Genomic DNA, 56621 nt, shown 5'->3' on the forward strand with positions numbered 1-56621 from the left:
CCCATTTGAGCAACAGTTCCATCCATAAATGCCAATTTTGCTGTACTAAAATTACTTTGTGCTTCAGAATCATGTGAAAAATAATAAATGACACCATCAACTTCAGAAGAAAATCTTCCGAGGATAGTGTCATTACATTTTTTATTTAATTCTATAAGTTTATTGTTTTTGGTTTCTTCAAAAGAATCTACCCATTTAATTATTGCCATTATCCCACCTCAATCCATTCAGGGAAACATTCTTCTTTAGTTGGATTTTCCCCTATAAAATTCAAAAGGGTAACATTCATTATGCCATCTTTCTTAAACGCTTCTTGTATAGGGCAAATAGGAAGAGTGGTTATTATTGCATCTTCTCTGTGACCACCTCCAATATTTCCATTTGGTAAATTAGTAAAATCAAATTCATCTGTTTCACCATTTAATGTAACAATTATCTTGTCACCAATGAATTCATAGGCTAATTTATCAGTTTTGTTGAATTGTGGACTTAAGAAAACTCTCATTATCTCCACCTACCTATTGCTTGCCATGTAAAAATAGTTCCACTTAAATCTACACTTGATACCCCTTGATGAACTATACCGAAACTAGTCAAAGAAGGATCAAGTACATAAAAATTAGCAAATCTTCCTGAAACAGACCTATGTGTTAATAACACATAAGGAGTATTACCAACGAATGAAGCAGGATAAAGTAAACCGTTTAATGTTTTCAAAGTTGTACCTGCAACTGCTGGAGTAGAACCAGCACAAATCATCGTACCATCAGGGTATTTAATATAACTCCCATTTACGTTTGTTCCAGACTCAATTACATTACTGGTAAAAACTCGGTCATCTATCACACTTCCTGATGTAATTGTTGATACATTTGTCCCTACTGAAACTTGGGCTAAAGAAATTTCCCATCTTGATACATTTTGAGTAAGTGCAGGTGCAACTGGAGATATAGCTGGAACACCTTGTAAAACCGCCAATTGGATAGTGTTTGCTGTCCAATCAAGACGAATAATCACCCTGTCAATTCGTGGATTAGTTGTATCAGCAGTAGTAATTGGAAGAACCTCCTCACTACTTGATTCAAAATAATGCCCTTTAATCCATGACATACCTGATTTTACTTTCACCTGTAAACCTGTACTATCAGCGTAAACCTGCAATTCACTTAATTGTCCTTTAATTACTCCAGTACCAAGCCAATTTTGTGCCATTTTTGACCATTGATTTTCTCTAACATCCGCTCCTGCTCCACTATCAAACGGAAAATAAGTTTGTACCATCTAATCAGCTCCTTTCTAAGTGACTTACCCTTTTTGTTAATTTTTTCATTTTCTTAAATATCCCTAAACCTTGTGATGATAATGATTCAGGTGTACCAATTGTTGGATTTATTGAAACTCCATTTTGATCAATTGTAAGTTTGATTTCTCGTACTACATCCTGAATAACTTGTAATTTTTCTTGAGTTTTTCTTATTTGATAATCAGACAGAAAATAATATATCGTATCAACTTCAACGACTTCATTAGGTTGGGTGATAATTATTGATACTTTATCACCTAAATTATAATCACGACCAAAGGATAAACTTTCTGTCTCAATTGGAGTTATACTTAAACTATTCTTAATGGATTTTTCAGTAAGCTCTTGATTGAGTGATTGGGTTAATTCTGCTTGGTCAGTTGTATTCCTTTGGTCAACAAATGATTCAATTCGACCATATTCTGTGATACTTGCAGAATCCCCATTTTGAAGAGTGATTCTAGCCTTTCCTTCTCCACCTCCACCAACTATTACATAATTAGTTTCAGGGTCTTCAGAAGTGTATTCAAATTCACTTAAGTTGCCGAGTAAAGGACTAAATATTGCAGTTTTCGTTTTATCTTCTGGTTGATAAACTTGAAATTCAAGACTTTTATTGACTTGGATTGTCCGAAAACCTAAGTCTCCACCAGCAAGTGCTAATGATGTTGATAAATCCAAAAGCGTTTCAAATCTACCATTTCCAGTAACCTTTTTACCTAACCCTATATCTTCTTCAATCACAAAATTTGGAATCTGTCTTTCTAGTCTGGCACGAGAGCCTAAATTAAAAGAAACATACTGTTTTATAATGGATTCAGCTAATCCTGTACGGACATCATAATCCTTTAATGTAAACTGTCCATTTGGCTCAGGGTAAACAAGTCTTCTTAATAACCAAATAGAATCGTCTACACCACTAATTTGTAATTTGTCTTCATTGGCATTCCATTTTCTATTTTTCTTAGTTGCTAACCCTGAAAAGATTACTTTTCCGTCATTTATTACAACAATTCCTGATTTTGACTTTATTATTTCCTTAGCTGCTTTACAGTTTGTAGGTAAATTTAAAACCCATGTCCCATAACTGTTATATTTTAGAACCATTTCAAGAGATTGATAATCGTCAATCTCTGCAACTCTATTTAAATATTGATCTCTAACATATAATTTATAGCCCATTCTTAAACACACCAATATCTAGGGGTGTAAGATAGTTGTACAGATGATTCACTTGTGGCATTAGACATTTCAATCCGAATATTATTTACTCCAGATTGTAAAGTCCACAAGGAAGAATTATCATCAGTTTGAGTACCAAACAAGTTAGTACCATCCCCTTTAGTGATACTTTTCTTTTTTGGTTTTGTGTCAATGGTAATGATTTCTCCGACTCCTAAAGAAGTTTCAAGATTAGTTAATTCACCTGTGGTCAAATTTCTAAGAAAAATATTGTCACCGGGTCCCTGAATTATCCATTCTGGGTGACACTCGATATCTCCAATATTATCTATTGAAAAGTCAGCGAAAACGGATGATGAAGACAATCTCAATGGAAAGAAAGGAAAGAAAGTGGCTGTCTGTCCTATCGAAAATGTTTCTACAATTGTATTAGTGTCATACCAATAAGGGTCAAAAGCATGAAAAACTAATACTGCATTTTGCCACCAAAACCCTTTATTGTCTCTACCTTCAGAACCTTCCATCCCTGAGATATACTGACAATATAACTCCCTTTGACTACCATCAACAGCGATTGATTTTAATTTACCTTCTTTGAAAGGATTAATCATTTTCAAGATTCTTCTCATTAATTGCCTTAATTCAATCTCTGAATCTGCTTGTAAAAATAATGGAATGTCTACATCACGAGGACTTACTTTTACATGTCTTTTTCTAGTTCCTGCTTGAAATGGTACTTCTTCTTCCACAATACTAACAGGTGGCATAAAACGACCAGTCATGCCTGATAAAACTTTAAAATTATTATCGGACAAAGGTTGTTCAGTGCCGTTTGCATCAATCCAATACAGTTTATCAGCCATACAGCACCTCCAATCTTTGCAATGTACGACCTAATTCTTTTTCATCCATTACAGCTTTTTGTGAATTTACTGTGATATAAGTGTCTCCACCACTTTTTAATGTGTTACGTGTTGCATTAGCTGGATCAATCTTTGAACCTCTAGGAAGAGTCACAAGTTCGGGACCCATTTCACCAACGAGGGTTCGACCACCTTCGAAATAGTTTGTTCCTGTTGCATTCTTTGCAGTACCTCTACCAGAAGTAGTCCTTTTTTCTTCAACTTCGACAGTTTTCTTTTTTGATGGTTTATCATTCCATTTACCTAACCAATCAACCGCCTTTTTGATTGCATTAGTCACATCTTCGAATATTCCTACAACATCATCAATAACATTGAAAATTGTATTAAATGAATCTTCTATTGCCGATTGAATTTTTGGTAAATATGGACTTACCCATTCCCATAATTTTTTCAGAACTGGAAGTAGGAAATTTTCAAATACATCCCAAACTATTTTTACTACATTTGAAATGATACGAAATACTTTTTCTACGATACTTTGAATCTGTGGCATTTTAGATTGTATGAATTCAAACAATCTCAATAGGATTGGTAGGATATTATCTTTGAAAAATGCCCAAACCGATGATGCTACTTGTACTATTTTTGCGAAAACTGCACTTACTGTTGCACGAATGGTTGGCATATTACTCATAATCCAATTGTACAAACTCACCAAAATTGGAAGAATATTTTGTTTAAAGAAACTCCATAATGTTTTTGCTATTTCCCACATAGCTAAAAAGACAGTCGTAAATATTTGTTTGGTTACAGGAAGATTACCTTGCATAAAGCTAAATAGACCCATAAAAACAGGTGTTAAATTAGTTTTTATAAATGACCATAATTGAGAAAGTATTGGAAGGAAGTATTGTTTGATTACTCCAACTACTACATTTACAACTGTAGATAATGCTTTGAAAACAGTATCCATTGTTGATTTAATAGATGGCATATTTGCAACAACCCAATCAAGCATTTTTGAAAAGATTGGCATTAATTGAATTCCGATTTGGGTAACGATACCTGAGAAAGTGGTTTTAGCACCTTCCCATTTCTGTCTAAATTGTTCTGCTTTATTTAAATCATCATCACTGATTACATTTGCATTGTCTTTCATTTTTTGTAATTGATCAGCAGTCATATTTAGGACAGGTGCTAACTCTTCACCAGTTGTACTTAACATTGCTGTAGCAATTGCATTTCGTTCAGTTTCGTTCTTCATACCTTGTAGTCCTGTAATCGTTTCGTTGAATAATTGTTCTTGTGATTTCAAATGCCCACTTGAGTCCTTTACGGAAACTCCTAACTTTTTAAACATGTCTGCATTTTCACCAGCACCTGAAGCTGCATCCATTGCACGTTCTGCTAATGCTGCCATATCACCTGATGCTGCTTCCATAGAAAAGCCAAAGTTTTTAGCAACAGAATCCCATTCCTGAAATCCTTTTTTGCTCATGCCTGTAACTTGAGAAAACTTATTAATTTCTGATGCAGTTTCCATTGTCTTAGCCATCAAACCGCCAACTGCCCCTACAGCAACACCTACACCAGCAGCTATAACACCGCCAACTTTACCAGCAATACCGCCTAGTTTTTCAAATTTACCACCTGTTGATTCAGCTTTTTGATCAGTGTTATCCAATGCTTTATTTGCTTCATCATTGTTGACAAATACTGTTCCAAACAGCTTAAATAATTCCACTATCTCACCGCCTTTCTAAAGAGATAAAAAAAAGCGTCCTAAGTATCAGAACGCTTCAAACTTTTTAAAATATTCTCTGCATCTTGTATTATTTCATCATCTGAACGATTGTCTTTTACTCTCCGTGGTTGTTTTAGTTGTTTCAAATAATCGTTGAATGAAATAAAGTTTTCTTTTGTCATATTTTGATAAGCAACTAACCATTGTTCCCAAGCTTGACGTTCGGTGTCTTTCTCTACAGCTTTGACATAAAGATTGATACCTTGTTCAGCAGGTAATGACATAATAAAAGACATGTCTCCATACCTATGCAACAAGGTATCTAACATGTCTACTTCATCAAGTGGGAGACACTGGATAAAAAACTTTTCATCCCTTTATGGTTTACGAATTCCATAATCAACTCTGTTGTTGCTTCAAGACTTAGATTCTCAATTTGTGACTTTTCTACACCTTTTAAACTAGCAAGAAATTCAGTAACTTCAGCTTGTGCTTGACCTAAATTTTCTAAACAAGAAAATAAAAACTTAGCACCAATTTCTTTTTCGCTTGTATTTTCATCAATACTAGCAAAAATAGTACGAGCCTGTTGACTAATTTCAGCTTTCTTAATGATACGAATAACAGCAAAAACATCTGTAAATTTTAAATCACGCATTATCCTACCACCTTAGGAAAGTAGATACGGTAAGCCGCTTCTCCTGCTACTTCTTCATGTCCAGTAAACACTACAGGAATAACCGCTTCCCCTTTATCTGATGTTGAAATTGTAAGACCTTCTAAAGAAATTGCATTGTCAATCACAATAACTATAGGTTTTGCACTACCAGAAATACGTCCAACAAATGCAATATTATCAAGGTAATCAGTTAATTCGATTTTACCTTTAGATGTAATAATGTCATAGTTTGTATCTGAAGTTGTAGTTGATCCTGCAATTGCAAGAGCAAGGTTTTGTGCTGTTACTTCTTTTAAGTTAACTGTTAAACTAGGAATCTCTGAGTCAATTACTGAATTACCTTTAAATTGACCTTTAACTCCGTCTACCTCGATATGTCTGATTTCTTGAGCCAATGCAAATTCATTACCACCACTAGTTGCACCCAATAATGTTCCTGTAAATTCACCTGTTGCTGGTGTGTAAATTAAATTCTTATAGATAGCCCCTGCATCCATTAAATAGTTAAGTGGGGTATTTGCTGTTAATCCATTAGTTTGTATTGCCATTCATTTCACTACCTTTCGTATAATCTTCCTAAAAATATATTTGTCCTTCTGCTTAATAGAGCATTATCATCTGGTACAACTAGCTGTCTATCTAAATACATTGACATGAATAGATTGTCGTTTAGTATAACCTGTCTATTTAAGCCATTCTTAACACTAACCATTAAGTCCTCTAATTCTGTAGTATCTTCTTTGTTATCCCAACCATCTACATCTAGAGTGACCATTTTTAAATTATCGCTTAAATCAGTTATTTCAATTGTATAAACTAAGTAAGGAAATTGAGCATTATCAGGAGCCTTTAGGAAATAAACACGGGGATGAATAGAAGTTAGTTGGGATTTAATCGCTTGTCTAATTGTCTTCATCACCTATCTCCTCCTCTTCATCAATTAGCCCTCTAGCTCTGTTTTCATCTTCAATCGCTTGTAAATACTGACCTTGAATAATACGGATTTGATCAATATTTTCATAAACAGTATCTCTAATAATATGTCTTGCTGGTTGATTGTTTGTTCCTAACTCGTGGTCTGCACCATACCATGTATCATGCTTTACACCAATCTGTAAATCACCCTCACGTTTCCTCACCCAATATTGAAATGCGTTCGGAATACGTTTAGTTTTTCCCATACCTCTCAGCCTACGTGCTTTATCAAGTATCCTTCTTCTAATTAATTTCGCTGTATCCTTTAATGCTGCCCTTGTTAATTCTTGAATAGTGTATTTTGTTCTATCTACATTGGAAGTAAATTCAACACCATTCTTTTTTACTTTTGTAACTGATTTAGGCATTGGCATTGTTGCCAACTCCTTCACAAACCAATTCTATAGTTTCAAGATCCTCAAGACCTTTAGATTGCTTTGGTTTAAAAGTACGAATAACCTTGTATTTATTTCCTTCAAATTCAACCATACTTTGTTTCTCATATTCATACTGATTCACAATGAAAACAATTTCAGGTTTCATCCCATGACTAGCAGCAGCATAATGTTCTGAACGAGTAACAGATGCAACATCACATAAAATATTAGTGTGTTCTTCTGTACTAATTGAATCACCCATATCATTTTGGGAATAAATTGGTTTAATTAATATTAACTCATAATCAAATGTCATGATGAAACACCACCAGAACGGATTATTAAGTTATGTAACCGATATTGTAAATGCCTTGGCATACTGTTACCACTATCACGATTTTGATACCGCCATGTTGAGAAATCTGCAACGAACATTAAATGGTATGAATTAAACTCATCAAGCACCAAGCCTTGTTCCTCTGATAATTCTGTTAAGACAGCTTCAATAATTGCCAACAGATATAAATCTCTTACAGTTGATGAGATACCCAAACGAGCCTTAACTAACTGTAATACTTCAGTTCCCATCTAATACACCTACTTTTTTGTTGCTGTTTTTGTTCCTGACTTAGCTTTGATTTCTTCAATAAAATCTCCTGCCTTTTTTATCTCATCAAAACGATCTTTAGAAACGGTGAACTCATCGCCCACCGCTCTAAATACTTCTTCGTTTTGGATTTTACTTTCAACTAAATCTACAAAGTTTTTAAGTACTTTGACTTTCATTTACTTAACCTCCAAAACTATCTACTTTCGTATGTCAAATTATTTAATATTAAACTGCTGGTGTGTATGTGATATAGAATCCTGCTTCAGAATCAGTTTTCTCAACATCAAAACGAACGAAAGCAGCAAGTAATTCCCCATACACGTCATTATCAGTCCATTTAACAGAAGCACGTTTACGGTCAAACAAAGTAACTGCCGCTTTTGGATCACCGATAAATCCTTTTAAGTCACCATCAGCAGTACCAATCATGTCATCATCTAATACGATTACTTCTTTACCGAATAATTTCTTACCAGATTCAACAGTAGCATCAGGAGTTAATAGGTAACGTCCATCAGCATCTTTAAGTAGGTCAAGAGCATTGAATAAAGAAGCAGAAAGAATTGCTTTTACTGCGTATACTTTCTTGATGTCTTTGTTGATTACAGTTTTAATTCCATCTACACCAGTTACAGCTTTAGCAGGTACAGTTTTAAGTACAGATGCAATAGCAAAGTTTTTAGTATTTAATTCTTGATCATTGATTTCAGAAGCAATCATACCTGTTACATCATAATCAGCATCTTCGATTGATTCTGAAGAAACTGGAATAAATCCACGGTAAGTTTCAATGTCATAAGCTACTTCTGTAATTACTGGTTTAGCTAGTTCTGGATTAGCAGCTAGTTCAGATTGAGATGCCATCTTGCTACCTGACTTCTTGATTACTGGATATTTACCAGAACCACTAGTTACTGGAACTACATTTACTAATTTAGCTAAATCAAGTACATCTGCTGGAACTTCTTGTGGCTTTAATAGTTCTTCAGGGATTAATGCCCCACCTTCTACAGAAGTGAATCCTGCACGTTCTTGACCTTTTGAGCGAATATATGCATTAATACCATCTCTTACTTCTTCATTACCTTTTTTCATTTTACGTTGTCCCCCTTCAGGATTATCATTTTGGTTTGGTGTTTTTTGGTTTGATTCTTCAAGTGCTAATTCCAATGCTTGAATTTCTTTTTCTAAATTTGATTTTTCTTCTTCTTTTGCAGTTAATTCAGATTGAATTTCTTCAACTGACTTTTCTACAGTCGCTAAATCTTCCTCATTAGTAGCTTCATCAATTGCTCTAACAAGTTCATCTGAGCGTTCTTGTACTTCCTTAATTTCAGATAGTTTTACTTCTAAGGCACTACGCTTAAGTTTTAACTTAGCAGCCACAATTACTGGATTACTCATTTACTTAACATCTCCTTTAGTTTCTGTTTCCTAGTGTTTAATTTTTCAAGTTTGATAGCTTCAATGTCTTGTTGTCTTGCTGCAATTTCTGTTTGTGGGTATGCAGGAAAAGTTACTGCCGATACCTCAAAAACATCTGCTTCACGTATAATAAATTTTGTTGTACCATCAGTACGTATCTCATAGTCTTCCTTGACAGGGAAAAAGCCAAAACTACAGGAGTTTATATCGCCCCTTTGAATACGTGCATATATAGCCATTGCTTCAGGGTCATTACGATTGATTTCAACTTTTCCATAGAGTCCTTTATCATCTGATTTCAACTCTAAAGTTTTGTTTCCCACCCTACCTAAAACGACACCTGTATCATGATTAAATAAACAACGAATATCATTTTTCTCTAAACTTTTTAGAACCGCTTGTGGTGATACTTCTTCAAATACACCATCATAAAGTTCAGTTTCTTGGTTATACCGAATGAAATATCCTTCGATAAATAACTTTTCTTCATGTTCCTCTGCCCTAAATTTGCTTTCTAAAAAAGAGGTACGCTTATTCATTAGTGTTTTCACCCCCCTTCAACTTCTCTTGATCACCTAATTGACCAGCAGGAATGTAATTTTCTAAAACAATTAACTCTTCCATTTCATCATCAGGGTCTAATCCAACCCAATCCCTTAATTCATTCCTTCGCATAGCGTTCATTTGTACCATTGAACCACCAGCAGTTACTAATTCAGTTAAAGCATAAGAATACAAACTTCTTGGGTTTAGTTTGAAATACAATTTCGGACTGAATAGTAAATCTCTAGTCAATGTTTGAGCAATAACCTGTGCAATAGACATGATTCGTGAATTGATGAAATTGTTATATTCGTCCTTGTTGAATGTTCCAACGCCCATAAAAAAAGCAGGTACTCCTAAGAGTCCAGCCACTGTTTTCTTATCAATTTCAACTGATTCATTAATAGCAATATCATTTAGAGAAAGAGGTTTAATTTGTTGTATTTCCAATAGTTCTGCCGGAATAATCCATGGTTCTCCTGCATTGGTTGATTTCAAGTATTTATCCTTTACGGATTCCCTACCTTCAACGGAAGCAAGCTCCTCATTCATGGCATCTACTTTGACAATAACGTTTGGCATATACTTACCACTCATGAAACTGTTTTTCGTCTTTGTAGCTTGTTGTAAGTTCTTAGTTATTTCCCTCAATGCAACTCGATAACCTGTACCTTTAAACGGATAATTAGGGTCAGGATTAATTACAAAATGTATGACTTCATCTGGTGTGTAAATAGTTTCGTTATACTCAATCAGGTATCCGTCTTTATTTTCCTTAAAAGTAACACCACCCATTTGAAACGGTGTTAAATCTTTAATGAATGTTGTCTGTTTATCTATACCAATGTGAACAACTGAGTTTCCATCACCATATAAAAGTAAGTCAGATACTATTTTGTAAATCCATCCTTTACGAGTCATATATTTATAAGGGTTTATATCAAGTTTTCGTGATAACTCATTCTTTACACGTTTATCGCCTTTGTCTGTATTCTCCATTAGATGAATAGTCATGTTTGAAACTAAGTCTGCAATTTTATCAACAGCTATTTTAACTTCTGGATTATCGGAAAGTTTCACGTATCCATTAGCTAGCATGTCATAAAATTCCACACTTGCTAATGCTTGAACTGCTGAATCAATTGAACGCTGTTGCTTTTTCCTTCCAAAGAATTTCATTTATTCACCCCCTTCCATCCAACTCAACTATTTAACCATTTACTAACACTTTGAGCAGTTGCCATATCTTCAAGCATCTGACAACATGCAAAAACTGAAGCATCGAACAAATCAATGCGTTGGTTAGCCATCACTTTTTCGTATTGAATCATATCGTCTGTCTTTTCAATAGCTTTTACATTCTGAACACAATATTCAAATGCTTGATTCCCTAAATAATACAGTTCTTGGTTTTTTGCCTTCACTTCAATACGTCTAAAGCCTTCTGATTTACGATAGAAATACTGTGGTTGGTCAACGATTCTAAAACCTGATTGTTTCATCTTTAAGAAAAACTCTCGACCAAACTTCTTATCAAATCCAACCATCTTAATTTTGAATCCTTTTTTCTTCATTCCAATAAACCAGTTAACAATATCATCATAATGAACGGTAACTGTATTACTCATTGTAAGTACTCCATCATCTTTCCAACCAAATAGAGGTATATTGTCTTCCTCTGCTTTCTGTGTCGCTCTTACAATTGGGAAGAATGCATGACTAATAGCAATATCAACTTCTTTACCATTTTTCATTGTGTATCGTCCATATAGAGATGTCGCACTAAGATCATGTAGCTTCGAGCCATCGAACCCCCCATACCAAGTGATTGGAAGTTTAGCTAATTCTTCTAACGTCCAACTATATTGAGCATTGGAATTTTTGAATTCATCAACGTTGAAGTAAGCTTTCATTGCAGATGTGTATATATTCAGTGACTTACTAAAAAAGTCTTTACGTTGCTGTGGGTCATTCTGTGCTTGTAAAGCATCATTTAATATATCGTCTGGACGAATAGTTACTCCATAATTAGGATTAGCTTTTTCATGTTGAATTGGATCAGTATAATCGACCTCACCCAGCTCATTTTCATCGGCTTTAGCTATAAACACAAAATATTTTTCATCTGTGACTGTTTTATCTAATATCTTCTGACAATATTTCAAACGGTTATAACAGAAACTTGTTTGGCTATCACCAGCAGTGGTAATTCCGACCATTAATTTGTTGGTGTATGCTTTCATAGCCTCCTTGATGATGTTATATTGCTTTGGTGAACGGTAGGCATGGAGTTCATCTGCAATTCCGATATTACACAATAGCGAGTCCTGAGCATCTGGATTAGCTGCTAATGCTTTAATATAAATTGAACCATTATTACCAAAGTCACCACTGATTGAATGTTCCTGATTGTTGTCACGAACACGGAAATTATTTTCTTCACCCATTTGTTTCAAATTAAAATTAATAAAGTTGAATGACTGCATGGACTGTTCAAGTGCCGCACCTACAATATAAATGCTCGAACCACTTTTTCTTTCTAATAACGCTAATCCCCATGAGAGAGCAGCAACAAAACGGCTCTTACCATTTTTTCTTGGCAGGAAAATGAACGCTTCTTTAAATCTTCGAATTTTTCCATTTGATTTCTTTAGATAAAAAGCCAACAGGTTATAAATAATAAACTTTTGCCACGGTTCCAAAATAAAAGGCTCACCCTTTAAAGGTGAACCATCTAATCTCTCTCCCTTGTCATGTACAAAAGTTGTTTCAATTACTTGTATAACAAACTCTGCATCTTTTGGTAAAAAGTCATACTCTGTATTATTTAGGTCATCTAAGAAACGCTGACACATTTGAATAATTTCCTTACCTGCAACCTTTACTCCACTAACGATAGACTGTGCATACTCCATAACAACAGGTTCGTTAGAAAACTTTTTAGTTACCACTTAATAACTGAGCCAACTTTGATTGTTTAGGAGCTTCAGTTGTAACTGATTGAATGGATTTTGGATTTAAACACAACCTGTCGGAGTATGCAAGTAAATCTTTTCTTAATGATTCTAATGTTGCTACAATAGCAGACTTTTTTGTACCACCAGCAGCAGTTTCTGTTTCATATTGATAACCACTTTGTTCAAATTCTTTATTCGCTCGAATATATTGAGATAATAAATCAGCGTATACATCAATTAATGGATCATATTCTTCCTTGTATACACCAAGATTTTTCATATCTCGAATCGTATTTTTCTTTAGTGCGGACTTACTTGTTGTTGGTTTTGCCATAACCATTCGCTCCTTTCTAAAAAAGTTTTCTGAAAATAGTGGAGAGGGAAAGAGTTTTGCCCATCGGTCTTTATTCCTTTGAAATTTTTTTTAAAATTTTTGGGGGGATTTGAAAAAAGTAAAAAATAATTTTGAAATAAAATATTTTTGAAATAAAATTTATTCTTCTATGTGTTTCCTCATTCTCTCCAATAGTTTCATACCTGCATTAGTTAATTCATGTGAGTCCCTATCATGAAATGAATTGTGACAATTGTTGCAACAACTATATAAGTTCGAACTCCTCATACCATACTCAGGATAATGTTCTAATGGAAAGATATGATGACATGTTGTCGCAGTAGTAGACTTACCATATCGCTTACACTCACGACATAGATACTCATCTCGCCTTAACACATTAGCCCTCTTCTTTATCCACTTAGTTGATTTATAAAAGCTAGTCATTACTTATCACCGAACCATTCAATCCAAAATAAAAAGACACCAGTATTAAACTGATGCCTTAATTATTCCTATTTGCTTTAGCTATAAGCTCTGCCTGTTTCTTCATTCGCCTATCTGCTTTCTTTTCGTTGACAACAAACAATGCATGAATAATCCCTGGCACATAAAAGAATAAACATAGCACTAAATTAATAAATGCTTGAAACGGTTTACCTACAAGCAACACAGCAACAGGTGGTAACACAATAGCCAATAGATATAACAAAAATAACCCACTCCCTTAGAATAAATGTACTGCCTATTTATTCTATATACGTTAGGATATTCCTTTAAGTTTCATCTATTCCTAAATTCTAAATAAGACACCCGTCTTTGTAACTCCCTATTTTCCTTCTTAACTTGATCAAACTGTTTATTAAATTGATGTTGCATCTTATCTAAAACTGCAGCTATAATACTTAAGCCAATTATTAATAATACAAGTCCAAAAATTAAGGTTAACAATTTATCCCTCCATTCAAGACAAAATAAAAAGGCAATCCTCGTAAGGACTGCCCTATTATAGATAATAAATTATTCATTGATAAAACCAATTTGCTTCTTAGGTTCTTCTTTACTTTCTCTTGGTAAGGAAACTAATAAAAAGCTTAATTGATTTACATGTTGATATAACTCAACTGGAGCACCAGATTCAGTTATATTTCCTATAAGTTTCAATAATTTAGCACCCTTATGACCTATCGCTGTTATATTAATTGTCACAGTCTGACCAAATGAGGCTAACATAACTCCGACTTCATGGTCTTCATCTAAATTTAAATTGTATTCATTCACTGCTTTTACAATATCCTCAGCAATTACTTCAGCATCGTCATAACGTGTAAATTTAACATTTTGTAATGCAGATACATCAGGAAGCTGAGGTCTTAAACTATTCCAATCCATAATCTCACCTCCCAAGGACAATCTTACAACAAACAAACGTTCCTAGAAAAGATTATTCCCAATGTGTAAAGGTTTTTGCTGCTTTGTTCTGAACTATTTTCCTTTTTTGTGTTACATTCTCATTTTCAGCATTTCTTTTGTTTTGTTCAATTATTTCATCTTTGCTCATTGAAATCCCGATACAAACTATTTCATGCTTATCTACAGAATATTTAATAAAATCATCACTTACAAATGAAAACCATTTACTGGATTGGATATCCTGAATTTCATTTTTATATGCTTCAACATCTTTTAAATGCGTTAGGTAAGAATATTGTTTACCACTTTTTAAGACTAAATGAATTTGATATTCTGTCATAAATCATCCCTCCTTTCCACCTATATAAACTTCTAGGCAAAAAGAAGGAATTCCTGCATCACTTAAACATTCCATCTACAACAAATGCACGATATATCTCTTCCACATCTTTAAAACAATCTTCCTTGGTATATCCATTCTTATTAATCTTCATGTACTTAGTAAATATTAAAGCTAATGTCTTTTTAGATTCCATTTCATCCATATCTTTTATTCTTTCAAAAATATCAGTTTCAAACGACATTAACATCCCTCCTACTGACTTGTTCGCCAATAAAAGGGATATTCCTGCCAAATTTATGTACGTTATGTATTAATCTTCAATAACCTTATAAGTATTGCCTAAAATAATATTCTGAATTGATCTAGCTGTAACTCCAAGTTCTTTCCCCTTCATTTTGTACCATTCAACCTTACTTCCAGACCATGTTGTAAACTCTTCTCTAATTTGATTTGCTGCCTCGTTAGATAATCTAACCTTATTCCAGTATCTATCCCTTGAATTACCTTTGTTACCCTTATCAGTAATCAATCTCAGATTCTCAATTTTATTGTTACGTGGATTCTGATCAATATGGTCAATTTGTAATCCTTGAGATAACCAAAACTCTTTTTTAGTACCATATGCAGAACTTAAGACAATTTCATGTTTATACATCGGTATTAGTTCCCCTGTTTCATCGCACTTAAGTCTGGTCATTAAGTACTGTCCATTATCACCAGTTCCTTTACAAAAATCACTTTCAATTAACCATTTATTTCTAATTTTGCTCCATACTCTTCCTGATGGTGTGTGACATAAGTAATTACTGAATCCCGGTACTGGTGTCATTTCACTTTTTAATTCTTCAAATGTTAACTTATTTTCCATTACAAAACATCCCCCTTAAAAATAAAAGAGGACTCTGTAAAAATACAGAATCCTTAAATAAATGAGCGGATGATAATGCTGTCCCTGCTAAATATTCAATTGTATTGAGCTGCCTCTCACCAACTCTATCCTCACTGTTAAACCTCTATAGATCAATTGAATAAGTCAGTTGACCTATACAAATTTAACTCTTATGTATAACCCATTGAACACATGAAACTACACCATATTGATCAACATTCCACTTAATATACTTCTTCCTTGGTTCCTTTAATTCAATCTTGTCTTTGTTCTTTTCCAACTCTCTTCCCCTTTCAAAATTTCATTAAAAAATACTTGCATTCTCTTATTTTAGGGTTTATAATTGACACATAAGGTATATTAAGCCATAAGTATTGGTGTTTTTAAAATAAAAAATAAAACAAAAAAAAGACAGATAACTTCCCCTCAAAAGCCATCTACCCATTTGATAATATGTTAGGAAAGGGAAAAGTCACTTACTTTGCCTAATGCATTCAGTGCCACGACAATTGCTAGCTTCGTGTTCCAGCCCCCCCTCTTCCCTTAGTAGATAGGTATCCACCTAATAAAAAACGCTAGAACCCTTGTGCATCAAGGACTCTAGCATTATGCTAAAATATCAACCGTGACTTTTTTTGAAACAATTTAGGAATGTTTCTTTGTGGGCTTGATATAGACAATTCAACAAGTTTAATCTAAACGAATTATACTTCTTATCATCAATATCCTTCAATATGCTATACATTGTATCTGACTTAATCTTTAACTTGCTGATCTTCTTGAGGTAAAAACTTTTAGTGTCTGATAATCGTCTATTCTTCTCATTCTTATTTAACTTTTTAGAATGTATTGACTTTAATTCAGCATTCAAATCATCTACTAACACTTTAATCTTTCCCCTTTGTTTACGATTAGCTTTATCAATATTAACCTTACGCAAGAAATAATTAAAGTTCCAAGTATCTACACCTTCTGCGTCCTCTAGATTACTTAAAATGTCACACAAATAATCCATAGGTGTATTGTAGTGTGTAAACTCTACCCCTTCTTTCTTATCAATATACTTGAAGAAGTTAGGTTTCTTTCCATCGAATTTTTCTTCAATGATATTTCTAACAAATTTCTGTATATTTCTTAACTCACTGCCAATTTTAATTTTGTATTTACGCTTAGCGTTATCAATGGAACACATACTCAAAATAGTCAAAATATCAGTTTGCTTGTATATATCTTTATTTACTTCACCATTTTTGAAGTAATCCCAATATAGAGCATTACAAAGTTGCCCCTCATTAACAATACTACCTATTTCAGTGACTGCTTTGCTTAATATGTGATCTAATGCAGCCATTTGATTATCTGCCAATGTATATGGTGTTTTATCAGCTTCTAATTCATTTACACACACATTGTATTTTCCGTAACTTTTATTAGCTAGTTTCGTTAAACTTTGACTAAAGAAAATTGCTGCAACATCACTATCCCAATCACACCCTGATAATCGGTTCATAATGTTCTCTTTGCACGAATTGACTGCAATAATATTAGGTGATAAATTGAAATATTTCTCTATATCCTTGTTGAAAATACATTTACCAATCATAATATTTGATGCAGATGTATGAGGGTTTCTAAAAATGGTAAGTTCTTCACCAAAGGCATCATCACCAAACATTGTTGTATACACTTGATTACCAACTAACCCAATAGGTTCTGTAATTGTCTCACCTACCGCATGGTAAAGATAGTTAAGCGGTGATGAAAATAAGGTAGCATAGTCTCCAATCAGGCGAATATGTCCTCTTTTAATATATTTAACATGATTATATATTGTATCGGCTCTAAACTTTTTGAATGCACGGGTATGTATAATTTCTTTATCTTGTTGATACAAATCAATAAACATTTTATCAGATGAATAGAAATTAAGTTTATTATCCTCGATTTCTCCCTCGTCATTAGTATCCCCATAATCTAAATTCAATTTAACGTGTTTCATGAACTTTTCCGGGTCATCCTTCAAACCTTCAATATAATTAACCTCAAACTTTGATAATTCTTTTATATCGGCTGGCGAAGCCTCTAAACTGTTCACCATTTGGTATGATAAACTTTGTAACGGTAATCCATCTATTTCACCTTTACGATTAGTTTTATCATGTTTACAAACTCCCCAAATATTTCCCCCATCTGATACGACCTTTTTCCAATGTCCCCACATTCTAGACTGCCACAAATGTCCATGATCCTTTTCATTCTCACCATCAAGTTTAAATAAGTAACTGAATTTAAGGAATTTAATGCAAGTTGGGTTCAATATCATCTTTATGGACTTTACAGGCATCTCTTCATTAAACATTGATGTTACAGTCCAAGTTTCATAATCCTTACCATGTTCCTTAGCATAATCTTCAAAGAATAATTGCAGGTTTGTTGAAAATGCTGCTGCTTTTGTAAAATGGCTACGTAATAACATCATAGACTGATTATCATCATAAAATTCGCTATCGAGTAATGCTTCACCATCGAATATACTATTTTCGATTGGATGATTTTTAATTGGAACACTGTCTACTTCACCATTTATAGTCTTAATTACATTTACTTCTTCCGGTTCTTCCCATCGTGAGAAAACTTCATCAACAACAAGGATAGAATTAGGGTCAATTTTTATGATTTTCTCAATACTTGAAGTAACTAGTGCTTGGTATGCACTTAGGCTTGCTAAATCGACTGATTCACCAAGTTTGAATGGTAAAAACATTCTAGACCATGCAATCATTTTTTCTTGTAAAGATTCCTTCACAAATAAACATTCGCCCTTTCTGGACTTGCTAGAGCTACGTTTATACATCTTATACGAATCTCTAATTATTTCATCAGTGTTCTTATCCACTCGCATAATGGTAAATCCATTCTCATATAAGTTATGTCTTAGCTTCTCCTTACTTACTTTTGACCAATTATCAGGTAGATTCTTAATGAGTTGTTTTCTACTACGTTTATAGTGTCTAGTTTGATTAAACTGCTTAATTAGGGATAATTTTTCTTTATCAGACAAACTATCTTTCTTATCCTTATATTCCTGTTTAATATCATTTAATTGTTTAGTTGCATTTTCTAATTGATCAGTATAAATCTTTTCGTAACCATCTGTATCCTTAACAATGTTATTAAATTTTAAATTAATCACATCACGAGATAACAATTTGTTAGGATTCCTATTTGACGTGAAAGTATTAAGTCCTTGTTTTTCTAACTGAATCATTTCCAATGAGTATGGAAGGAATCCAACATAAACAGAATACAAATTTTTATCCCTGTTCATGTGTTCCCAAATATCACAAGCTTCAATTGATGGGATATAAACACCTTTATTAATTGTTTGATTATTTGTCATTTAGCTCATTCTCCTTTGATTAAATTCGGATTAATATTATATAATTATTAACAATATTGAGTATGTAGCATGTAAATGTTCGTGTTTTAGTTGATTTTTAAGTATAAAAAAAGAACTTATGTAATCATTAACAAATATCAGGTAAATTGCTTAAATCATCATTAAACTTTTCAGGACTATTCTTATTCCTTTGTTTACTTTTGCGTTCAGCCTTTCTATTGGCTCGGTTAGTTATTATTTGCATATCATCTTTATAATGAAATAGCCAACCATTCCATTGTGATAATCCTTTATCTTTATTAGCATATTTGCCATTATCCTCGAAGGTTATATGCTCATATCTATAACTACCTTCTCCACGTCTATGCTCATTCTTTTTCCTCCAAGAAACCATTAACTGATGCCTATTTAAGTTAATAATCATCCTATTAATCGTATCTTTATCGATTCCTAATATTTCGGACATAGTTTCAATTGCCATATAACAAACATTGTTCTTATTATGTTGGAGCCTCTGCACTAAACAATGTAAAGCAAAATGTTTCTCATCTAACTTTTTGTCCTCATACCCTTTTAACAATCTAAAAGAAATGTAGATATAGAAATCTTCTGCTTTATCAAATTCATTAAATATTGGAAATGATTCTCCTGGGCAAACAGTTATACTTAAAATTTTATCCTCTTTGATTTCTCCTTTTCCATCCAACAAATATTCCGATCTAGACGCACCAGCTATAGAAATAACCTTTGCTGCTTTTAACTTTTTCAATAACCCGAACACATCCTCAGTTGTATATCCTGTTTCTTTTCTAAGTAAGGAAATGGAAGTTAAAAAAGTATGTTCATTTTCCTGATTATGTAATCGAAATTTATATAATTGTAGATATAGATAAAACCCTTTATATCCACCCATTTTTTGAAATGTATTCATCTTACGTTCTGGTTGATCAAACCAACGTGAAGGAATACGAATAGATTGAATTGAATAATTCATTAGACTACCTCCATGATTAATATTTGAATAAGAAACAATTACAATAAACAAAACAATTATAAATTTTAGGAACGCAGTCACTTTTGCGTTTCTAATAGTATTAACTTTATTACTCTATATTTATTAACTTAATAACTACATCCCCATATCGCATTTTTTATCATTAGAAATCAGTTAAAAAAGCGTACCCTTTTAGGAAAATATCATCAGCCTATATTTCTTTAATACTATTCAACCCCTTGTCTCTCTAAGGCTGAAGACACTTTTCAATTCTATGTGTAGTACATCCCCATTTCGGTACTTTTTATCATCGTTTTTGTACGAATAAGACTGCCCCTTAGTATGTAAATATCACTGTTTTTGCAAAGCACATGTACCCTTTTCAGAAAATATCATTAAATATGTCACGGAGCCTTATACACCAACGTTTCTAGCTGTTATGTAAAGTGAAAATATCATTGAAATTGCAGGTTAATTATTTGATAATCGTTTATAATCATCAATTGCACTCTGCAACTCTTCGTTTTTAATGAACATTGCAAAAGTTTTATCGGTCACTGGATGTTTTGCTACAGTCAAAAAGTCAATTCCTTTAATATCCTTGATAAATGTGAACAGTCGTTTGTTGTAACAGAAAAAGATATCCGATTTATTCATTTTTGATCACCTCCTTCAGTACCCTTTTAAAACCCTAGTTTTATTTGATGATTGTTAAGTTAATTAATATTGCATTCCAATTTTAAAAAAATGAAAAATTGGATTGACTTATCATTGAACTGTCCGTATAATGTGATTTATAGGACGATAGACTATAAACTTATCAAAGAACTAAAAAATAAAAATAGGCAAAAAGAAATTACGAACTTGTATAATCGAGCACGCTTATTTGTGTTTCTTTATAAATATAGAGTTACCTTTAATTATATCAAGTTTTTACCAGTATTACAATATATTTTTAGATAATTTAGACTAGCAAATCTTTAGTTCAAATTCCTCTTTTTAACATTTTAAATGGTTAATATAATAAAGCTATGAATTGACCCCCTGAGATATACTTTTGGACTCCATATAAGGGGTCTTTTTTTGTCATCCAACCATTTAAATTAGTAGTTTGTTAATGTCTTGATCATTGTAAAAGGCATCTATAAGTTGATCTTTAATCTTGAATAGGCTTCCACTTTTGATAATATCAATTAACTCCTCTTTTTCCTTCTCACTGAACATACCACCTAAAATTTGAAATGCGAATGTTTCCATTATAAATATGGAATCAAACTGTTTCATGTTTGTTAATGCTCGAATGATTTCCTCTTTATTGTCCTTCACACATTCCCTTAAGAAATTTTTAATACTTGGTTTCTTTTTTGCCATGCCAACCTTATAAGCTTCTTCTAAATTAACCATTGCCTCATTCATCATTGTTTCCATATTATCTCCCCCTGTTAAATGAATGGTATTGGTTTAACCTTTATAAAACTCCCCAAGGTTTCCATATAGAAATTAACTTCATCGTCACAAACTCCAAACTGATGTATATCGTCTTCTATTTCATCTTGAAACTCTTCAAACTCTGGACTATCTTTAATTGTTTGAAGGAACTGGACATATTGCTCATCTAGATTTTTATCTTGTTGGATAATAAATTCTGTTCTAATGATCAATTGTCTGTACAGTTTTAAATCAAACATTTATAATATCCTCCCTAATGATTACCAAAGGGGGAATAATCCCCTCATTTAATTAGTAAGCTAAAGTTTCCTCATCGATTTCAATTCCGTCTTCATCTGCCACTGTTAACTGATTGACTTCTGGTGCAAAATAAGATGTTAATTCAATTTGCTCTCCTGTTGCTGTAGTAAATGATAATTGACATTGGATAGATGTTTTAATGGCTGCTTCAAGTTGCTGTTTATTCATTCCTGTAAAACCGAATACCTCTAAATTGTTAATGTTTAAAGTGATCATGTTTTCGTTCATCATTATGTAACCTCTCCCTTTTTAACTTATTTAGGTTAACTCATTTAGTTTAACCTGTTGAGTCAAATATACACCCATTTAATTCCATAGTCAACACACTTAACCAAAAAAGTTTTACTTATTGCGTTAAATTTTCTATAATGTATTCAAGGGGTGATTATATATGGAGTCAACATTAATGATTGATAATAATTTTGTTGCTAATCTAAGCGTAACAATTGAACAATTAGGAATAACAAGAAATGCTTTAGCGGTAGAAGCAAAAGTAAGACCTTTAACCATTAATGAAATAGTAAGTGGTAAAGCAAAACAAATTAACTTTGTTACACTTAATAAGATACTGGAAGCATTAAACAGGATTTCAGAAGAAAAAGGGTTAGAAAAAAAATATTTAGTTTCAGATGTATTTGAATATGCAGACACAAAAAAGACGGATAACTAAATCCGTCTTAATTTTATTTCTAAGTATTCTATTCATTGATTACAGTCGTATAAATACATTTCAGTTATAAATACCCTATTTTGATTAAAGTTGCTCAGATTGACGATATGAAAGCCTAATAAGGTGTCATGTTGATAATGGACTATGTTTAGATGCCCTTTCCAATATTCTTTTATCAGCAATTGATTCTAAATACCGTTGAGTAGTCGAGATTTTCATGTGTCCGACAGTCTTTGAGAGTGTATAAATATCAATCTTCTCAATCATGTTCTGGATGTAGAATCTCCTGAAATTATGGATTGTTTTTGCTACATCAATATCCAATACTTCCCCCATTTCTTTTATCAACTTGACCAATGCGAACCTCGTTACATTCCTTCTGTATCTGCTAACAAATAATAGATCGGATTCATGCCCTTCCATGTATTCCTTCCGTATCCTCAAATACTTATTTAACTGTACCTTTAATACCTTGCTTAATGGCACATATCTAATTTTATTACCCTTACCCATTATTCTAATAGCGTTATTACTTATGTCAGTAAGTTTGATATTTCTCATTTCAGAATTTCGAACGCCTGTTTCCGCTAAACAAATAATCATTGTCTTATTCCTCACAGGCATAAATTTATTACCTTTCCAATAATTCAACATCTTGTGAATATCTTCCTTATCATAAGCTGGAATAATAGGTGGCGGAGATTTCAATAATTTAATTTTAGCCCAAGGACTTTTTTCAATAATCTCTTCTTCTATAAGCCAATTAAAGAAAGGACGAATATGTTGTATCTTTGAATTAATACTGTTAGCTTTGCACCTAGTCTTTTCATCAAGTATCCATTTACGTAAAAAAGCAGAAGCAATTTCCTCAACATCTTCTACATCATTTTGGTTACAGTACCTAATAAATTGATTTAAAAGTACCCTTTTTTGTCGTATCGTTTCGACAGTGTAACCATCTGCTTCACATACTAGTAAGTACTCTTCTGCTAAGTCTTTCATTGTACCATCAACATCTCCTATATAGTTAACTTGATTAGTACAATTCTGTGAAAACCCTATAATACCAAGGTTTTTGTGAACATTTTCTAAACATATAGTGTTAACATTGTTAACTTCATTCCTTTGTTATTTCGCCTGTATTATAATGGAATAAATTATGGGGGTTCGAGGTGAACAGTGATGGAACAAACATTAAAAATAACAAACGTTTTGTCAGATCCAACACGTTACTACATTTATCAATACATTACAAAACGCCATCAAGAGGTAACAGTTCAAGAGGTGGCTGAAAATTTTAATATTCATCCAAATGTAGCACGACTACATTTATCAAAACTAGAGGATGTTAATATGTTAGCATCTGAAACAAAGAAAACAGGAAAAGGCGGCAGACCAAGCAGACTATACCGTTTATCCGATGATGTTATCCAGCTGCATTTCCCATACCGCGACTACATGCTTTTATCAAAAGTAGCCATTCAGACGATGATATCACTCGGTGAAGCTGGTAGAGAAGCACTGTTTATGACCGGTAAACGATTTGGAACGGAAATAATTGAACAGGAACTGGCAAAGCGAGCATTGGGTGATGATCTGACATTCGATCAAAAGCTGACGATTTTAAAAAGCGCTGCCACTCTTGCAGGATTTTATCCAGAGTTTGAAGTGGGCGGTGACCAATCAAAAATTTACTTCCAAATTTTTAATTGTCCATTTAAAGAAATTGCTGAGGACCACACTGAAGCAGTTTGCAATATGCACCATAAATTTTTAAAGGGAATGTTTGAAGCTTTATTCGATTCAGTTGAATTGATCGAAAAAGAAAACATGATTTCAGGCTGTGAGACATGCTCTTATCAAGTGCTTGTGTCAAACTAATTCGAGTCTGATGTTTACATTATGCCTCCTTTTACTTTATAATATTGTATTGATGGTATCGCAGGTTAAAAGGGGGTATACATATGGATCGCATGTTCAGAGTTTGTGGTTTTTGGACTGGTATTTTTACCGTATTTCTCTATCTGGGTGGTCTGGATAGAACAGCCATGCTATTCTTGGCTCAAACAGGATTTTTTGTCCTGCTTAGCTACCTAAAGCTTTCCGAACGTATGTATATGTATGTATTCGGAGCATATTTAACTATCTTCTTCGTTGGCTTTACTTATTGGACAACGTTCATGATGCCGCTAGGCGGAGGAGAGTAATAAGACCGTGGGTGTATAGAATCGTATTCTAACGCCGCAAAAAAAAAAAACGCCGGTGCTCCGGTGTTTTTTTATTCCAAAAAAACGTCCTGTTCACTTAAATGGAGGCCTTTTTGTTGGATTATGATATGAAAATATGTGCTCATCCCTGACGGCATTATTAAACTGCGTATGGCACGATTTCTTCTGCTCACCTCGGAAAAAGGATTAGGATCATAATGTTCCTCTAACTCCTTCAAAATACCTGCCTTTAAAAGAAATTCATCCTGCCTTAGTTTGGTTAGCAACTCGAGCTGATACTTCATCCCTTTTTGGATAAGCTGATCAAAGTGGATATGGGTGGTTATGTCCATTTCCCCTGGATGCAAAAAGACATTGTCTATCATCATATGTTGGTGGTATCCTCTTAGACTCCCTTGTTTGCGCTGGGGAGCTGCCCACTCCTCATTGGTATAGCCGTAATCCGCAGTTACAACAAAACCTTCCTTTAGGACCTTTGAAATATCCTCCATCATGGTCTCCATTGCTAGGGGAATCTCAATCCGTTGTTTTTCTTTTATATCCAGATGACTTTCTGCAAGAAATGAAAGGATCGCTTGATTCGTTAATGGTTCCTTCTGTTCAAAAAGCTGTCCGTCCTCTGACATTCCCACCATTACTTCCACAAGTTCACCGTTTATTTTTTCAATCACATGAACCGGAAGAGCATCAAAAAGTTCATTGGAAAAAACCATGCCGGAAAAAGGTTCAAGCGTTGCAAGGCTCTCCACTTGAACAAGGGAAAGGTGAGGATGAAGTAATTCACTTTGTTGCTTGCGATGGTAAGGACTACTCTCCACTATTAAATAGGTAATGGGTGTTCCAAATGATTTTTGCCACTCTTGTAAAAAGGCATTGGCAAAACGGCCGGTTCCAGCTCCAATTTCACAAAAAACAGGAGGCAGTTTAGTTTTTTCACAAATATAAAAAAACCATTTTGCCAAAAGTCTGCCGTACACGTCCGAAATATTGCTCGTAGTAATAAAATCCCCTTGCCTCCCGATTTTAGGTTTATCCTTCATATAATAGCCTAATTCCGGATGATAAAGGACAGCTGAAATATAATCAGCATAAGTGATCAGCCTTTTAGGTGAATTAGCAATTAGTTTCTCTAAATAGGTAATCATAATAACTCCCTTTAAGTCTTTAAGTTAGCATCGTTGACATAGTGTAAACTTTATTATATTTTAAGTCAGTAGCTTAAAAATCATCATTTTTAAATAAAAAGAACCTCCCTAGAAAAGACCCTTCTTTTTAGTGAGAAGGGTCTTTCTTATTATTCTAAAATCCATTTAAAAATGGGTTGCTGTCCATTTCCTCTCCTATGGTGGTTACCGGACCATGGCCTGACAAGACGTACGTTTCCTCTGGCAAACTTAGCAGCTTGTCATGAATACTTTTCAAAAGCTGTCCTGAATTCCCTCCAGGTAAATCAGTACGGCCGATCCCCCCCTGGAATAAAGCATCACCGGAAATAACCACATCATTTCCCTTGAAATAATAAGAAACACTGCCAGGTGAATGTCCTGGAGTATGGAAAACCTGAAAAGAAAATCCGCCTATTTCCATGTTTCCTTCATTATGTATAATATGATCCGCTGATTTAACTATGATCGGTTCAATTTGCATAAATAGTTGCGAGCCATTCAACCTTGGGTCTTCAAGCCATTTTTCTTCCTGTTTGTGGACGTAAACGGGAACTTTATAGGTATCCCTAACAACATCCACAGCACCAATATGGTCAAAATGAGCGTGTGTTAATAGGATTGCCATCGGCTTTAGTTTTCTTTGAGTCAACAAGTTAATCAATTTTTTCCCCTCTTCACCCGGGTCAATGATTAGACAAGTCTTATCAGGATTTTCAACAATATAGCAATTCGTTTGCAGGGGTCCTAAAGGAATTTGCTGCCATTTCATAAAATTGTTCCTCCCATACATAAATACATCAGGTTAATTTTACACTAAAGAACATAGGAGAGAAAGCCGTTTAATCATTGCTGTATTTTTTGCCTCGACAAATTGAAGAAAAAAATATAAAATAGGAAACGAATGGATATAATATAGTTACATAATTTTTGGAAATCGCTTTTACGAAAAAGGGGGAATAAAAAATGGGTTTAGTTATTATTTTTGCTCTTGTAACAATCCTTGCAGCCTTCGGCGGTTATAGCTCACTGAAAAATAAGAACTTCTTGGCTGCTTTTTGGGGTGTAGCTTCATTTCTAGTTTTCGGCTGGTTTACAGTCATGACGATCATTGAATCTGGGTTTCCAACTGGAACTCACTAATCGAAATAAACAAAAGACTGTCCGCTGACAGTCTTTTTTCATTTATCCTCGTTCTCATTTACAAGGCTGTTAACCCGTTCAACCTTATATTCCATGGTTCGCTTCACATCTCTGCGGTCATCAATTCGAATGGATGTCGCAACCCGCTTAATCCCCTCGGAAAAGGGAACCTCATGCATTGCCTGAATGACTTCAAACAGAATTGGCAAGTCTCCTTCAATAATTGTATTCATCGGTGTTAATTGGAACTTAATTTTCTCTTCTGCTTCATAGTTTTTTAAAATCTTTTGAATACTAGCTACATACTTGCTTACACTTGGCGTTTCAGTCCCGATAGGAATTACTGTTACATCTACAATTGCCATTAGATATCACCATCACTTTAGCATTTTTTTATCCCTTTGTGATTTTACCATAACTGTTAACAAAGGAAAAAAGAATGACACTTTGATTGTCATTCCTTTATTAAATCGAAGCTTTTCTTTTTGTTTAAATCAACTAATTTTTCATAACTATTCCCTAATAGAACTGTATCCCCAGAGGGTGAAATTGAAACAGGAACATTGTCCAATCCTCCCAAGATCAATTCACTGCTGCCTTTCTTTAGATCATAACGAATAAGTTGAAAACCCTCTGTATAGGTATCCGCCTCCCCACTTGTAAGCGGACTAAGGGTGATAAATTGCTTTTTAAGTTCGCTATAATCATAAAAAGGGACCAGCCAATCTGAAAACTTCGCTAACTGCGGTATGGAAAAGCTTAATAATTTTTTTTGCTCTTTATTAAAGAATGAATAGTTCGCCATAGACGGCTCCCCTTCTTTTACAGCCACCGTCATGAGCATTTCTCGATAGGCATCAAATTGAATAATCTTCGAAAAAACAGTCTTGTCCTCATCACTACCTAATTTTTTCATTACTAAAGGCGCAACTAACGATGGACTAGTTTTGTCCCAATCCAGATAAGCTACTTCATCCTTTTCTATCCATTTCATAAATGGCTGTGGAAGATTTAGTTCAGCTGTACTAGCATTAGTAAAGTCTAATAAATATACTTGAAAGCTCCAGTCTTCTGCGAATTTTGTGATGATAACCTGGCTTTCATTATAGCGATTCCATTCAAAATCTAAATCGTACGATGGAAAAGTCTTTTTTAACCGCTCCTTCCCATTGGAATCAATAATTGTTACCAGGCCCTGATCAGGGTTCGGTGATGAGTGAATTAACAGATACTTCTTGGATGGGCTTATTTGGACATTGACGATCGGATGCTCGGTTTGATAGATTAATTTACTTTTTCCGGTTAATAAATTATATAGAAAAAGATTTGACGTTTGGTTTAAGTTCGTTACATAGAAAATTTGTTGGTCGGTATACCAGCCTGCAACCTTATAAAACTCACCTTGACCTGCGGGAATTGATATGGGCAGTTTCCATTCGCTAGCAATGGAAGCTGTCGGTACTTTAGTCTTGTTATTTGGGATTGGATTTTTTTGTTTAGGCTGTTCCTTTGCAGCACATCCACCTAAGAAGAGAGACGACAAAATAAAGAGTAGCAAAATAAATGCACGATTCGCTTGTTTAAATTTGTTCCTATTCATCAAGTCGTCTCCTCCTATCCCATATTGGTTACGACGTTAAATTCACGAAAAGGTTTCAACATTTATACCTTTTATGCTAAATAGGAAAAAAGCCGTAGATACCCGGCTTTTTTTAATTAATCGTTTGTCAATGGATGATCCGAGAGACCCCATCAATATCTGAATTTTCTAACGTTAGTTTCATTCTATTTTAATAACAGTTGATAGAGATTACAAGTAATGAGACAAGAAAATTTTAATAAGCTAAAGCTGCAAAAAAGATTTCTTCTGCCTGCTTAAGTATTCTTGGAAATTGTGAAAGCGGTAAGGGATTAATTCCTCTTCCCAGCTCTAGTGTAAACCCAGGCTTTTGAAATTCTTGAATAAACCAATCCTTATAGCCAGCGTGACTGTTAACATAACGAATCGCTCGGTAGCCACTGACTTCTTCAAATTCTTTTGCGAGTAATTCTGACTCAGATGGTTCAAGTCCTTCATACCCCCAATAAAATTCCTCTCCTTGAGTATGAAAGGCCAGAATGAGATCAAACTGATTTTCCCTGGCTAATTCTTCCATAGCAGCGGCTTCTGGTTCTGTTAATGGTTCAATTCCTGGAAAGTCGCGTGAGGCTGGTGTCTTGGGCTTTTTATTTTTTCTGCAAAGGTCCCAGTTAGCTGGAAATTGGTTATTTAAATCGATGCCTCTTATATTAGCTTTCCAATGAATAAAATCATCGCTGCCTTCGTTGATTTCAATAAGCTCTTGTCGTAGATGAGAAGGCGCCCCGTTTAATACCAAATCTACACCGTCAGGATTTACCATTGGAACGAGGGATAGCTCTACATTCTCATACAGAGCTGTCGCCTTCTTCCCTTTAACAGGTTGATCATTCGTGATTGATAATAAATACTGATTTAGTAACCTCATTAGAACCAAGGTGGTTATCCATTCATTAGCATGGAAGGAAGCATTCATATGGATCTTTTTATCCCCTTTGCCAATTCTAAGTTCATGAATCGGATTACCTAAGATACTCGTACCAATCTTTAAAGCTTCGATGAAAGGGTAAATATGTGTAAGATTTTTTATTAATTTCACTAACCGTTTAGAATCTAATGGAGTTTTCCCTGTAACGAAGGGAACCCTTACCAATTCGGGGACAAAAATTTGATCGCCAATAGCCAACTGATCTGCATCTTTCGTTTGATTAAGCAGGTAAAGGGAATCAACCTCTAAATTCTTTTGTTCAGCTATCTTGGCAAAAGTATCTCCCTCTTTAATCGTATAGGGAGTTAAAACATGTCCAGGTATCTTAATTTTCTCTTTTGTTTTCATTTTAATTGGATTTACATGTAAATTGGAATCCACTATTAATTTGAGTGGGATCTTAAATAACTGGCTTAAAGATGACAGAGTATCCCCAGGTCGTACACTAATCTCCATATACTCTCCTCCCATCATAAAAAGATATGAAGATAATCATAAAAAAATGATAAAAACCCGTATTTCTACGGGTTTAATCATGTTTACCAATTAATTCTTTTTGAATTCGAATTTCATGTCTTAATATTAACAAAGCACTCTGATATTCTCTTGGTTCAATTAGTTGTGCCTGATAAATGTCTTTTAACTCTGCTTCCATCAGTTCAAGGTCACCAATTCGATCACCTATATATATGATGGTTCCAAATCGTTTTAAAAATTGCTGAATATCATAAATTGTCTTCATCTAGAGACCCGTCACTCCTTTGTAGATTGAAGTTGCTGATTAATTTCAATTAGTAAATTCTTATATTGTTCTTTTTTCGGTTCAAGATTTGCCGCCTTTTCAGCATTTAATTTTGCTTGTTTAAGATCATTTTGTTCTAAGTTAATCAGTGCAAGGTTAAAATAAGCCTCATCCAATTCTGGGTCTAATTGAATCGCTTTTTCTAAATGTTTTTTTGCTGCTGGCAGCATATTCTTCTTTATTTCTACAAAAGATAAAAGAAAATAAGTTCTTTCTGAAAGGTTAGATGCATTTTTTTCTGTATCTTTTAATAGTTGGTAAGCTTGATTGTAATTACCTTGTTTGACATATTCCTCTGCCATGATTAAGTTAGAGTTTTCATCCTTTGCTTGTGCAGAAGAGCTAAATCCATATGATAAAGAAGACCAAACAATAGCTATGGAAGCAACAAGAAATACCATTTGCCATAAAAGTTTTTTCCTTTTAGGAAAATGAGTAACACCAGCTGCTAAAAATCCTCCTGCTAGCCCGCCAAGATGCCCGGCATTATCAATTCCTGATACTGAAAAACCAAACACAAGATTTATTCCAAGCACAACCAGGATGTTCAGTCCCATCGTTCTAAAAAATAATTTGGGATACATGGCACCAAAATACAACAGAGCGCCAAAGCATCCAAAAATTGCACCGCTAGCACCTGCAGACAAGTTGGAACTATAGAGGAAACTCGCAATAAAACCCGTAAACCCTGCAAATAAATAGATAATAAAGAACCGAGACTTACCGAATATCCGTTCAACTGTCGTTCCTAAAAAGTATAGCGCAAGGGTATTCGTCAGCAGATGAAGGAAACCGATGTGTAGAAAAATAGGGGTGATGAATCTCCACCATTCACCTTGATCAATCAAAGCATTTACTTTGGCACCATATTTAATTAGTGTTGACGTATTCGTGCTCCCCCCATTTATTTCTAACCAGAGGAAAACTGCAAGTTGAATAACGATAAACAGATAGGTAAATAAAGGTTTTCCATTAACTAGAATTTCTTGTTCCGCTTTTACTTTATGAATGGCAAGCTCTAAGGCCGATTTCTTTAATTCTTCCACTTCTTGTTCCGAATATTCATTCGAAAATTCAAAATAAATATTCCAGCCGAGCTTGTCAGACAATCTCCTAAAACCTGATTCCAATTCATCGTTTACGAAAAGGATGGAGGTTACAGTCGTTTTATTTCCTTGTGGAAAGACAAATGGCCTTTCAAGACGATATTCATATTCATCAACCGGTGGAAACTTACTAACATATATATTCAGTACATTTAGTTCGCTCTTACCGATTTGTTTACGGACTCTTTCCCCGTTAGTAGCCGTAAATTCGATATCTCTCTGCATGGCATTACTCCAATCTAAATCATGGAGCATCATTCGTATGATTGGAGCTTTTTTATTTTCTAATTTTTCAAGCCACAATTCTTTTTGATTTTCAAATAATTGAATAACCCGATATCCATGATCAGAGATGAAAGAATAGGCCAACCTCCAAAAGATGTAACCTTCTCGATTATTCATTTCTCCCCTACTTTCTATTTCAGCTATACGTGACTCGGTCTTGATCCGGTCATGACCAGTACAAGTTTACAGCTTAAGCTATACATAACGAAGTGTTAATCTGTATTCATTTTTCCCCCGTCTTTTTCATTATAAACGATATGAACATTTAATCATTGCTTTAAACCACCGAAGAATAGATATTTAATTATTTAGACAAAAAAAACCATCTGTGGTTTTCACCTAGCAGATGGTCCTCCAAAAACAGATGACATTAATTTTTGTCTTACACCAGGTAAACTCATAATTGAGCCTACCGCAAGCCGCCGCATCCAGCCTGTACCAATTAAGGCATTGATGATTCTGTACCTGTAGCGGAATACAACATAGCCAATGGAACCAATCATAAATATCGATGTTAAAAGACGAGACATCTTCATCCCTCCTATTACTATTCTGTGATAGGAACAAAAGATTTATCCATTTATTCTCGAAAAAGAGATGGAAGAAGAAATCCGTCTCTTTTATTCCCATTTAGAATTTCGTAAACACAGGTTCCATTGTCTTTTTTAATACCTGAACAGAGTTTGCAAACTGTGCCTTTTCTTCTTCATTCAAATCTAGTTCAACTATTTCCCTGACTCCATTGCGATTTACAACGGCAGGCACACCGATATAGATATCATTATGACCGTATTCCCCGTCCAAATAGGTGGAAACAGTAAGAACGGAGTTTTCATTTCGTAAAATCGCTTTCGTTAACCGGACTAACCCCATGGCAATTCCGTAATATGTAGCACCTTTGCGCTCAATGATATGGTAAGCGGCATCACGTACATTTAAAAAGATTTGATTTAGGTCATCCCGATTAACAGCGGTCTTATTTTTTGTCCATTCAGAAATAGTTGTCCCCGCGATATCAGCATGGCTCCAAACAGGAAGCTCTGTATCGCCATGTTCACCAATGATATATGCGTGAACATTCCTTGTATCCACGTCAAAATATTCACCTAGTAAATAACGGAAACGGGCCGTATCTAAAATCGTACCAGAACCAATAACCCGCCCTCTTGGAAGACCAGAGAATTTCCAGACGGCATATGTTAGGATATCAACAGGATTAGTGGCAACTAGAAATATACCATTAAAGCCGCTGTCCATAATTTCATCTACAATCCCTTTGAAAATTTTTGTATTTTTTTCAACTAGATCAAGTCTAGTCTCGCCAGGCTTTTGATTTGCCCCTGCAGTAATAACCACGAGATCAGCCACACCACAATCCTTGTAATCCCCATACCAAATCTTCGTCCTAGATGGTGCAAAAGGCATTCCATGATTCAAGTCCATGGCATCACCTTCCGCTTTCTCCTTATTTAAATCAATTAATACCAATTCTTCCGTTATTCCTTGATTTAAAAGGGCAAACGCATAACTTGATCCAACGAAACCAGTTCCGATCAGGACAACTCGGTTAACACGTCTTAACATCCTCATTCCTCCAATTTATATTTAGCAGATAATTACAGTGTAAACATTAATATGAGTACAATTTACAATTTCACCAAAAAAATCTTAAAATGACGATTGATAACACTGCTGCAATAAATCCCGAAAGAAAATTTACCATATCATTATCCACTAAGGTGTATCCTTTTATTCTAGTTGTTGGAATTTGACAATGACTCTTTTTCTCCGTTGTAATTCCACATTGTCCGCATACATAAACTTGTTGGTAGAGTGCACCAAATAACGTATCAATGACATTCCCAATATAGCCAAATAGAAAAATAAGAATTACAAAAAAGAGATTTAATTGGAAAAGGAAATAACTAAGTGCCGAGATAAAAAAAGAGCCCGCAATCGCCGCAGTACTTCCTAAGCCGCTAATTGCCCCGGAAGTGCCTCGTTCTACTCGTTTAAATGTTCGTATGTAAATAGGATTTTTCTTACTTAAACTGCCAATTTCCGATGCCCATGTATCAGAATTGGCACTCGCTAAACTAACGATAAATCCCAAAAGCAAAGATTGATTAGGTTGAATTGAATAAAGAAGACTAAAAAGTGAGGCCGCTCCCCCGTTCGCAAGGACTTGCAGCCAATCACGGGTTCCACCTTTTGCTAGTTTTTCTTCCAATGACTTTTTTGCCGTACTTTTATATTTTGACCAAATACTGGAAGAGGCAAAAAAAGCACCGAGAAGGGCAAGTCCCTCTAGTTTAAAACCAGTATAAACAGCCGCCCCTACCAGGATCGCTGTAATGGCACCCGTTAGGGTCAGCGAATTTAATCGGTATCCAGCCAGCGCCACGAAGATGATAAAAATATAAACCGAAATAACTCCAATCATTTTGTTGTGATAACCTCATGATTGGTAATAATTTTTGAAACAGGGATGTCATATTCTTCAATTGGAAATTGCGGAATGATTTGCTGATCAAAGGCTAACGAAATGGTTTGACCAGTATAGTGGGATAAGAAACGATCATAGTATCCACCGCCAAATCCTAACCGATGGCCGGTCCTAGTATAGGCAAGTCCCGGTACGATTAATAAATCAATCATTTCTTCATTCATTTCGTCGGTCAATGCTACTATTGGTTCGAAAAGACCAAAATAGACTGATTCAAGCTGGGCAAACTCTGTAAGGATTCTAAAGGATAAGTTCTTATCAGTTGGATTACATTTTGGTACCACGACAAGTTTCTCTTGTTCCCAAGCTTTTCGAATTATTTGGTATGTATCTACTTCAGGCTGCCTTGAGACATAAATCCCGATGACCTTTGCATTTATCCAATCATCGGCAGCAAATAAGGTTTGGGCAATCTTATAGGAATAATCCTCATAAACGGGTCTTGGAAGGTTTGAAAGAATTTCTTTAACCTGTTTCCGTAATTCATCCTTGCCACTCATAACAGATCCTCCTTACTTATTTAATGGCAACAAAAAAAGCAGCAGGAAGCCCTACTGCTTATTTTGTTTCACGATGTGCTGTTGTACGCTTTTCTCTTGGGCAATATTTCTTAAGCTCAAGACGATCTGGGTTGTTACGTTTATTTTTTGTTGAAATATAGTTACGATCTCCACACTCAGTGCAAGCTAACGTAATATTTACACGCATGTCAATTTCCCTCCAAACGATTAAGCAGTTCGTTCATACGACTTTTCTATAATATCATTTTTCATTAGGAAATGCTAGTGTGTTTTTTAAGAAGTGCATTTTCTAATAAAATCAGTTCATTTTTGTTGGAGCCGCTAATCGTCCAGGTATCCATTTTTCTCGTTTGATGCGGTTCAATTGACAAACTCATCGTAAAGATACTAGCTGCAGGACCTTTTGCCATGGGTTGATATTTTAAGTTTCCTTTTTGAATGGAATTCCAAATTCGGTCTGTATAGGCATTCCACAAAGGCACAGCCGTATATTCATTTATACTTGCATTAGTACAGTGGCCATTCACAAGATAAACATGTGTTTTTGCATGATGAATAATATGATTCTCAATGGGTGATACGAATGTCAAGTTATCTTGTCCAACATTCACCATATGGTGCATCGCTAAAATTTGAACTTGGATCGTTTTATGACTGTGATTGCTTACATAGACACTTGAAAGACAAATCTTAGAATGAATTTGTTCATTCTTTACTTTAACGACTAACGCTTCATCATAAATCACTTTTTCCTTCGTGTTTTGCAGCCATACATATTTCCCATTCACCCAAAGTCCCGGAACAAATTGAAGTGGTTCCATCGCTAATTCAAGATGAGAAGCATGTTTTTCATTTTGTAATTCAGTAATTAAGTTCATCATCATGCACACCTTATTTTTCAATTATTTGGCGCTGCCTCTTGCACCTTCTCATTCACTCGTTGTCGTAATACAGTATCTACCATAATCCTGCTTGTTTCAGCAGCAATTCGATTCCAGCCATAAAGACTTTGAACAATTTGCTTACCTCTGCTGCCAATTTCTTTCGCTTTCTCTGGTTGATTGATTAAAAAATCAATTTGTTCCAAAAGACTTTGAGGATTACCCGGGACCATCAGCATCCCCGTTTGCAGATGCTTAATTATCCCTTTCATACCGCCAGTATTCGATACTACAGTTGGTTTTCCGAGAACCATAGTTTCTAATACAACTATTCCGAATGGCTCGTATAGGCTTGGGATCACAGCTAGCTCACACCCTTCAATAAGGGCATTTCTTTGGTCATCAGTAACATATCCAACAAAAGAAACATAGCTCTCCAAACCACGCCCTTTAACCTGATTTTGATACTCTGTAAGCATAGGTCCTTTACCGGCAATCACAAAAATAAAGTTTAGCTTCTTTTCTTTTGCTATTGCGGCTGCCTCAATTATGGTTTCGAATCCTTTTTCTTCAACAATTCTTCCAATTGAAAAAATATACTTTCTATCGGTTAGTTCCGGAAATACCTGAGAAACTTTTTCATCAACGATTAATGGTTCAATTCCATTTGGAATAACGGTTATATTCTTATTCTGTGAAGTAAAAACCTGATTAAGTTCGTCCTTCATAAATTCACTGCAGACAATAATTTGATCTGATTCGATCATTAATTGCTGTTCCTTTTCATGAATGAACTGCTGCATTTCGGTATATATACCATTATTTCTGCCATGTTCTGTTGCATGGATAGTAGTTAATAAAGGAACTCTTAATAGCTCCTTTAGGGATATCGCGGCTGCTCCGACAAGCCAATCGTGAGCGTGAATGAGCTCAAAATCTATCTCTTCTGCCAGCTGTTCCGCCTTAAATGCCATTGCCAAATTTAGACCGGCAATCCAAGATAGAAAATGGTCATCATATTCATTAACTGGTCTTACTCGGTGGACAAATATTCCATTCATTACTTCAAATGATGGAAGATTATGTTTGCCTGCTGTCAGAACATGAACCTCATGTCCTTGTTCAGACAAATGAGTGGATAAACCAACTACATGCCTTGATAAACCTCCGATAATATTTGGCGGGAATTCCCAGGATAGAATTAATAATTTTAACTTCCAAGCAGCTTGGGGCTTTCTTTCTAGGTTACTGGATTCTGGCAATCGTTTATTCATTTTGCTCCCCCAGAGTTGTCTGATTTCACATAATAACTATAAGTACTCACTTGCTCGACCCATTGGGGAGGTTCTTCCTCATATCGTTGGAATTGCAACATTTCCTGCTGAAATATATTCGTGCCTTGCAGGGCAGCAGAAGGGGTTTGTATACAATTGGAACGATAAAGAGGGAAAAACACTTTTCCGGAAATGTAAACACCTAATTCTGCAAGATATCTCCGGTTTTCTGCCAAGCCTTTAATAAACCAGTGTCCGCTTTGGTAAGGGACAGATATTTCATTAAAATGAAGGGCGTTTTTTCCATTAAACAAAATATCCGTTACGTCATAAATCCTAGTGACCATGACAAGTTCTTCAAACTTTTGATTAAAAAATCTTTCGATGATTTTTTTTGGCAATTCGGAAATGTTCCAGAAAAGAATTATTTTATGAGGTGTCACAAGCTTTGCCTTAAGCTCACCTTTTAGTGGAATTAATTCTGATGAAATAGAGTAATCTGAGGAATTGGAATCCTTAGAAGAATGTCTATTAGGTTCATTCGCGAGTTCATTTTTATTTTCTTCCAACCATTTATTCCAGCGATATTGGACTTTCCCTATGGTTGTATTCAATTCAGAGGCGATTTTACGAAATGATAAGCCATTCCCTCGTAGTTTGATAATTTCCTCAATCATTTTTTTCCTCCATTCTGTAAACAATCAATATATGCGGTTAAATGCAAAATAATTCTTACTAATTTAATGGTATCATCAGATGAAAAAGCATTCAATAAACGCATTTTGTCGTATTTTGGTTAGCCTATACAGCAAGCTTTATTTACAGTCAATAAATTTTTTTTAGTTACGCATACCCCCTCATTTTTTACATGTATCAACAAATTACCTACCTGGTAATGTTTATCTTTTCGACAGCATTATCTAAAAAGGCAAACAAAGAAGCATGGAGATATAATCCCTATGCTTCCTAGCTTTTTCAGATTTTCCATTATTAAATTGAGCATATCGTTATCTAGTCTGTAAGACGCAGCCAGTGATAAATTGCAGCCAAGCATATACCCCGGTCTTAACGGTTTGGGCAACTGCCGAATCTTTGCTTGGGTCCAGACAAACAAAATCAATATGCCGAACAATCGAATGCTTGCCGATTTCTAGTACTATATCAAACAGCTCCGCTGCTGTCATACCGCCGGGGGTAGACGCTGGTACACCCGGTGCAACGGAAATATCCAACACATCCATATCGACGGTGACATAAACGCGGTCAACTTTTCCGGTCAATTGCCGAAGTGCATCCTGAACACTATTAATAAGTCCCTGTCTGCGTGCTTGCTTTAACGTCACCATTTGAATATTGTATTTCTCCGCATAATCAATAAGGGGCTTCGCATTAAAGTAGCCATGCAAACCAATATTGATAACATTCTCTCCTTTGACCGTATGACCATCAATTAGCTGCCGAATCGGCGTTCCGTTTGCAGGCCCTAATTCAGCCGGATCCCTTACATCAAGATGTGTATCAAGCTGTAAGATTCCAATCGTTTCTTCTTTATAAACTTCTTTTATTCCCCGCACCGCACAGGCCGTTGTAGAATGGTCACCGCCAATCATGCATGTTACAGTTTGAGGATAGTTTGCTGCAAGATAGGCCGTTGTCTTTTGGATACGTTGATGCGATAAAGGAATATCTGTCGTATGCACCGCCACATCTCCCGCATCAGCAACCTTGAATGACGTCAAATCAATCATCTCATCCAGGTTGTAGGTGGCAAAGCCCTTCCACATCCGTCGAAATTCTGCTGGATACAAAGAGGCTCCGGACACACTTATGGATGACCGAGAAATCGGAGCACCATAAACAATTAAATCGGGTATTTCTTCCATTTCCGCCAATGGCTGCACCCAATGGTGCACATAGCCAGTTTCCCCCTTAAATCGATTCCAGGACCATTCGGGTGCCTTAAGCCAATGTTCTCCCACCTGAATCCACCACCTTTACACCCTTTTTCCACACAGTCTTAACGTGATTCATTCCGAAAAGATATTGAAGCTCCTGGTAGCTTTTTACATTCCATAAGACGATATCAGCCTGCTTACCCACTTCAAGTGATCCTACTTTATCTTGGCGGTTAATCGCGCATGCAGCATTAAAAGTTGCTGCTGTTAATGCCTCTGCTGGGGTTAGTCTCATTGAAATACAAGCTAGGTTCATCACAAGCGGCATTGAAGTTGTAGGTGATGACCCAGGATTGCAGTCAGTAGAAATAGCTACAGGTACACCTGCATCGATCATTTTTCTTCCTGCTGCAGCTGCTTCGCGTAAATAGAGCGCTGTTGCCGGAAGCAGGCAGGCAATCGTGCCCGCATCTGCCATGGCTTGAATTCCTTCATTGGAAGCTTTCAATAAATGCTCAGCTGAAATCGCCCCTACCTTTGCTGCCAATTCCGCTCCGCCATATGGCTCAATTTCGTCAGCATGGATTTTCGGGATCAATCCAAAGTGCTTACCTGCTTCTAGAATGCGCTCAGATTGTTCTGGTGTAAAAACTCCTTTTTCACAAAAAACATCGTTAAACTCCGCTAATTCTTCCTGGGCGACTTTCGGCAGCATTTCGTCGACTAAATAATCGACAAATTGATCTTCTTTCCCCTTAAACTCAGGGGGTACCGCATGGGCCCCCATAAAGGTAGGAACAAGGTCAATCGCATGCTGTTCCTGCAGTATCTTCATCACGCGAAGCTGCTTAAGTTCGGTTTCGAGATTCATGCCATATCCACTTTTGCCTTCTACAGTTGTTACTCCATGAACAAGAAACGAATCAAGCCGGCGTTTAGTTTGCATGACTAATTCCTCTTCCGTTGCTTCCCTCGTCATGCGGGTGGTCGCATGTATTCCTCCACCCGCATTCATTATATCCATATATGTTGCACCTTCAAGGCGCATTTCAAATTCACGCTCGCGGCTTCCTCCGTATACAACATGTGTATGTGGATCTACAAGTCCAGGCGTTACCAAATGATTTGAGGCATCCACAATCATTGCTGTATTTAATTTTTCCTTATAGCATTCCTCAATTTCTTTCGTCGTTCCAATAGCCGAAATAAGTCCATTCTCAATCCACAAGCTGCCGTCTTCAATCAAACCAAGCTGGGACATCGCTTCTTTTGAACGGGGACCTTTTATTTCGGAAGCAAGCGTTGCAAGCTGGGCGGCATGTTTAATCCAAATTGGTTTTTCCATTACTGATCATTTCCTTTGTCAAGCATTGGGATTTTAATTCCTTTTTCCCGGGCTGTTTTCTTTGCAAGTTCATATCCGGCATCGGCGTGGCGTACGACACCCATACCCGGATCTGTTGTTAATACACGTTCAATTCGTGCCTCTGCTTCTTTCGTACCATCTGCGACAATCACTACTCCCGCATGTAAGGAATAACCCATTCCAACTCCACCGCCGTGATGCACGGAAACCCATGTAGCACCGCCCACTGCGTTAACCATGGCATTTAATATTGGCCAGTCAGACACAACATCAGATCCATCTTTCATCGCTTCAGTTTCACGGTTCGGTGAAGCAACAGAGCCTGAATCCAAATGATCACGTCCAATAACAATTGGTGCTTTTAGTTCCCCTCTAGCCACCATATCATTCAGTATTTTGCCAAAACGGGCCCGTTCTCCGTAGCCCAGCCAGCAAATGCGGGATGGGAGCCCCTGGAACTGGATTTTTTCCTGAGCCATCCGGATCCAGTTGCACAAATGTTCATTATCGGCAAATTCCCTTAGAATAGCCTGGTCTGTTTTATAAATATCTTCAGGGTCACCTGACAGCGCCACCCACCGGAAAGGCCCTTTCCCTTCGCAGAATTGCGGGCGGATATAAGCTGGTACGAATCCAGGGAAGTCAAATGCGTTTTCTACCCCTTCATCTTTAGCAACCTGGCGTATATTATTACCATAATCAAATGTTACTGCGCCTTTTTCCATCATTGCAAGCATCGCTTTCACATGCACTGCCATAGAAGCCTTCGACCTCCTGACATACATTTCAGGGTTTGATTTCCGCAGTTCCGTTGCAGCTTTAAAAGACAAACCTGCAGGTGTATATCCGTTCAACGGGTCGTGCGCTGATGTTTGATCTGTCAGCACATCAGGGATAAAGTTTCGTGCGATCATATCCGGTAAAACTTCAGCTGCATTACCCAGTAAGCCAATTGATAATGCCTTTCCTTCCCTTTTTGCCTCTTGAGCTAAACGAATAGCCTCATCCAGGGAATCCGTTTTCAAATCGGTATAGCGTGTTTCAATCCGACGGTCAATCCGTGTCTCATCTACATCAATACCGATGCAGACCCCACCGTTCATAGTAACGGCAAGCGGCTGAGCTCCACCCATCCCTCCAAGGCCCGCGGTTACTGTTATCGTGCCTTTTAAAGAACCATTAAAATGTTGTTTAGCGAGTTCTGCAAATGTTTCGTATGTTCCCTGGACAATCCCTTGGGAGCCGATATAAATCCAACTTCCAGCGGTCATTTGTCCATACATCATTAATCCTTTTTTGTCGAGTTCATGAAAGGTATCCCAGTTGGCGTATGCCGGGACAATATTTGAATTTGCAATCAGTACACGTGGTGCATCGGTATGAGTTTTAAACACCACCACGGGCTTACCTGATTGAACAAGTAGCGTTTCATCCCTCTCAAGATGTTTCAACGATTCTACAATTGCATCAAAACAATCCCAGTTACGTGCTGCCTTTCCAATCCCTCCATAAACGACAAGTTCTTCTGGATGCTCTGCTACATCCGCGTCTAAATTGTTCATCAACATTCGCAGTACAGCTTCTTGCTGCCAGCCTTTTGTATTCAATTCTGTCCCTCTATACCTTATAACCTTATTTGATGTATTCGTTTTCATTTTTCTACCTCCAAATTATGATATTTTAGTTTAATAGTGGAATCCTTGTGTCTTATTATCATTTAATAAAAGTTTTACAAATCTATTTTTTAACTTATTCCCTGCTGAAATCAGCGTCTTGTAATGGAACCATTTTTGATTTCTTTACTACTTTATAGCTAAGATATCCAAATAAAAATAAAGGCAGGCCAATATAAGAAACCAGAATCCCATACCAGTCAATTTTGTCACCGATAAACGCTTGGTAGTTACTTCCAAGCATTGCCACCAAACATAACACTGTCGCAAGAATCGGACCTAACGGGAACCATTTCGCAACATATGGAAGGTCTTTAAAATCTCTCCCTTGTGCAATAAATGCTTTTCGGAATCGGTAGTGTGTAACAGAAATACTTAACCACGAGATATAACCTGCTAAGCCAGCAGCATTTAATAACCAGGAATAGACTGTTCCGTCACCAAAAAGCGAGGTTAGGAAGCAAAGCATTCCTACTAACGTGGTCAAATATAGAGCGTTTACAGGAACACCTCCTTTATTTATTTTTTTCAGGAATGCCGGTGCTTTTCCTTCTTCAGCTAATACCCATAGAACACGTGAACCAACGTATAAACATGAGTTTCCTGCCGATAGAACAGCCGTAAGAATAACAGCATTCATCGCTGCTGCGGCAAATGCCAGGCCAGCATGTTTAAAAACTAGCGTAAATGGACTAACTGCAATGTTCTCAAGATCCGAACTTAATAAATTGGGATCTTTATAGGTAATTAGGCATCCAATAACGAAAATGGCTAAAATATAGAATAAAAGAATTCTCCAGAAGATTTGTTTAATCGCTTTAGGGATATTTTTTTCAGGATTTTCACTTTCACCTGCAGCTACCCCAACCATTTCCGTTCCTTGGAAGGCAAACCCCACTACCATAAAGACACTAAAGATGGATAAAAGACCTCCTTTGAATGGCGCTTCTCCTTTAGTGAAATTTTCAAATCCACCTGTATGCCCCTTCATAATTCCAAAGATCATCAATAATCCCACAACAATAAAAAGCAAAATGGTTACAACCTTGATAATGGAAAACCAAAATTCTGATTCACCATAACCTTTTACGGATAAAACATTCAGACTAAAAATAAGGACCAGAAAAGTTGCACTCCAGACAATACCCGGAATAGTAGGAAACCAATATTTCATAATCAAGGAAGATGCCGATAATTCAAGAGCCAAAATAATGGCATTGTTATACCAATAATTCCAGCCAACAGCAAACCCTAAGGCAGGATCAACGAATCTTGAAGTATACGTACTGAATGAGCCCGAAATTGGTATAAATACAGCCATCTCCGCCAGGCTTGTCATGAGGAAGTAAACCATGATCCCTGCAATAAGATAGGCTGCCAGTGCCCCTCCTGGACCGGCATCATGAATAGTAGTACCGCTAGCTAAAAAGAGGCCAGTACCAATCGTGCCGCCAATGGCAATCATTGATAGGTGCCTTGTTTTTAATTTTCTTTCTAAATGTTCAGGTTGTTCACCTGGATTCGTTGGTTGATTACCTTTTTGTAGGGCCATATTTTGCATAAAACACCTCTTTTTTTATTTAGTATAGTTATCAATAGTAGGACCATTAGGAACCGCATGGGAGAGCGATGATTATTAATTAATTTATTCGTTTTGCTCCGTAAGAATTATTTTACGTTGTCTAATTGCTGTAGTAACTTTTTCAGGTCCATTGTTTTAAGGCCTTCAGCGGCTTTTTCAATATCTTTTGAAAAAATGCGGTCCTTTTTAATAGAAGGAACAAGTTTTCTTCCGGTATCATAAAGCCTTCTTGTTTGGTTTGCCATTTTCTCAATTCCCCGGTATTCAACCGCCTGCATCGCACAAATTAGCTCTATTGCCAGGACTCTTCTTGTATTCTGAATAATTTGATGTGCATGCCTGGAAGCGATTGTTCCCATGCTTACATGGTCCTCTTGGTTCGCTGATGATGGGATGGAATCTACACTTGCTGGATGTGCCAGAGTTTTGTTTTCCGAAACAAGAGATGCAGCAACATATTGCATGATCATGGCACCTGATTGTAAGCCTGGCTCCGGGCTTAAAAATGGTGGTAAATCATTTAATTGTGGATTGATTAATCGTTCAATCCGTCTTTCAGAAATATTCGCCATTTCTGCAACAGCAATTTTCATAAAATCCATCGCAAAAGCGATTGGCTGTCCATGGAAGTTACCACCGGAAATTACTTTTTCACCATCATCAAAAATTAATGGATTATCCGTTGCAGCATTCATCTCAATCTCCAATTTCTCTTTTACATAATCCAGGGCTTGCCACGTGGCACCATGAACTTGCGGGATACATCGAAGGGAATAAGCATCCTGTACTCTCAATTCTCCCTGTACCGTCGTCAATAAACTATCGCTTAAGTAACCGCGGATTCGTGCTGCGGTATCGATTTGCTGTTGATAACCCCGAGCAAGATGAACCTCTTCAGCAAAGGCATCAATAATCCCAGTTAATCCTTCAATCGTCATGGCGGAAATTAACTCACTTTGGAATGCAAGTTGTTCTGCCTCGAGATAGCCAACCACGCCCATTGCTGTCATTGCTTGCGTTCCGTTGATAAGAGCAAGGCCTTCTTTTGCTTGAAGTGTTACTGGGAATATCCCTTCTAGCTGAAAGGCTTCAAGTGAGTCCATTCGATTTCCTTTATAAAATACTTCTCCTTCCCCGATTAGCACCAATGCCAAGTGTGAGAGCGGTGCCAAATCACCGCTTGCTCCAAGGGAACCTTGCTGCGGAATCACGGGGATTATATCCTTGTTTACTAAATCTAATAATCTTTCAATCACAATCGGTCTAATTCCAGAATAGCCCTTCAAAAGAGCATTAGCGCGAAGAAGAACCATTGCCTTTGCAACAACCTCTGGGAACGGCTCACCTACTCCGCAAGCATGTGAGCGAATTAAATTGAGCTGCAGATCTTGAACATGATTCTTATCAATTAGAACATCGCTGAATTTACCAAAACCTGTTGTAATTCCATAAACTACTCTTGATTCTGATACGATTCTTTCAACTGCTCTCCGGCTCTTTCCGGCAGCCTCAATACTTTTCTCGCAAGCGGCCACCTTCTGACCTCCGAATAAAACTTCCTTTATTTGAGCTAGGGTTAAACTTTGGCCTGTTAACGTAATCATAATATCTCTCCTCTACCACTTTAGTATAATAAAGAAAGAGGCTGGATTCCGATTCTGATTAGAATTGGAGTCCAGCCTCTTTTATTACCGTTTTTGAATTTTGAACTATTTTTTTATGCCACTTCATGTGTTTTCACTCCCATCATATAATTTTCTATTACTATGATAATTATCTTATGTGAGTAAACCATGCTTTGTCAACAAAAAATTCTGAATTTTAACACAATAATACTTTAGCACAATAGTAAATGAAAGGCTTAAGCAAATTGAATAAACCTATTTCATAGTAAAGAGGAGACTGCACATTTCCAGGCAGCCCCCTCTTTTTTAAGCATTTAAGTTTAGTCGTTTTCCTGTAACAAGATAAATGACATTCTCAGCAATATTCGTTGAATGATCGGCGATTCTCTCGACATTTCTACAAACAAATGCTAACTGAATGATTTGGTTGGTTGAATTTAGATTTTGCGGGATATATCCTATTAATTCTTGAATTAGACGGCCAAACATTTGATCCACCTGGTCATCTTTTTTTGCACATTCTTGTGCCAGAGAAACATCCTCGGTGGTAAAAGCTTCAATCGACTCAGAAACCATCTCCAAAGCGATTCCCATCATATTTGGTATATCAATGATCTCCTTAATATGCTTTTCATGACCTATGTGAATGGTGGATTTAGCGATATTTACGGCAATATCAGCCAATCTTTCAATTTCTGATGATACCTTTAATGCAGCGCTTATTTTTCTAAGGTCGGTAGCTACAGGTGATTCTCTTGCAATTAATAATAAGGCTTTATCATTGATTTCTTGTTCCAAATTATTAATTTCATTATCCCCCATTAGAACAGCCTTTGCCTTATCGAGGTCTTGATTGACTAAAGAGAGCATAGCATCTTTAATCGCCATTTCTGCTTTTTTAGCCATGGATAATAATATTTCATTTAATTGCAGTAAATTATGATCAAAATTAGACCTTGTACTCATTTTGTCCACCCCATCATCCGAATCTTCCGGTAATATACCCTTCCGTACGTGAGTCCGCAGGGTTTGAAAATATAGCAGCAGTAGCATCTAATTCAATAAGCTCCCCCATTAAGAAGAAGGCTGTTTTATCTGACACCCGTGATGCCTGCTGCATGTTGTGAGTAACAATGACGATTGTATACTTTTCTTTTAACTCTAAGATCAATTCCTCTATTTTCAAAGTAGAGATTGGATCTAACGCAGAAGTTGGTTCATCCATTAGTAATACCTCAGGTTTGGTAGCTAACGCCCTAGCAATACACAATCTTTGCTGCTGTCCGCCCGATAACCCCAATGCAGGTGCGTGTAATCGATCCTTCACTTCATCCCATAATGCTACGTCCATCAATGATTTTGTGACAATCTCATCAAGATGGACCTTTTTTTTAATCCCATGAATTCTCGGTCCGTAGGCGATATTATCATAAATAGATTGTGGAAAGGGATTTCCCTTTTGGAAAACCATCCCCACATGTTTGCGAAGGTCTACAAGATCAACTTTTTCATCAAGGATGTTCTTACCATTTAAGTTAATTTCACCTGTCATTTTGACATTTGGAATCATATTAATCATTAAGTTAAGTGTTTTAATAAAGGTGGACTTACCACATCCAGATGGTCCAATTATTGCCGTAACTTCTTTTTTATTAATGGAAAAGTTTATATCTTTTAAGGCATGATGGTCTCCGTACCATAAATTTAAATCTTTTACATCAAATATTTGTCTTGTTAACGTTGAAGTTGTCATGACGATACCCCCTTATCCGAATCTTCCAGAAATATATTCTTCAGTCTTTTTAACGGAAGGATTGGTAAAGATTTTTTCAGTAGAATCGATTTCAATTAAATCTCCATTTAAAAAGAACGCTGTTTTATCGGAAATACGGGAAGCCTGCTGCATATTATGTGTAACAATAATAATCGAATAATCCTTTTTCAAGTCAACAATCAGCTCTTCGACCTTTGCATTGGAAATGGGGTCTAATGCGGATGATGGCTCATCAAGGAGCATAACTGCCGGCTTCATTGCAATCGTCCTAGCTATACAAAGACGCTGCTGCTGCCCGCCTGAAAGTGAAAGAGCAGATTTATAGAGTCGGTCCTTTACTTCATCCCACAAAGCTGCTTTTTCTAGACTTTCTTGTACAATATCATCAAGCCGGCTTTTCTTTTTAATGCCGCTAAACTTCAATGCATGGGTAATATTTTCATAGATAGATTTTGGAAACGGGTTAGGCTTTTGAAATACCATACCAATTTCTTTCCTTAATGCGACTACATTGATTTGGTCGGATAAGATATTTAGGTCTTCATAAAGAATTTCACCTTCAGCTCTTGCTCCTGGAATTAAATCATTCATCCGATTAATACTTCGCAAAAATGTTGACTTCCCACAGCCAGACGGTCCAATTAATGCAGTTACAGCATTTTTCTCTATATCCATTGAGATACCATTTACGGCACGTTTTTCCCCATAAAATATTTCTAAATTATTTACTTTTAAAATATTTTCCATTGGGAACGGGACGGTTGTTTCAAATGTTTGTTCCATAGATTCCTTTTCCAATAGAGTCGTAACCATCCATTTTCACCTGCCCTTTATTTAGTTGCTGTAATTTTTTTATGAATCAATCTGCCAATCCATCTTGCTAAGAGGTTAAATACTAAGACTGAAATAACCAGCACGGCGGCAGAACCATTTGAAACTTCTTCAACGTCAGGAATTAGCCCCTGTGTATTGACCGACCAAATGTGTACAGCGAGTGTTTCGGCAGGACGAAAAATATTTAATGGCGACTGATCAGAAAATGGATTCCAGTTGGCATAATCAAGCCTTGGTGTCGATAGACCAGCTGTAAATAACAAGGCGGCCGCTTCACCAAATACCCTTCCTGCTGCTAGAATGGCACCAGTTAAAATGGACGGAAATGCACTTGGTAAAATAACCGTTTTAATTGTGTGCCAATGCGTAATCCCTAGGGCAAGACTTGCCTCTTTTAATTCGCGGGGAACAGCACGAATCGCATCCTCACTCACCCGTACAAGCACTGGAAGATTAAATACCGTTAATGCTAAAGCACCGCCCAAAATCGTATAACCCCATCCGGTTAAATTAACGAACATTAATAAACCAAACATCCCAATAACAATCGATGGCAGAGAAGCAAGGACCTCAATACATGAACGGATCATATCGGTGACCTTCCCCGGTTTTGCATATTCCGCCATATAGATTCCACCACCTACACCAAGTGGAACGGTAATTAACATCGTTATAAATAGAACGTAGAAGGAATTAAATAATTGATCGCGAATTCCTCCCCCAGCAAGTACATTACTTGAAGGTGTTGTTAAAAAATGAAGTGAAACATGTTTTAGGCCGTTCACTAAAATATAGGAAAATAGTCCAACTAAAATAGAAATAATTATAATGGCAATCGCTACAAATACTCCTGTAGCTAATCGGTCAGCAGTTTTGCTATTCATTACAGCTTCCTCCTCGATGATAGATAACGGATTAGGAGAATAAACGCAAACGACATAACTAATAAAATAAGACCCATCGACCAAAGTGTGTTATTTTCAACACTTCCGTAAGTGGTGTGTCCCATATTTAAGGTAATAATGGTCGTTAAAGTTGCTGAAGCATCCAATAGGCTTGTTGGTATATCACGAACGTTACCGATTACCATTTGGACAGCTAAAGCTTCTCCGAATGCCCTTGCCATACCTAAAACTACGGCAGTCAACAAGGTGGGCAAAGCAGCCGGAATAAGAACCTTGCGGATCGTTTGCCAACGTGTTGCCCCAAGAGCATAGGACCCTTCTCGTAAACTTTTTGGTAATGAACTCATTGCGTCTGTCGCAATGGTCGTAATCGTTGGTAAAATCATGATGGATAACACAATCGTCCCTGAAAGCAAACTAAATCCTAATCCGCCCACATGTTCTCTGATAAAAGGAACTAATACTGTAAGCCCGATGAATCCATAAACAACAGATGGAATTCCAACTAAAAGCTCAATGATTGGTTGTAATATTTTTCGTCCCCATGAAGGTGCAATTTCTGTCATGAATATCGCACCGCCAATTCCCAATGGTGCCGCAACAATTGCTGATAAAAAAGTAACAGCAAAGGAACCGAAGATAAACGGTAATACCCCATACTCTGGATTAGCTTTATCGGTAGGATTCCAGTGGACACTGGTTAAGAACTCAATAAAATTAACACCATTCTTAATAAATGATTGCAGCCCTTTTGTACCAAGGAAGATGGTAATCGAAATGGTGGCAGAGATCATAATCACCGCGCACAGTAACACAAGAATCTTTCCACGAACTTCTCCATCCATCCGATTTTTTCCGGACTTTAACAATCTTTCCCTAGCAGGTACGATCTTTTCCATTGCAGCAACACCCCTATATACGTCATAAGAGGGTAAATGCAGTTCCACACTTACCCAGTTATTCAATTAACTATCAACTTATAAATCTTTTTAATTTCCTTCCGTATCACGTTCTACTTTCATCCTTGTTCCTGTTTTCTCTTACATATACAAGCATAAATCCTAAGTGTAAACGGAGTTTTAATCGTATGTAAAGGTTTTGTAAATCTATGTTTAGATATTGTAAAGTTGAAAAAAATAAAAAAACCACCTGTCTAATTAATGACAGGTGGCTATAAGAATATAAATCTATTGTCCCGTTTGTTGCGTATTTTGAGTAGAATCTGCTGTATTTTGGTCTGCTTGCTGTTCAGAACCTGAAACACCATCTGTTAGTTGACGTGTTTTCTTCAAGTCAAAATAGGCATTCAATACTCGGCGCCCAATTGAGGAGTTGATACTTGGACCACTATTACCTGAATATGCCCAAGGCACAACGACAGCAATGGCAACTTCCGGGTTAGTTGACGGTGCAAAGCTAACAAGGCTTAAGTTCATTACTGCTGTACCACGTAAAGATTTAACAGAACCATCATAAAAGGCTTGAGCCGTTCCGGTCTTTCCAGCAGGGCTGTATGGTGCACTTCTAAAGGCGCTAGTTGCCGTACCATCTCCAACCTGCATAACCATTCGGAAACCTTCTTGGACCCGTTTAATCCAAGCATCCTTCATATCGAGACGATTTAATACCTTTGGTTCTATTTCTTCAATAATCGGTCCTAACTTATTACTATCCATTACTGGTTCGCGAATTTCTTTGACTATATGAGGCTGGACACGATTACCCCCATTAGCGATCGTTGAAACGTATTGAGCTAACTGCATCGGTGTGTACGTATCATACTGACCAATAGCAAAGTCAAGAAGTTTACCCGGAATATTCTCTTGTCCTTGGAAACCGCTCATTTCATTTGGAAGGTCAATTCCTGTTCGTGTTCCAAGTCCAAATTGGCTAAAAGATTGCCGCATCGTATTAAAGGTCTTTGCAGTTTCCATATTGAGCGTACCATGCGGCACATACTTTCCATGCGCCATTGCAATAACGGTTTTCCACATATAGACGTTGGAAGAAACCTGTAAGGCTCTTAGATCATTAATAGAACCAAAGGTTTTCCATGATTTCTTTATAGGAGTATTTTTAATCACTAACGGTTCATCTAGTTGGTAGGAACCCGGTTTAATCGCACCAGTCTGATAACCAGTTAAAATGGTAGCCCCTTTCACCGCTGACCCCACGTTATAGGAGCTGGTAAAAGTACCACTAGCATAGTCTTTCATAACCGTCTTACCATTACTATCCTTACCAATTAGCTTTCCGGCCATCGACAATATTTCACCTGTATTAGGATTGGTAACAACGACAAAGGCACGATCCATAACACCAGTATTAGGTTTGCTTTTAGCAGACCACATTTCTTCTTCAATAATCTTTTCAACCTGCTGTTGAAGCTGCATATCAATCGTTAAGACTAGGTCGTCCCCTCGCTTCCCTTCCGAAACAACCTCGGTCGAAAGGACTTTCCCAGCTTTGTCCGTGACAGTCTTCACTTTTGCCTTCTGGCCATGGAGAACATCTTCATATTTTAATTCTAGATAACTTTTCCCCACGCGGTCATTTCGGCTGTAACCATGAGCGAGATACTTATCTAATTGTTCTTTCGGGATCCCAGCTTCAGAGGAAGTCACATCCCCTAAAATAGATTTCAACGTATCACCAAATGCATACTCACGTTTCCAGTCTGTGGTTGTATCAACGCCAGGCAGATTTTCTAGATTTTCACTGACGCTGGCAAATTCTTCTGCAGTTACGTCTTTATTTTTAACAATTTGCGGGGTTAATGCATAACCACTATTGAATTTGCTATAGATGGCAAGTGTCTCAAGGGTTTCACCTTGAATGCTGTTAATTTCCTGATCAGTCACCCGGTCCAGCTGTAATTGATAAATTTCCTTATCATCTAATTTTTTCTGATTATATAAGGCCCACTCTTTTTTCGTAATTTTTTTCTTGGCTTCCTTTGGATGTTTCATTATCCAAAAATCCTTTTTGTCACGCACCGGAACTTTGGAGGTATCCATCGAGATAATCTTTGCTAATTTTGCAGCGGTATCCAGCATTTCCTTTTGTGTCACATTTTGACTTTTTGTATAGGTAATCGCATTTAGCGGACTATTATCTACAATTGTGCTGCCATTACGGTCATACATTTTCCCTCTCGGTACGGGGTTATTCACAGTAATATCTTCGGTTCGTTGGATCTCACGTTTAAAATCATCACCAAAGACAATTTGCAGTTCTCCAAGACGAAGAATAAGAACAGAGAAAAGGATAAATACAACAAAAAACACCATATTTAAACGAAACGGGACATGTGTTTTTTTCTTCTTCTTTTTAAGATTCAAGATCTCTATACACTTCCTTTACCAAAGCTTACATAACTTTCTTTATTTTAAAGGATAATGTCCTATTTATCTATGAATAACCCTTACCAATTTTGTTAAAAATCCTGGACCAAATTGTTTCATGGCTACAAAAAAACGATGAGTAGTAAACTCACCGTTTTTATGCTGCAGGTATTTGAACTCTTCGCATGAACAAATAAATTAATAAATGACCTGCACCTAAAAAGAATAACAGAATTGGAATACTTTGTTCTTCATTAAACCAAGTAACTGCTGCAAGAAAAGCTAAAATCGAAATAATCCTGCCGAGATTAAGGTAAATTTCCCGGACAACAATATATTCTATCCTCATTTCTGCTGCCTTCCATCCTGACCCAATCACATCATATGTAGTTGAACTATAAGGGACAAACAATAGTGGATACGCTATTGCAATCATCCCTCCATATAATAATAATTTTACAAAATTCAAATCCCAAATAATTAGCATAACTGAAGCATAGAGGATAATCCCACCAATTAGAATGGCTTTTTTACGAAATTTTTTCTTTATCAATCGTGACGCAAAATAGTAAGCAACAAAGGATATTCCGGAATTAATCAAACCAAATGTCCCTAAAGACATTTCACTTCCGGTTGAAATGTAGACAAAAACAGAGATAACAAAAGCAAAGGTCCCCTCGCGTAACCCCTGAACAAAATGAGCATTTGTCACAAAACGCCAATTTTCGTTTTGTTTCCTTTCCTCAATAATCCGTTTAAAGCAATACCGGCCGGAAGCAGGCCTCGGTTTTAGTGAAAAACTCATAAACACTGCCAGACCAAATAATGCTAGTGACAATCCAAAAACAAACGAATATCCGGTAAATTCTTCAAATTTTGTGATGATAATACCTGCTGCAATTGGGCCAATCATGCCGCCTGCGGAGGATAATATCCCTAAAAATCCATTAAAAAAATCCCTGGTCTCTGGTTCGGTAATTTCAAAGGTCAACACATTATAAGCTAACCAATAAAAGCCATAACCAATTCCGAGCAGTCCACCTAATAAAAGTAAGTAAGTAGAAGCATTTGTGCCGGTAATCAATACAGCTAGATAAAACAATGCTAACGAAATGACACCAATTCGCAGTACGATCACTCTATCGATTTTTTTCGCCCACCGCCCCGCCAAGATAAACGTTATCGGCTGCAATACGACTATTGAGAGGTTATATAGGGCAATATCGGAATACTGTCCCGTTTGCTTCCAAAGATAAATATTCACAAACGTGTTAGATAAAGCAACACTCAATGAATACAGTCCGCCAATGATCAGCAAAAGTGATAAATCCTTCGTTAATTCTACGTCACCCAAAATCTTAAATTTTTTTGCCATAAAAAAAACTCCCCTTTGTCATAAGGGTAGTCTTTATCTAGGATAGGGTTCTTATACAATTAAAATAAATGAAAAAAAGACAGCTAATGCTGCCTTTTAAATACTCATTACTTCGCTGAGTTATAACGCTTTGAAACTTCATCCCAGTTAACAACATTCCAGAACGAAGAAATGTAATCAGGACGTTTGTTTTGATATTTAAGATAGTAAGCATGCTCCCAAACATCAAGGCCAAGAATTGGAGTTTTACCTTCCATTAATGGAGAGTCTTGGTTTGGAGTACTAGAAACTTCTAATTCACCATTGTTTACAGATAACCAAGCCCAGCCAGAGCCGAAGCGTGTAGTTGCTGCTTTTGCAAACTCTTCTTTGAAATTATCGAAGCTGCCAAATTTGCTAGTGATTGCGTCAGCCAATTCACCAGTTGGGGCACCACCGCCATTTGGAGAAAGAATTTGCCAGAATAAAGAGTGGTTAGCATGCCCACCGCCATTATTGCGCACAGCTGTACGTGCAGATTCTGGAACCGCATCCAAATTAGAAATAACTTCCTCAACTGATTTAGAAAGCAATTCTTCGTTTCCTGCTAATGCATTATTTAGATTTGTCACATATGTGTTGTGGTGTCTAGTGTGGTGAATATTCATTGTTTCTTTGTCAATATGTGGTTCTAGTGCATCTTCTGCATAAGGTAATTTTGGTAATTCAAATGCCATCATTAATTCCTCCTATGTACGTATTATTTTTTGGGGCTTTAGGTAAGCTTACAACCTTTACGATTTATAAGAATATTTCTAAAGCTTTACTTAAAAGATACCAAAGTTGGTTTTTCCTTTCAAATAAAATGCTTATGCCCAACATAAATACAATTTCCTTTTAACAGATTTTTATACCGATAAATAAAGGGAAAAATTTAAAGCCTAACTATTATTCGAAAAATTGTCATGATTCATCAAACTAGCATCCTGTCAACGATTTTTGTCATACCACGGAAAAACAATTCCAAATCAGCTTCAATGCCTTATTGACAGGTTGTTATTTAAGGATTTTAATCAATTTGAAGGGGTAAAAAGGAGGGCCAAATATGCAAACTACAGGCATTTCAATTTATACTTTACTGGTACAATTTTTCCAAAAAAATGAGCCAGTCCAAAAGGTAAAAGCGGGAACCGTCCTTTTTCACGAAAAAGATCCCGTAGAATATATCTACTTAAATCTAAAAGGAAGTATTGCACTAGGCAGGGTTCATTTACGCGGAAAGGAATTTATTTTAAAAGTCTTGGATGACAAGGAATTAATTGTGGAGTATCAGCTTTTTAAGCCAAATCCCCACTATCAGTTTTTCGCCAAGACTCTGTCTGACTGTGAATTAATTGCTATAAAAAAAGAACAATTTGAAGAATTTATAGTAACGGACCCTGAAGCGATGATTGCTTTGGTTGAATGGTTAAGCACTGGTTACTTAAAGTCCCAAATGAAGTGTCAGGACTTAATTATGAATGGCAAAAAAGGTGGTTTATTTTCCACCCTGATCCGGTTATCCAAAACTTACGGAGTTAAAACGGAAAACGGTATATTAATTGACTTGCCCTTAACCCATCAGGAACTTGCCAACTTAACCTATGGAACTAGAGAAGTGATCCAACGTGCCTTAAAAGAACTCCGGGAAAAAGACATCATTCTATATGAAAATCAAAAATTCACGATAAAGAACTTAGCATATCTAAAAATGGAAGTGGATTGCCAAAACTGTCCGAGCGAAATTTGCGGGATTAATTAACAGCTTAAAGTGTCTAGCAAAGAAGCTGAAGCCGAAACACTAAGCCACCTGGTCATCAAGTGGCTTTTTATCGTACAAGGATAAAAAAATAGCCTACCATTATGACTTGAATAATGGTTTTTGTGATTACACTGCTTATAAATCCAATGACCGAACCAAATCCTACTTTCACACTCTCAGTAAATCCTCTTCTGTTCACTATTAGCTCGGCTGCAATCGCCCCAATAAACGGACCAATTAAAATTCCGAAAATAGGAATAACAAACGGGCCTGCTAAAATACCGATCGTACTTCCCCAAACCCCCGCCTTGGAGCCGCCATACTTTTTGATCCCAATGAGGTTTGCTACATAATCAGCTGCAAACAATAATATGACAAATAAACCTTGGATAAGCCAAAATAACCAACTAAAAGGCCCAAATGAAAAGAAGACACCGTACAGTATAAATCCTGCCAGCAGAAATAACACACTCGGAATAATCGGGTACACCAGGCCAACAAAAGCAATAATAAAAAGAATACTTATGATACTCCAATAAACAATTTCCATCGTCCCCATCCTTCTTTATTCTTATCTATTTTACGGTTTACCCTCAAAATGGTTTCATTAACCTCTACATTCTTGTATATCTCAATGACTCAGGCTACAATAGAATGTGTGTCTTGTTATCATGTTTCATTAAAAGGTGGTTATTATGAATATCTTCAAACAATTTTATAAAAGTATTTATTCCCCAAGGGATATTGCCCTATTTCGTTTTCAAGGGATTGGAAAAACGATTCTATATGTATTTTTCTTAACCTTCATCTCCATCCTGCCATCTATTATTTATTTTAGTACCGCGCTCATAGAGGGAATTGACGCTGCAAAAACAATTATAAAAGACGAAGCTCCTTCTTTCTCCATTAAAAATGGACGGCTTACAGCAAAAACAGAAGTGCCAGTTACAATCGATAAAGACAACTTTACCATTATTATTGATCCTACTGGTGCAATATCTGGAGATGATGTAGCGGATGAAGGAAATGCTTTCGCATTATTGAAGGATGGGTTTGCATTGTCCTCCGGCGGCAACGTTGAGACCTATCCATATTCGATGATGAATGATATACATATTACCAATAGCGACCTGCTAAATTTTGTTGATACGATCGGCGGAATGAAAGGGATTATTATTCCTGTTGTATCACTGTTCATTTATATTTTCTCAAGCGCAGCTAGTTTTATTGAGATATCTGTTTTAGCCTTTATCGGGCTTGCTTTAAAAGGAAATCGTAAGCTTAATTACCGGCAATTATGGAGAATGGCAGCTTATAGTGAAACTTTGCCAACCTTATTCTTCACCATTATGGCCGCTATTCAAACTATAGTTCCGAACAGTTTCTTAATTAATTGGTTTGTAGTTATCATTGTGTTATTCCTGGCTATTAAGGAAGTCCCGAGACCAAAAAATGCAAACTAAACGTCCTTAAACGGACGTTTTTTGGTCTAATTTAATGTGGACAAGCATACGAATGTACAAACATTCTTTCTGGAGG

General features: G+C 36.3%; 68 protein-coding genes (1 of these 68 running past the window's edge). 6 read left to right on the plus strand and 62 right to left on the minus strand.

Annotation, left to right across the window (positions count from 1 at the left end; all coding sequences use genetic code 11):
- From J7E81_RS15425 to J7E81_RS15580, 32 genes are all read right to left on the minus strand, one after another.
- Window positions 1-209, minus strand: partial view of a hypothetical protein gene (locus tag J7E81_RS15425; RefSeq protein ID WP_215043524.1) — the 5' portion only. The gene continues 202 nt to the left of window position 1, outside the view; the window shows 209 of its 411 coding nt (coding positions 1-209); it begins with the start codon at window positions 207-209; the stop codon falls past the left edge of the window.
- Entirely contained in the window at window positions 209-505 is a 297-nt protein-coding gene (locus tag J7E81_RS15430; protein ID WP_215043526.1) for a hypothetical protein, read from the minus strand. The genes J7E81_RS15425 and J7E81_RS15430 overlap by 1 nt, the downstream gene beginning before the upstream one ends.
- A complete protein-coding gene (locus tag J7E81_RS15435) occupies window positions 505-1281 on the minus strand; it encodes a hypothetical protein (protein WP_215043528.1) in 777 nt (258 codons plus the stop codon). The genes J7E81_RS15430 and J7E81_RS15435 overlap by 1 nt, the downstream gene beginning before the upstream one ends.
- A 4-nt stretch (window positions 1282-1285) precedes the next feature.
- The gene (locus J7E81_RS15440) at window positions 1286-2485 is read right to left on the minus strand and encodes a siphovirus ReqiPepy6 Gp37-like family protein (RefSeq protein WP_215043530.1); all 1200 of its coding nucleotides are present in this window, start codon (window positions 2483-2485) and stop codon (window positions 1286-1288) included.
- Between the two features lie 2 nt (window positions 2486-2487).
- On the minus strand, window positions 2488-3348 hold the full coding sequence (locus tag J7E81_RS15445) for a phage distal tail protein (protein WP_215043532.1): 861 nt from the start codon (window positions 3346-3348) through the stop codon (window positions 2488-2490).
- Window positions 3341-5095: a phage tail protein gene (locus tag J7E81_RS15450; RefSeq protein ID WP_215043534.1), complete on the minus strand. Its 1755-nt coding sequence runs from the start codon at window positions 5093-5095 to the stop codon at window positions 3341-3343. Before J7E81_RS15450 ends, J7E81_RS15445 begins: the two co-directional genes overlap by 8 nt.
- A 38-nt stretch (window positions 5096-5133) precedes the next feature.
- Window positions 5134-5379, minus strand: coding sequence for a hypothetical protein (locus tag J7E81_RS15455; protein WP_215043536.1), 246 nt, complete (start codon window positions 5377-5379; stop codon window positions 5134-5136).
- Window positions 5380-5426: 47 nt separating this feature from the next.
- On the minus strand, window positions 5427-5753 hold the full coding sequence (locus J7E81_RS15460; RefSeq protein WP_215043538.1) for a hypothetical protein: 327 nt from the start codon (window positions 5751-5753) through the stop codon (window positions 5427-5429).
- Window positions 5753-6322 (minus strand): hypothetical protein, encoded by a 570-nt coding sequence (locus J7E81_RS15465; protein ID WP_215043540.1) that lies wholly within the window; start codon window positions 6320-6322, stop codon window positions 5753-5755. The genes J7E81_RS15460 and J7E81_RS15465 overlap by 1 nt, the downstream gene beginning before the upstream one ends.
- 8 nt (window positions 6323-6330) lie before the next feature.
- Window positions 6331-6690, minus strand: a complete 360-nt coding sequence (locus J7E81_RS15470; protein WP_215043542.1) for a gp17 family tail completion protein — start codon at window positions 6688-6690, stop codon at window positions 6331-6333.
- Entirely contained in the window at window positions 6677-7123 is a 447-nt protein-coding gene (locus J7E81_RS15475) for an HK97-gp10 family putative phage morphogenesis protein (RefSeq protein ID WP_215043544.1), read from the minus strand. Before J7E81_RS15475 ends, J7E81_RS15470 begins: the two co-directional genes overlap by 14 nt.
- Window positions 7110-7442 carry a phage head-tail adapter protein gene (locus J7E81_RS15480; RefSeq protein ID WP_215043546.1) on the minus strand — a complete coding sequence of 111 codons (333 nt, stop codon included), beginning with the start codon at window positions 7440-7442 and terminating at the stop codon, window positions 7110-7112. The genes J7E81_RS15475 and J7E81_RS15480 overlap by 14 nt, the downstream gene beginning before the upstream one ends.
- Window positions 7439-7714, minus strand: a complete 276-nt coding sequence (locus tag J7E81_RS15485; protein ID WP_215043548.1) for a hypothetical protein — start codon at window positions 7712-7714, stop codon at window positions 7439-7441. Before J7E81_RS15485 ends, J7E81_RS15480 begins: the two co-directional genes overlap by 4 nt.
- A gap of 9 nt (window positions 7715-7723) precedes the next feature.
- Window positions 7724-7912 carry a hypothetical protein gene (locus tag J7E81_RS15490; RefSeq protein ID WP_215043549.1) on the minus strand — a complete coding sequence of 63 codons (189 nt, stop codon included), beginning with the start codon at window positions 7910-7912 and terminating at the stop codon, window positions 7724-7726.
- Between the two features lie 49 nt (window positions 7913-7961).
- Window positions 7962-9140 (minus strand): phage major capsid protein, encoded by a 1179-nt coding sequence (locus J7E81_RS15495; protein WP_215043551.1) that lies wholly within the window; start codon window positions 9138-9140, stop codon window positions 7962-7964.
- Window positions 9137-9700, minus strand: a complete 564-nt coding sequence (locus J7E81_RS15500; protein ID WP_215043553.1) for an HK97 family phage prohead protease — start codon at window positions 9698-9700, stop codon at window positions 9137-9139. The genes J7E81_RS15495 and J7E81_RS15500 overlap by 4 nt, the downstream gene beginning before the upstream one ends.
- Window positions 9693-10883 (minus strand): phage portal protein, encoded by a 1191-nt coding sequence (locus tag J7E81_RS15505; RefSeq protein ID WP_215043555.1) that lies wholly within the window; start codon window positions 10881-10883, stop codon window positions 9693-9695. Before J7E81_RS15505 ends, J7E81_RS15500 begins: the two co-directional genes overlap by 8 nt.
- A gap of 23 nt (window positions 10884-10906) precedes the next feature.
- A complete protein-coding gene (locus J7E81_RS15510) occupies window positions 10907-12619 on the minus strand; it encodes a terminase large subunit (protein ID WP_215044388.1) in 1713 nt (570 codons plus the stop codon).
- 25 nt (window positions 12620-12644) lie between these two features.
- On the minus strand, window positions 12645-12995 hold the full coding sequence (locus tag J7E81_RS15515; RefSeq protein WP_215043557.1) for a P27 family phage terminase small subunit: 351 nt from the start codon (window positions 12993-12995) through the stop codon (window positions 12645-12647).
- A gap of 159 nt (window positions 12996-13154) precedes the next feature.
- Entirely contained in the window at window positions 13155-13442 is a 288-nt protein-coding gene (locus J7E81_RS15520; protein WP_215043559.1) for an HNH endonuclease, read from the minus strand.
- A gap of 58 nt (window positions 13443-13500) precedes the next feature.
- Window positions 13501-13707, minus strand: coding sequence for a YqaE/Pmp3 family membrane protein (locus J7E81_RS15525; protein ID WP_215043561.1), 207 nt, complete (start codon window positions 13705-13707; stop codon window positions 13501-13503).
- A gap of 71 nt (window positions 13708-13778) precedes the next feature.
- Complete coding sequence (locus J7E81_RS15530; RefSeq protein ID WP_215043563.1) at window positions 13779-13946, minus strand: hypothetical protein; 168 nt, start codon at window positions 13944-13946, stop codon at window positions 13779-13781.
- A gap of 69 nt (window positions 13947-14015) precedes the next feature.
- Entirely contained in the window at window positions 14016-14387 is a 372-nt protein-coding gene (locus J7E81_RS15535; RefSeq protein WP_215043565.1) for a DUF6173 family protein, read from the minus strand.
- A gap of 52 nt (window positions 14388-14439) precedes the next feature.
- On the minus strand, window positions 14440-14748 hold the full coding sequence (locus J7E81_RS15540; protein ID WP_215043567.1) for a hypothetical protein: 309 nt from the start codon (window positions 14746-14748) through the stop codon (window positions 14440-14442).
- A 58-nt stretch (window positions 14749-14806) separates the two neighbouring features.
- Window positions 14807-14992 carry a hypothetical protein gene (locus J7E81_RS15545; RefSeq protein WP_215043569.1) on the minus strand — a complete coding sequence of 62 codons (186 nt, stop codon included), beginning with the start codon at window positions 14990-14992 and terminating at the stop codon, window positions 14807-14809.
- Between the two features lie 69 nt (window positions 14993-15061).
- Window positions 15062-15619, minus strand: a complete 558-nt coding sequence (locus J7E81_RS15550) for an HNH endonuclease (RefSeq protein ID WP_215043571.1) — start codon at window positions 15617-15619, stop codon at window positions 15062-15064.
- Window positions 15620-16259: 640 nt separating this feature from the next.
- Complete coding sequence (locus tag J7E81_RS15555; RefSeq protein ID WP_215043573.1) at window positions 16260-19040, minus strand: hypothetical protein; 2781 nt, start codon at window positions 19038-19040, stop codon at window positions 16260-16262.
- 127 nt (window positions 19041-19167) lie between these two features.
- Complete coding sequence (locus J7E81_RS15560; RefSeq protein WP_215043575.1) at window positions 19168-20034, minus strand: hypothetical protein; 867 nt, start codon at window positions 20032-20034, stop codon at window positions 19168-19170.
- A 471-nt stretch (window positions 20035-20505) separates the two neighbouring features.
- Window positions 20506-20691 carry a hypothetical protein gene (locus tag J7E81_RS15565; RefSeq protein WP_215043577.1) on the minus strand — a complete coding sequence of 62 codons (186 nt, stop codon included), beginning with the start codon at window positions 20689-20691 and terminating at the stop codon, window positions 20506-20508.
- 441 nt (window positions 20692-21132) lie between these two features.
- The gene (locus tag J7E81_RS15570) at window positions 21133-21462 is read right to left on the minus strand and encodes a hypothetical protein (protein ID WP_215043579.1); all 330 of its coding nucleotides are present in this window, start codon (window positions 21460-21462) and stop codon (window positions 21133-21135) included.
- Between the two features lie 14 nt (window positions 21463-21476).
- The gene (locus J7E81_RS15575; RefSeq protein ID WP_215043581.1) at window positions 21477-21722 is read right to left on the minus strand and encodes a hypothetical protein; all 246 of its coding nucleotides are present in this window, start codon (window positions 21720-21722) and stop codon (window positions 21477-21479) included.
- 52 nt (window positions 21723-21774) lie between these two features.
- A complete protein-coding gene (locus tag J7E81_RS15580) occupies window positions 21775-22014 on the minus strand; it encodes a hypothetical protein (protein ID WP_215043583.1) in 240 nt (79 codons plus the stop codon).
- 160 nt (window positions 22015-22174) lie between these two features.
- Between J7E81_RS15580 and J7E81_RS15585 the strand changes: the two genes are divergently transcribed.
- Entirely contained in the window at window positions 22175-22453 is a 279-nt protein-coding gene (locus J7E81_RS15585) for a helix-turn-helix domain-containing protein (protein WP_251028661.1), read from the plus strand.
- A 126-nt stretch (window positions 22454-22579) separates the two neighbouring features.
- Here J7E81_RS15585 and J7E81_RS15590 read toward each other — a convergent pair whose 3' ends face one another.
- Window positions 22580-23455: a tyrosine-type recombinase/integrase gene (locus tag J7E81_RS15590; protein ID WP_215043585.1), complete on the minus strand. Its 876-nt coding sequence runs from the start codon at window positions 23453-23455 to the stop codon at window positions 22580-22582.
- A gap of 180 nt (window positions 23456-23635) precedes the next feature.
- Between J7E81_RS15590 and J7E81_RS15595 the strand changes: the two genes are divergently transcribed.
- Together J7E81_RS15595 and J7E81_RS15600 are read left to right on the plus strand one after the other, a co-directional pair.
- Window positions 23636-24334: a helix-turn-helix transcriptional regulator gene (locus J7E81_RS15595; RefSeq protein WP_215043587.1), complete on the plus strand. Its 699-nt coding sequence runs from the start codon at window positions 23636-23638 to the stop codon at window positions 24332-24334.
- A gap of 83 nt (window positions 24335-24417) precedes the next feature.
- Window positions 24418-24660, plus strand: coding sequence for a DUF2626 domain-containing protein (locus J7E81_RS15600; RefSeq protein WP_215043589.1), 243 nt, complete (start codon window positions 24418-24420; stop codon window positions 24658-24660).
- 71 nt (window positions 24661-24731) lie between these two features.
- Here J7E81_RS15600 and J7E81_RS15605 read toward each other — a convergent pair whose 3' ends face one another.
- Together J7E81_RS15605 and J7E81_RS15610 are read right to left on the minus strand one after the other, a co-directional pair.
- Window positions 24732-25826 (minus strand): class I SAM-dependent methyltransferase, encoded by a 1095-nt coding sequence (locus J7E81_RS15605; protein ID WP_215043591.1) that lies wholly within the window; start codon window positions 25824-25826, stop codon window positions 24732-24734.
- Between the two features lie 154 nt (window positions 25827-25980).
- The gene (locus tag J7E81_RS15610; RefSeq protein WP_215043593.1) at window positions 25981-26616 is read right to left on the minus strand and encodes an MBL fold metallo-hydrolase; all 636 of its coding nucleotides are present in this window, start codon (window positions 26614-26616) and stop codon (window positions 25981-25983) included.
- 194 nt (window positions 26617-26810) lie between these two features.
- Here J7E81_RS15610 and J7E81_RS15615 point away from each other — a divergent pair, with 194 nt between their 5' ends.
- Entirely contained in the window at window positions 26811-26987 is a 177-nt protein-coding gene (locus tag J7E81_RS15615) for a DUF2759 domain-containing protein (protein WP_215043595.1), read from the plus strand.
- Window positions 26988-27025: 38 nt separating this feature from the next.
- On the opposite strand, the gene J7E81_RS15620 is transcribed toward J7E81_RS15615, so the two are convergent.
- The 26 genes from J7E81_RS15620 to J7E81_RS15745 form a co-directional block, all read right to left on the minus strand.
- A complete protein-coding gene (locus J7E81_RS15620) occupies window positions 27026-27352 on the minus strand; it encodes an MTH1187 family thiamine-binding protein (protein ID WP_215043597.1) in 327 nt (108 codons plus the stop codon).
- An 89-nt stretch (window positions 27353-27441) separates the two neighbouring features.
- The gene (locus J7E81_RS15625; protein ID WP_215043599.1) at window positions 27442-28587 is read right to left on the minus strand and encodes a YqgU-like beta propeller domain-containing protein; all 1146 of its coding nucleotides are present in this window, start codon (window positions 28585-28587) and stop codon (window positions 27442-27444) included.
- A gap of 235 nt (window positions 28588-28822) precedes the next feature.
- Window positions 28823-30010 (minus strand): M14 family metallopeptidase, encoded by a 1188-nt coding sequence (locus J7E81_RS15630; RefSeq protein WP_215043601.1) that lies wholly within the window; start codon window positions 30008-30010, stop codon window positions 28823-28825.
- A 73-nt stretch (window positions 30011-30083) separates the two neighbouring features.
- The gene (locus J7E81_RS15635) at window positions 30084-30296 is read right to left on the minus strand and encodes a YqgQ family protein (RefSeq protein WP_215043603.1); all 213 of its coding nucleotides are present in this window, start codon (window positions 30294-30296) and stop codon (window positions 30084-30086) included.
- 11 nt (window positions 30297-30307) lie between these two features.
- On the minus strand, window positions 30308-31864 hold the full coding sequence (locus J7E81_RS15640) for a rhomboid family protein (RefSeq protein WP_215043605.1): 1557 nt from the start codon (window positions 31862-31864) through the stop codon (window positions 30308-30310).
- 218 nt (window positions 31865-32082) lie between these two features.
- Entirely contained in the window at window positions 32083-32277 is a 195-nt protein-coding gene (locus J7E81_RS15645) for a hypothetical protein (RefSeq protein ID WP_215043607.1), read from the minus strand.
- A gap of 100 nt (window positions 32278-32377) precedes the next feature.
- Window positions 32378-33331, minus strand: a complete 954-nt coding sequence (locus J7E81_RS15650) for an L-lactate dehydrogenase (RefSeq protein WP_215043609.1) — start codon at window positions 33329-33331, stop codon at window positions 32378-32380.
- 70 nt (window positions 33332-33401) lie between these two features.
- Window positions 33402-34190, minus strand: coding sequence for a DUF92 domain-containing protein (locus J7E81_RS15655; protein WP_215043611.1), 789 nt, complete (start codon window positions 34188-34190; stop codon window positions 33402-33404).
- On the minus strand, window positions 34187-34753 hold the full coding sequence (locus J7E81_RS15660; RefSeq protein WP_215043613.1) for a 5-formyltetrahydrofolate cyclo-ligase: 567 nt from the start codon (window positions 34751-34753) through the stop codon (window positions 34187-34189). The genes J7E81_RS15655 and J7E81_RS15660 overlap by 4 nt, the downstream gene beginning before the upstream one ends.
- Before the next feature lie 58 nt (window positions 34754-34811).
- A complete protein-coding gene (rpmG, locus tag J7E81_RS15665) occupies window positions 34812-34961 on the minus strand; it encodes a 50S ribosomal protein L33 (RefSeq protein ID WP_015594975.1) in 150 nt (49 codons plus the stop codon).
- A 64-nt stretch (window positions 34962-35025) separates the two neighbouring features.
- Window positions 35026-35652 carry a hypothetical protein gene (locus tag J7E81_RS15670; RefSeq protein WP_215043615.1) on the minus strand — a complete coding sequence of 209 codons (627 nt, stop codon included), beginning with the start codon at window positions 35650-35652 and terminating at the stop codon, window positions 35026-35028.
- A 20-nt stretch (window positions 35653-35672) separates the two neighbouring features.
- On the minus strand, window positions 35673-36929 hold the full coding sequence (locus J7E81_RS15675; RefSeq protein ID WP_215043617.1) for a glycosyltransferase family 4 protein: 1257 nt from the start codon (window positions 36927-36929) through the stop codon (window positions 35673-35675).
- Complete coding sequence (locus tag J7E81_RS15680) at window positions 36926-37606, minus strand: DUF4912 domain-containing protein (RefSeq protein WP_215043619.1); 681 nt, start codon at window positions 37604-37606, stop codon at window positions 36926-36928. The genes J7E81_RS15675 and J7E81_RS15680 overlap by 4 nt, the downstream gene beginning before the upstream one ends.
- A gap of 330 nt (window positions 37607-37936) precedes the next feature.
- Window positions 37937-38908 (minus strand): agmatinase family protein, encoded by a 972-nt coding sequence (locus tag J7E81_RS15685; protein WP_215043621.1) that lies wholly within the window; start codon window positions 38906-38908, stop codon window positions 37937-37939.
- Window positions 38889-40169 (minus strand): imidazolonepropionase, encoded by a 1281-nt coding sequence (gene hutI, locus J7E81_RS15690; RefSeq protein ID WP_215043623.1) that lies wholly within the window; start codon window positions 40167-40169, stop codon window positions 38889-38891. Before hutI ends, J7E81_RS15685 begins: the two co-directional genes overlap by 20 nt.
- On the minus strand, window positions 40169-41845 hold the full coding sequence (hutU, locus tag J7E81_RS15695; protein ID WP_215043625.1) for a urocanate hydratase: 1677 nt from the start codon (window positions 41843-41845) through the stop codon (window positions 40169-40171). The genes hutI and hutU overlap by 1 nt, the downstream gene beginning before the upstream one ends.
- A gap of 94 nt (window positions 41846-41939) precedes the next feature.
- Entirely contained in the window at window positions 41940-43415 is a 1476-nt protein-coding gene (locus J7E81_RS15700; protein ID WP_251028703.1) for an amino acid permease, read from the minus strand.
- Between the two features lie 116 nt (window positions 43416-43531).
- Window positions 43532-45049, minus strand: a complete 1518-nt coding sequence (hutH, locus tag J7E81_RS15705) for a histidine ammonia-lyase (RefSeq protein WP_215043629.1) — start codon at window positions 45047-45049, stop codon at window positions 43532-43534.
- Between the two features lie 327 nt (window positions 45050-45376).
- Window positions 45377-46036 carry a phosphate signaling complex protein PhoU gene (gene phoU, locus J7E81_RS15710; RefSeq protein WP_215043631.1) on the minus strand — a complete coding sequence of 220 codons (660 nt, stop codon included), beginning with the start codon at window positions 46034-46036 and terminating at the stop codon, window positions 45377-45379.
- Window positions 46037-46049: 13 nt separating this feature from the next.
- Window positions 46050-46823, minus strand: coding sequence for a phosphate ABC transporter ATP-binding protein PstB (gene pstB / locus J7E81_RS15715; protein WP_215043633.1), 774 nt, complete (start codon window positions 46821-46823; stop codon window positions 46050-46052).
- 12 nt (window positions 46824-46835) lie between these two features.
- The gene (gene pstB / locus J7E81_RS15720) at window positions 46836-47627 is read right to left on the minus strand and encodes a phosphate ABC transporter ATP-binding protein PstB (RefSeq protein WP_251028704.1); all 792 of its coding nucleotides are present in this window, start codon (window positions 47625-47627) and stop codon (window positions 46836-46838) included.
- Window positions 47628-47674: 47 nt separating this feature from the next.
- Window positions 47675-48562 carry a phosphate ABC transporter permease PstA gene (gene pstA, locus J7E81_RS15725; protein WP_215043637.1) on the minus strand — a complete coding sequence of 296 codons (888 nt, stop codon included), beginning with the start codon at window positions 48560-48562 and terminating at the stop codon, window positions 47675-47677.
- Entirely contained in the window at window positions 48562-49482 is a 921-nt protein-coding gene (pstC, locus tag J7E81_RS15730; RefSeq protein ID WP_215043639.1) for a phosphate ABC transporter permease subunit PstC, read from the minus strand. The genes pstA and pstC overlap by 1 nt, the downstream gene beginning before the upstream one ends.
- 288 nt (window positions 49483-49770) lie before the next feature.
- Window positions 49771-51873: a peptidoglycan D,D-transpeptidase FtsI family protein gene (locus J7E81_RS15735; protein ID WP_215044390.1), complete on the minus strand. Its 2103-nt coding sequence runs from the start codon at window positions 51871-51873 to the stop codon at window positions 49771-49773.
- Between the two features lie 211 nt (window positions 51874-52084).
- Entirely contained in the window at window positions 52085-53302 is a 1218-nt protein-coding gene (locus J7E81_RS15740) for an MFS transporter (RefSeq protein ID WP_215043641.1), read from the minus strand.
- 107 nt (window positions 53303-53409) lie between these two features.
- On the minus strand, window positions 53410-54018 hold the full coding sequence (locus tag J7E81_RS15745; RefSeq protein ID WP_215043643.1) for a superoxide dismutase: 609 nt from the start codon (window positions 54016-54018) through the stop codon (window positions 53410-53412).
- A 368-nt stretch (window positions 54019-54386) separates the two neighbouring features.
- Between J7E81_RS15745 and J7E81_RS15750 the strand changes: the two genes are divergently transcribed.
- Entirely contained in the window at window positions 54387-55082 is a 696-nt protein-coding gene (locus J7E81_RS15750; RefSeq protein ID WP_215043644.1) for a Crp/Fnr family transcriptional regulator, read from the plus strand.
- Between the two features lie 67 nt (window positions 55083-55149).
- Here the strand turns inward: J7E81_RS15750 and J7E81_RS15755 are convergent, their stop codons facing one another.
- Complete coding sequence (locus tag J7E81_RS15755) at window positions 55150-55632, minus strand: DUF456 domain-containing protein (RefSeq protein WP_215043646.1); 483 nt, start codon at window positions 55630-55632, stop codon at window positions 55150-55152.
- 145 nt (window positions 55633-55777) lie between these two features.
- Here J7E81_RS15755 and J7E81_RS15760 point away from each other — a divergent pair, with 145 nt between their 5' ends.
- Window positions 55778-56545: a DUF1189 domain-containing protein gene (locus J7E81_RS15760; RefSeq protein ID WP_215043648.1), complete on the plus strand. Its 768-nt coding sequence runs from the start codon at window positions 55778-55780 to the stop codon at window positions 56543-56545.
- Window positions 56546-56621: the final 76 nt, after the last annotated feature.

This window comes from Bacillus sp. ISL-18, assembly GCF_018613415.1.
Taxonomy (GTDB): Bacteria; Bacillota; Bacilli; order Bacillales; family Cytobacillaceae; genus Neobacillus.

Excerpts from the sequence above, each read along its gene's own strand:
- J7E81_RS15430 (WP_215043526.1), bottom strand. The coding sequence starts at position 505 with ATGAGAGTTTTCTTAAGTCCACAATTCAACAAAACTGATAAATTAGCC.
- J7E81_RS15435 (WP_215043528.1), bottom strand. The coding sequence starts at position 1,281 with ATGGTACAAACTTATTTTCCGTTTGATAGTGGAGCAGGAGCGGATGTT.
- J7E81_RS15440 (WP_215043530.1), bottom strand. The coding sequence starts at position 2,485 with ATGGGCTATAAATTATATGTTAGAGATCAATATTTAAATAGAGTTGCA.
- J7E81_RS15445 (WP_215043532.1), bottom strand. The coding sequence starts at position 3,348 with ATGGCTGATAAACTGTATTGGATTGATGCAAACGGCACTGAACAACCT.
- J7E81_RS15455 (WP_215043536.1), bottom strand. The coding sequence starts at position 5,379 with ATGTCATTACCTGCTGAACAAGGTATCAATCTTTATGTCAAAGCTGTA.
- J7E81_RS15460 (WP_215043538.1), bottom strand. The coding sequence starts at position 5,753 with ATGCGTGATTTAAAATTTACAGATGTTTTTGCTGTTATTCGTATCATT.
- J7E81_RS15465 (WP_215043540.1), bottom strand. The coding sequence starts at position 6,322 with ATGGCAATACAAACTAATGGATTAACAGCAAATACCCCACTTAACTAT.
- J7E81_RS15470 (WP_215043542.1), bottom strand. The coding sequence starts at position 6,690 with ATGAAGACAATTAGACAAGCGATTAAATCCCAACTAACTTCTATTCAT.
- J7E81_RS15475 (WP_215043544.1), bottom strand. The coding sequence starts at position 7,123 with ATGCCAATGCCTAAATCAGTTACAAAAGTAAAAAAGAATGGTGTTGAA.
- J7E81_RS15480 (WP_215043546.1), bottom strand. The coding sequence starts at position 7,442 with ATGACATTTGATTATGAGTTAATATTAATTAAACCAATTTATTCCCAA.
- J7E81_RS15485 (WP_215043548.1), bottom strand. The coding sequence starts at position 7,714 with ATGGGAACTGAAGTATTACAGTTAGTTAAGGCTCGTTTGGGTATCTCA.
- J7E81_RS15490 (WP_215043549.1), bottom strand. The coding sequence starts at position 7,912 with ATGAAAGTCAAAGTACTTAAAAACTTTGTAGATTTAGTTGAAAGTAAA.
- J7E81_RS15495 (WP_215043551.1), bottom strand. The coding sequence starts at position 9,140 with ATGAGTAATCCAGTAATTGTGGCTGCTAAGTTAAAACTTAAGCGTAGT.
- J7E81_RS15500 (WP_215043553.1), bottom strand. The coding sequence starts at position 9,700 with ATGAATAAGCGTACCTCTTTTTTAGAAAGCAAATTTAGGGCAGAGGAA.
- J7E81_RS15505 (WP_215043555.1), bottom strand. The coding sequence starts at position 10,883 with ATGAAATTCTTTGGAAGGAAAAAGCAACAGCGTTCAATTGATTCAGCA.
- J7E81_RS15510 (WP_215044388.1), bottom strand. The coding sequence starts at position 12,619 with ATGGAGTATGCACAGTCTATCGTTAGTGGAGTAAAGGTTGCAGGTAAG.
- J7E81_RS15515 (WP_215043557.1), bottom strand. The coding sequence starts at position 12,995 with ATGGCAAAACCAACAACAAGTAAGTCCGCACTAAAGAAAAATACGATT.
- J7E81_RS15520 (WP_215043559.1), bottom strand. The coding sequence starts at position 13,442 with ATGACTAGCTTTTATAAATCAACTAAGTGGATAAAGAAGAGGGCTAAT.
- J7E81_RS15535 (WP_215043565.1), bottom strand. The coding sequence starts at position 14,387 with ATGGATTGGAATAGTTTAAGACCTCAGCTTCCTGATGTATCTGCATTA.
- J7E81_RS15540 (WP_215043567.1), bottom strand. The coding sequence starts at position 14,748 with ATGACAGAATATCAAATTCATTTAGTCTTAAAAAGTGGTAAACAATAT.
- J7E81_RS15545 (WP_215043569.1), bottom strand. The coding sequence starts at position 14,992 with ATGTCGTTTGAAACTGATATTTTTGAAAGAATAAAAGATATGGATGAA.
- J7E81_RS15550 (WP_215043571.1), bottom strand. The coding sequence starts at position 15,619 with ATGGAAAATAAGTTAACATTTGAAGAATTAAAAAGTGAAATGACACCA.
- J7E81_RS15555 (WP_215043573.1), bottom strand. The coding sequence starts at position 19,040 with ATGACAAATAATCAAACAATTAATAAAGGTGTTTATATCCCATCAATT.
- J7E81_RS15560 (WP_215043575.1), bottom strand. The coding sequence starts at position 20,034 with ATGAATTATTCAATTCAATCTATTCGTATTCCTTCACGTTGGTTTGAT.
- J7E81_RS15565 (WP_215043577.1), bottom strand. The coding sequence starts at position 20,691 with ATGAATAAATCGGATATCTTTTTCTGTTACAACAAACGACTGTTCACA.
- J7E81_RS15570 (WP_215043579.1), bottom strand. The coding sequence starts at position 21,462 with ATGGAAACAATGATGAATGAGGCAATGGTTAATTTAGAAGAAGCTTAT.
- J7E81_RS15575 (WP_215043581.1), bottom strand. The coding sequence starts at position 21,722 with ATGTTTGATTTAAAACTGTACAGACAATTGATCATTAGAACAGAATTT.
- J7E81_RS15580 (WP_215043583.1), bottom strand. The coding sequence starts at position 22,014 with ATGATGAACGAAAACATGATCACTTTAAACATTAACAATTTAGAGGTA.
- J7E81_RS15585 (WP_251028661.1), top strand. The coding sequence starts at position 22,175 with ATGGAGTCAACATTAATGATTGATAATAATTTTGTTGCTAATCTAAGC.
- J7E81_RS15590 (WP_215043585.1), bottom strand. The coding sequence starts at position 23,455 with ATGAAAGACTTAGCAGAAGAGTACTTACTAGTATGTGAAGCAGATGGT.
- J7E81_RS15595 (WP_215043587.1), top strand. The coding sequence starts at position 23,636 with ATGGAACAAACATTAAAAATAACAAACGTTTTGTCAGATCCAACACGT.
- J7E81_RS15600 (WP_215043589.1), top strand. The coding sequence starts at position 24,418 with ATGGATCGCATGTTCAGAGTTTGTGGTTTTTGGACTGGTATTTTTACC.
- J7E81_RS15605 (WP_215043591.1), bottom strand. The coding sequence starts at position 25,826 with ATGATTACCTATTTAGAGAAACTAATTGCTAATTCACCTAAAAGGCTG.
- J7E81_RS15610 (WP_215043593.1), bottom strand. The coding sequence starts at position 26,616 with ATGAAATGGCAGCAAATTCCTTTAGGACCCCTGCAAACGAATTGCTAT.
- J7E81_RS15615 (WP_215043595.1), top strand. The coding sequence starts at position 26,811 with ATGGGTTTAGTTATTATTTTTGCTCTTGTAACAATCCTTGCAGCCTTC.
- J7E81_RS15620 (WP_215043597.1), bottom strand. The coding sequence starts at position 27,352 with ATGGCAATTGTAGATGTAACAGTAATTCCTATCGGGACTGAAACGCCA.
- J7E81_RS15625 (WP_215043599.1), bottom strand. The coding sequence starts at position 28,587 with ATGAATAGGAACAAATTTAAACAAGCGAATCGTGCATTTATTTTGCTA.
- J7E81_RS15630 (WP_215043601.1), bottom strand. The coding sequence starts at position 30,010 with ATGGAGATTAGTGTACGACCTGGGGATACTCTGTCATCTTTAAGCCAG.
- J7E81_RS15635 (WP_215043603.1), bottom strand. The coding sequence starts at position 30,296 with ATGAAGACAATTTATGATATTCAGCAATTTTTAAAACGATTTGGAACC.
- J7E81_RS15640 (WP_215043605.1), bottom strand. The coding sequence starts at position 31,864 with ATGAATAATCGAGAAGGTTACATCTTTTGGAGGTTGGCCTATTCTTTC.
- J7E81_RS15645 (WP_215043607.1), bottom strand. The coding sequence starts at position 32,277 with ATGTCTCGTCTTTTAACATCGATATTTATGATTGGTTCCATTGGCTAT.
- J7E81_RS15650 (WP_215043609.1), bottom strand. The coding sequence starts at position 33,331 with ATGTTAAGACGTGTTAACCGAGTTGTCCTGATCGGAACTGGTTTCGTT.
- J7E81_RS15655 (WP_215043611.1), bottom strand. The coding sequence starts at position 34,190 with ATGATTGGAGTTATTTCGGTTTATATTTTTATCATCTTCGTGGCGCTG.
- J7E81_RS15660 (WP_215043613.1), bottom strand. The coding sequence starts at position 34,753 with ATGAGTGGCAAGGATGAATTACGGAAACAGGTTAAAGAAATTCTTTCA.
- rpmG (WP_015594975.1), bottom strand. The coding sequence starts at position 34,961 with ATGCGTGTAAATATTACGTTAGCTTGCACTGAGTGTGGAGATCGTAAC.
- J7E81_RS15670 (WP_215043615.1), bottom strand. The coding sequence starts at position 35,652 with ATGAACTTAATTACTGAATTACAAAATGAAAAACATGCTTCTCATCTT.
- J7E81_RS15675 (WP_215043617.1), bottom strand. The coding sequence starts at position 36,929 with ATGAATAAACGATTGCCAGAATCCAGTAACCTAGAAAGAAAGCCCCAA.
- J7E81_RS15680 (WP_215043619.1), bottom strand. The coding sequence starts at position 37,606 with ATGATTGAGGAAATTATCAAACTACGAGGGAATGGCTTATCATTTCGT.
- hutI (WP_215043623.1), bottom strand. The coding sequence starts at position 40,169 with ATGGAAAAACCAATTTGGATTAAACATGCCGCCCAGCTTGCAACGCTT.
- hutU (WP_215043625.1), bottom strand. The coding sequence starts at position 41,845 with ATGAAAACGAATACATCAAATAAGGTTATAAGGTATAGAGGGACAGAA.
- J7E81_RS15700 (WP_251028703.1), bottom strand. The coding sequence starts at position 43,415 with ATGGCCCTACAAAAAGGTAATCAACCAACGAATCCAGGTGAACAACCT.
- hutH (WP_215043629.1), bottom strand. The coding sequence starts at position 45,049 with ATGATTACGTTAACAGGCCAAAGTTTAACCCTAGCTCAAATAAAGGAA.
- phoU (WP_215043631.1), bottom strand. The coding sequence starts at position 46,036 with ATGAGTACAAGGTCTAATTTTGATCATAATTTACTGCAATTAAATGAA.
- pstB (WP_215043633.1), bottom strand. The coding sequence starts at position 46,823 with ATGACAACTTCAACGTTAACAAGACAAATATTTGATGTAAAAGATTTA.
- pstB (WP_251028704.1), bottom strand. The coding sequence starts at position 47,627 with ATGGAACAAACATTTGAAACAACCGTCCCGTTCCCAATGGAAAATATT.
- pstA (WP_215043637.1), bottom strand. The coding sequence starts at position 48,562 with ATGAATAGCAAAACTGCTGACCGATTAGCTACAGGAGTATTTGTAGCG.
- pstC (WP_215043639.1), bottom strand. The coding sequence starts at position 49,482 with ATGGAAAAGATCGTACCTGCTAGGGAAAGATTGTTAAAGTCCGGAAAA.
- J7E81_RS15735 (WP_215044390.1), bottom strand. The coding sequence starts at position 51,873 with ATGGTGTTTTTTGTTGTATTTATCCTTTTCTCTGTTCTTATTCTTCGT.
- J7E81_RS15740 (WP_215043641.1), bottom strand. The coding sequence starts at position 53,302 with ATGGCAAAAAAATTTAAGATTTTGGGTGACGTAGAATTAACGAAGGAT.
- J7E81_RS15745 (WP_215043643.1), bottom strand. The coding sequence starts at position 54,018 with ATGGCATTTGAATTACCAAAATTACCTTATGCAGAAGATGCACTAGAA.
- J7E81_RS15750 (WP_215043644.1), top strand. The coding sequence starts at position 54,387 with ATGCAAACTACAGGCATTTCAATTTATACTTTACTGGTACAATTTTTC.
- J7E81_RS15755 (WP_215043646.1), bottom strand. The coding sequence starts at position 55,632 with ATGGAAATTGTTTATTGGAGTATCATAAGTATTCTTTTTATTATTGCT.
- J7E81_RS15760 (WP_215043648.1), top strand. The coding sequence starts at position 55,778 with ATGAATATCTTCAAACAATTTTATAAAAGTATTTATTCCCCAAGGGAT.